Annotated in this window: 56 protein-coding genes and 2 tRNA genes (1 of these 58 only partly in view); 28 read left to right on the forward strand and 30 right to left on the reverse strand. The window is 72.2% G+C overall.

Features of this window, described 5'->3' with window-relative positions; translation table 11 throughout:
- Positions 1–436: 436 nt before the first annotated feature.
- Together ACFVHK_RS16010 and ACFVHK_RS16015 are read right to left on the reverse strand one after the other, a co-directional pair.
- Complete coding sequence (locus ACFVHK_RS16010) at positions 437–1,273, reverse strand: aldo/keto reductase (RefSeq protein WP_376929693.1); 837 nt, start codon at positions 1,271–1,273, stop codon at positions 437–439.
- 109 nt (positions 1,274–1,382) lie between these two features.
- On the reverse strand, positions 1,383–2,000 hold the full coding sequence (locus tag ACFVHK_RS16015) for a TetR/AcrR family transcriptional regulator (protein WP_376929694.1): 618 nt from the start codon (positions 1,998–2,000) through the stop codon (positions 1,383–1,385).
- A gap of 104 nt (positions 2,001–2,104) precedes the next feature.
- Here ACFVHK_RS16015 and ACFVHK_RS16020 point away from each other — a divergent pair, with 104 nt between their 5' ends.
- Positions 2,105–3,463 (forward strand): FAD-binding oxidoreductase, encoded by a 1,359-nt coding sequence (locus ACFVHK_RS16020; RefSeq protein ID WP_376929695.1) that lies wholly within the window; start codon positions 2,105–2,107, stop codon positions 3,461–3,463.
- A 95-nt stretch (positions 3,464–3,558) separates the two neighbouring features.
- Positions 3,559–7,587, forward strand: a complete 4,029-nt coding sequence (hrpA, locus tag ACFVHK_RS16025; protein WP_376929696.1) for an ATP-dependent RNA helicase HrpA — start codon at positions 3,559–3,561, stop codon at positions 7,585–7,587.
- On the opposite strand, the gene ACFVHK_RS16030 is transcribed toward hrpA, so the two are convergent.
- Positions 7,568–8,080, reverse strand: a complete 513-nt coding sequence (locus ACFVHK_RS16030; protein ID WP_129234216.1) for an SRPBCC domain-containing protein — start codon at positions 8,078–8,080, stop codon at positions 7,568–7,570. The two genes, hrpA and ACFVHK_RS16030, sit on opposite strands and share 20 nt — an antisense overlap.
- Positions 8,077–8,412: an ArsR/SmtB family transcription factor gene (locus ACFVHK_RS16035; protein ID WP_376929697.1), complete on the reverse strand. Its 336-nt coding sequence runs from the start codon at positions 8,410–8,412 to the stop codon at positions 8,077–8,079. Before ACFVHK_RS16035 ends, ACFVHK_RS16030 begins: the two co-directional genes overlap by 4 nt.
- 95 nt (positions 8,413–8,507) lie before the next feature.
- Here ACFVHK_RS16035 and ACFVHK_RS16040 point away from each other — a divergent pair, with 95 nt between their 5' ends.
- The 8 genes from ACFVHK_RS16040 to ACFVHK_RS16075 all read left to right on the forward strand — a co-directional run bounded on the left by ACFVHK_RS16040 (position 8,508) and on the right by ACFVHK_RS16075 (position 15,806).
- Positions 8,508–9,716 carry an MFS transporter gene (locus ACFVHK_RS16040; RefSeq protein WP_129234218.1) on the forward strand — a complete coding sequence of 403 codons (1,209 nt, stop codon included), beginning with the start codon at positions 8,508–8,510 and terminating at the stop codon, positions 9,714–9,716.
- A 42-nt stretch (positions 9,717–9,758) separates the two neighbouring features.
- The gene (locus ACFVHK_RS16045) at positions 9,759–10,589 is read left to right on the forward strand and encodes an aldo/keto reductase (RefSeq protein ID WP_376929698.1); all 831 of its coding nucleotides are present in this window, start codon (positions 9,759–9,761) and stop codon (positions 10,587–10,589) included.
- A gap of 135 nt (positions 10,590–10,724) precedes the next feature.
- Entirely contained in the window at positions 10,725–11,705 is a 981-nt protein-coding gene (locus ACFVHK_RS16050) for a DUF4349 domain-containing protein (RefSeq protein WP_376929699.1), read from the forward strand.
- Positions 11,706–11,714: 9 nt separating this feature from the next.
- Complete coding sequence (locus ACFVHK_RS16055; RefSeq protein ID WP_376929700.1) at positions 11,715–12,881, forward strand: acyl-CoA dehydrogenase family protein; 1,167 nt, start codon at positions 11,715–11,717, stop codon at positions 12,879–12,881.
- A gap of 75 nt (positions 12,882–12,956) precedes the next feature.
- Positions 12,957–13,136 carry a hypothetical protein gene (locus tag ACFVHK_RS16060; protein ID WP_129234222.1) on the forward strand — a complete coding sequence of 60 codons (180 nt, stop codon included), beginning with the start codon at positions 12,957–12,959 and terminating at the stop codon, positions 13,134–13,136.
- A complete protein-coding gene (locus tag ACFVHK_RS16065) occupies positions 13,136–14,008 on the forward strand; it encodes a metal-dependent hydrolase (protein WP_376929701.1) in 873 nt (290 codons plus the stop codon). The genes ACFVHK_RS16060 and ACFVHK_RS16065 overlap by 1 nt, the downstream gene beginning before the upstream one ends.
- A 99-nt stretch (positions 14,009–14,107) precedes the next feature.
- Positions 14,108–14,602 carry a cation:proton antiporter regulatory subunit gene (locus ACFVHK_RS16070; protein ID WP_376929702.1) on the forward strand — a complete coding sequence of 165 codons (495 nt, stop codon included), beginning with the start codon at positions 14,108–14,110 and terminating at the stop codon, positions 14,600–14,602.
- Positions 14,603–14,615: 13 nt separating this feature from the next.
- The gene (locus tag ACFVHK_RS16075; RefSeq protein ID WP_376929703.1) at positions 14,616–15,806 is read left to right on the forward strand and encodes a cation:proton antiporter; all 1,191 of its coding nucleotides are present in this window, start codon (positions 14,616–14,618) and stop codon (positions 15,804–15,806) included.
- An 18-nt stretch (positions 15,807–15,824) separates the two neighbouring features.
- On the opposite strand, the gene ACFVHK_RS16080 is transcribed toward ACFVHK_RS16075, so the two are convergent.
- Complete coding sequence (locus ACFVHK_RS16080; protein WP_376929704.1) at positions 15,825–16,919, reverse strand: LLM class flavin-dependent oxidoreductase; 1,095 nt, start codon at positions 16,917–16,919, stop codon at positions 15,825–15,827.
- Positions 16,920–17,107: 188 nt separating this feature from the next.
- Here ACFVHK_RS16080 and ACFVHK_RS16085 point away from each other — a divergent pair, with 188 nt between their 5' ends.
- A complete protein-coding gene (locus ACFVHK_RS16085; protein ID WP_376929705.1) occupies positions 17,108–17,761 on the forward strand; it encodes an NADPH-dependent F420 reductase in 654 nt (217 codons plus the stop codon).
- Positions 17,762–17,788: 27 nt separating this feature from the next.
- On the opposite strand, the gene ACFVHK_RS16090 is transcribed toward ACFVHK_RS16085, so the two are convergent.
- The 6 genes from ACFVHK_RS16090 to galU form a co-directional block, all read right to left on the reverse strand.
- Complete coding sequence (locus ACFVHK_RS16090; protein WP_376929706.1) at positions 17,789–19,327, reverse strand: MFS transporter; 1,539 nt, start codon at positions 19,325–19,327, stop codon at positions 17,789–17,791.
- A gap of 81 nt (positions 19,328–19,408) precedes the next feature.
- On the reverse strand, positions 19,409–20,104 hold the full coding sequence (gene pdxH, locus ACFVHK_RS16095; RefSeq protein ID WP_376929707.1) for a pyridoxamine 5'-phosphate oxidase: 696 nt from the start codon (positions 20,102–20,104) through the stop codon (positions 19,409–19,411).
- 68 nt (positions 20,105–20,172) lie between these two features.
- Positions 20,173–20,248: transfer RNA gene (locus tag ACFVHK_RS16100), tRNA-Ala, on the reverse strand.
- Between the two features lie 51 nt (positions 20,249–20,299).
- The gene (locus tag ACFVHK_RS16105; protein WP_376929708.1) at positions 20,300–21,385 is read right to left on the reverse strand and encodes a hypothetical protein; all 1,086 of its coding nucleotides are present in this window, start codon (positions 21,383–21,385) and stop codon (positions 20,300–20,302) included.
- 52 nt (positions 21,386–21,437) lie between these two features.
- Positions 21,438–22,094 (reverse strand): GNAT family N-acetyltransferase, encoded by a 657-nt coding sequence (locus tag ACFVHK_RS16110; protein WP_376929806.1) that lies wholly within the window; start codon positions 22,092–22,094, stop codon positions 21,438–21,440.
- A gap of 7 nt (positions 22,095–22,101) precedes the next feature.
- Entirely contained in the window at positions 22,102–23,001 is a 900-nt protein-coding gene (gene galU / locus ACFVHK_RS16115) for a UTP--glucose-1-phosphate uridylyltransferase GalU (protein ID WP_376929709.1), read from the reverse strand.
- 62 nt (positions 23,002–23,063) lie between these two features.
- Between galU and ACFVHK_RS16120 the strand changes: the two genes are divergently transcribed.
- Genes ACFVHK_RS16120 through mscL form a run of 3 tightly spaced genes read left to right on the forward strand, consistent with a single transcriptional unit; the run spans position 23,064 to position 24,513 of the window.
- Entirely contained in the window at positions 23,064–23,642 is a 579-nt protein-coding gene (locus tag ACFVHK_RS16120) for a 5-formyltetrahydrofolate cyclo-ligase (RefSeq protein ID WP_129235581.1), read from the forward strand.
- A gap of 51 nt (positions 23,643–23,693) precedes the next feature.
- Positions 23,694–24,020, forward strand: a complete 327-nt coding sequence (locus ACFVHK_RS16125; protein ID WP_376929710.1) for an FmdB family zinc ribbon protein — start codon at positions 23,694–23,696, stop codon at positions 24,018–24,020.
- Between the two features lie 52 nt (positions 24,021–24,072).
- Positions 24,073–24,513 (forward strand): large conductance mechanosensitive channel protein MscL, encoded by a 441-nt coding sequence (mscL, locus tag ACFVHK_RS16130; protein WP_376929711.1) that lies wholly within the window; start codon positions 24,073–24,075, stop codon positions 24,511–24,513.
- Positions 24,514–24,572: 59 nt separating this feature from the next.
- Here mscL and ACFVHK_RS16135 read toward each other — a convergent pair whose 3' ends face one another.
- A complete protein-coding gene (locus ACFVHK_RS16135; RefSeq protein ID WP_376929712.1) occupies positions 24,573–24,803 on the reverse strand; it encodes a hypothetical protein in 231 nt (76 codons plus the stop codon).
- Positions 24,800–28,555, reverse strand: a complete 3,756-nt coding sequence (locus tag ACFVHK_RS16140; RefSeq protein ID WP_376929713.1) for an AAA family ATPase — start codon at positions 28,553–28,555, stop codon at positions 24,800–24,802. The genes ACFVHK_RS16135 and ACFVHK_RS16140 overlap by 4 nt, the downstream gene beginning before the upstream one ends.
- Positions 28,556–28,687: 132 nt before the next feature.
- Between ACFVHK_RS16140 and ACFVHK_RS16145 the strand changes: the two genes are divergently transcribed.
- Together ACFVHK_RS16145 and ACFVHK_RS16150 are read left to right on the forward strand one after the other, a co-directional pair.
- The gene (locus ACFVHK_RS16145; protein WP_376929714.1) at positions 28,688–28,996 is read left to right on the forward strand and encodes a rhodanese-like domain-containing protein; all 309 of its coding nucleotides are present in this window, start codon (positions 28,688–28,690) and stop codon (positions 28,994–28,996) included.
- Entirely contained in the window at positions 28,993–29,289 is a 297-nt protein-coding gene (locus ACFVHK_RS16150; RefSeq protein ID WP_129233703.1) for a metal-sensitive transcriptional regulator, read from the forward strand. Before ACFVHK_RS16145 ends, ACFVHK_RS16150 begins: the two co-directional genes overlap by 4 nt.
- An 86-nt stretch (positions 29,290–29,375) precedes the next feature.
- Here ACFVHK_RS16150 and ald read toward each other — a convergent pair whose 3' ends face one another.
- Positions 29,376–30,476: an alanine dehydrogenase gene (gene ald, locus ACFVHK_RS16155; protein WP_129233702.1), complete on the reverse strand. Its 1,101-nt coding sequence runs from the start codon at positions 30,474–30,476 to the stop codon at positions 29,376–29,378.
- Between the two features lie 131 nt (positions 30,477–30,607).
- On the opposite strand from ald, the gene ACFVHK_RS16160 reads away from it, so the two are divergent.
- A complete protein-coding gene (locus ACFVHK_RS16160) occupies positions 30,608–31,111 on the forward strand; it encodes an Lrp/AsnC family transcriptional regulator (protein ID WP_129233701.1) in 504 nt (167 codons plus the stop codon).
- 28 nt (positions 31,112–31,139) lie between these two features.
- On the opposite strand, the gene ACFVHK_RS16165 is transcribed toward ACFVHK_RS16160, so the two are convergent.
- Positions 31,140–32,207, reverse strand: a complete 1,068-nt coding sequence (locus ACFVHK_RS16165) for an ATP-dependent DNA ligase (RefSeq protein ID WP_376929715.1) — start codon at positions 32,205–32,207, stop codon at positions 31,140–31,142.
- A gap of 190 nt (positions 32,208–32,397) precedes the next feature.
- Between ACFVHK_RS16165 and ACFVHK_RS16170 the strand changes: the two genes are divergently transcribed.
- The 3 genes from ACFVHK_RS16170 (at position 32,398) to ACFVHK_RS16180 (ending at position 33,283) form a co-directional block, all read left to right on the forward strand.
- Entirely contained in the window at positions 32,398–32,580 is a 183-nt protein-coding gene (locus ACFVHK_RS16170) for a hypothetical protein (RefSeq protein ID WP_129233699.1), read from the forward strand.
- The gene (locus tag ACFVHK_RS16175; protein ID WP_376929716.1) at positions 32,577–32,846 is read left to right on the forward strand and encodes a hypothetical protein; all 270 of its coding nucleotides are present in this window, start codon (positions 32,577–32,579) and stop codon (positions 32,844–32,846) included. The genes ACFVHK_RS16170 and ACFVHK_RS16175 overlap by 4 nt, the downstream gene beginning before the upstream one ends.
- A gap of 80 nt (positions 32,847–32,926) precedes the next feature.
- Complete coding sequence (locus ACFVHK_RS16180; protein ID WP_376929717.1) at positions 32,927–33,283, forward strand: hypothetical protein; 357 nt, start codon at positions 32,927–32,929, stop codon at positions 33,281–33,283.
- Between the two features lie 19 nt (positions 33,284–33,302).
- Here the strand turns inward: ACFVHK_RS16180 and ACFVHK_RS16185 are convergent, their stop codons facing one another.
- The 8 genes from ACFVHK_RS16185 to ACFVHK_RS16220 all read right to left on the reverse strand — a co-directional run bounded on the left by ACFVHK_RS16185 (position 33,303) and on the right by ACFVHK_RS16220 (position 40,576).
- Positions 33,303–33,611 carry a hypothetical protein gene (locus ACFVHK_RS16185; protein ID WP_376929718.1) on the reverse strand — a complete coding sequence of 103 codons (309 nt, stop codon included), beginning with the start codon at positions 33,609–33,611 and terminating at the stop codon, positions 33,303–33,305.
- Entirely contained in the window at positions 33,608–33,943 is a 336-nt protein-coding gene (locus tag ACFVHK_RS16190) for a DUF7882 family protein (RefSeq protein WP_376929719.1), read from the reverse strand. The genes ACFVHK_RS16185 and ACFVHK_RS16190 overlap by 4 nt, the downstream gene beginning before the upstream one ends.
- 102 nt (positions 33,944–34,045) lie before the next feature.
- Positions 34,046–35,728 carry a glucose-6-phosphate isomerase gene (gene pgi, locus ACFVHK_RS16195; RefSeq protein WP_376929720.1) on the reverse strand — a complete coding sequence of 561 codons (1,683 nt, stop codon included), beginning with the start codon at positions 35,726–35,728 and terminating at the stop codon, positions 34,046–34,048.
- Between the two features lie 84 nt (positions 35,729–35,812).
- Positions 35,813–35,887, reverse strand: a tRNA-Arg gene (locus ACFVHK_RS16200).
- A gap of 304 nt (positions 35,888–36,191) precedes the next feature.
- A complete protein-coding gene (locus ACFVHK_RS16205; RefSeq protein WP_376929721.1) occupies positions 36,192–36,896 on the reverse strand; it encodes a CHAP domain-containing protein in 705 nt (234 codons plus the stop codon).
- A 1,014-nt stretch (positions 36,897–37,910) separates the two neighbouring features.
- The gene (locus ACFVHK_RS16210; protein WP_129235496.1) at positions 37,911–38,408 is read right to left on the reverse strand and encodes an HNH endonuclease; all 498 of its coding nucleotides are present in this window, start codon (positions 38,406–38,408) and stop codon (positions 37,911–37,913) included.
- A 339-nt stretch (positions 38,409–38,747) separates the two neighbouring features.
- On the reverse strand, positions 38,748–39,491 hold the full coding sequence (locus ACFVHK_RS16215; protein WP_376929722.1) for a C40 family peptidase: 744 nt from the start codon (positions 39,489–39,491) through the stop codon (positions 38,748–38,750).
- Positions 39,492–39,883: 392 nt separating this feature from the next.
- Positions 39,884–40,576, reverse strand: coding sequence for a metal-dependent transcriptional regulator (locus tag ACFVHK_RS16220; RefSeq protein WP_376929723.1), 693 nt, complete (start codon positions 40,574–40,576; stop codon positions 39,884–39,886).
- A 152-nt stretch (positions 40,577–40,728) separates the two neighbouring features.
- Here ACFVHK_RS16220 and serC point away from each other — a divergent pair, with 152 nt between their 5' ends.
- Both serC and ACFVHK_RS16230 read left to right on the forward strand, forming a co-directional pair.
- Entirely contained in the window at positions 40,729–41,844 is a 1,116-nt protein-coding gene (serC, locus tag ACFVHK_RS16225; protein ID WP_376929724.1) for a phosphoserine transaminase, read from the forward strand.
- Between the two features lie 10 nt (positions 41,845–41,854).
- The gene (locus ACFVHK_RS16230) at positions 41,855–42,124 is read left to right on the forward strand and encodes an MYXO-CTERM sorting domain-containing protein (protein WP_376929725.1); all 270 of its coding nucleotides are present in this window, start codon (positions 41,855–41,857) and stop codon (positions 42,122–42,124) included.
- Positions 42,125–42,153: 29 nt separating this feature from the next.
- Here the strand turns inward: ACFVHK_RS16230 and ACFVHK_RS16235 are convergent, their stop codons facing one another.
- Both ACFVHK_RS16235 and ACFVHK_RS16240 read right to left on the reverse strand, forming a co-directional pair.
- Positions 42,154–42,810, reverse strand: coding sequence for a DUF3027 domain-containing protein (locus tag ACFVHK_RS16235; RefSeq protein WP_376929726.1), 657 nt, complete (start codon positions 42,808–42,810; stop codon positions 42,154–42,156).
- Positions 42,803–43,183: a cold-shock protein gene (locus ACFVHK_RS16240; protein ID WP_376929727.1), complete on the reverse strand. Its 381-nt coding sequence runs from the start codon at positions 43,181–43,183 to the stop codon at positions 42,803–42,805. The genes ACFVHK_RS16235 and ACFVHK_RS16240 overlap by 8 nt, the downstream gene beginning before the upstream one ends.
- 109 nt (positions 43,184–43,292) lie before the next feature.
- Here ACFVHK_RS16240 and ACFVHK_RS16245 point away from each other — a divergent pair, with 109 nt between their 5' ends.
- The 3 genes from ACFVHK_RS16245 to ACFVHK_RS16255 all read left to right on the forward strand — a co-directional run bounded on the left by ACFVHK_RS16245 (position 43,293) and on the right by ACFVHK_RS16255 (position 47,183).
- Entirely contained in the window at positions 43,293–43,568 is a 276-nt protein-coding gene (locus tag ACFVHK_RS16245) for a hypothetical protein (RefSeq protein WP_242492281.1), read from the forward strand.
- A gap of 5 nt (positions 43,569–43,573) precedes the next feature.
- Positions 43,574–45,448, forward strand: a complete 1,875-nt coding sequence (locus ACFVHK_RS16250; protein ID WP_376929728.1) for a helicase-associated domain-containing protein — start codon at positions 43,574–43,576, stop codon at positions 45,446–45,448.
- 91 nt (positions 45,449–45,539) lie between these two features.
- Positions 45,540–47,183: a DNA repair helicase XPB gene (locus tag ACFVHK_RS16255; RefSeq protein ID WP_376929729.1), complete on the forward strand. Its 1,644-nt coding sequence runs from the start codon at positions 45,540–45,542 to the stop codon at positions 47,181–47,183.
- Positions 47,184–47,190: 7 nt separating this feature from the next.
- Here ACFVHK_RS16255 and ACFVHK_RS16260 read toward each other — a convergent pair whose 3' ends face one another.
- From ACFVHK_RS16260 to ACFVHK_RS16275, 4 genes are all read right to left on the reverse strand, one after another.
- Positions 47,191–47,922, reverse strand: coding sequence for a Pr6Pr family membrane protein (locus tag ACFVHK_RS16260; protein ID WP_376929730.1), 732 nt, complete (start codon positions 47,920–47,922; stop codon positions 47,191–47,193).
- 103 nt (positions 47,923–48,025) lie between these two features.
- Positions 48,026–48,781: a pyrimidine reductase family protein gene (locus tag ACFVHK_RS16265; protein WP_376929731.1), complete on the reverse strand. Its 756-nt coding sequence runs from the start codon at positions 48,779–48,781 to the stop codon at positions 48,026–48,028.
- Positions 48,778–49,599 carry a dihydropteroate synthase gene (gene folP / locus ACFVHK_RS16270; protein WP_376929807.1) on the reverse strand — a complete coding sequence of 274 codons (822 nt, stop codon included), beginning with the start codon at positions 49,597–49,599 and terminating at the stop codon, positions 48,778–48,780. Before folP ends, ACFVHK_RS16265 begins: the two co-directional genes overlap by 4 nt.
- 59 nt (positions 49,600–49,658) lie before the next feature.
- Entirely contained in the window at positions 49,659–50,894 is a 1,236-nt protein-coding gene (locus ACFVHK_RS16275) for an NAD(P)/FAD-dependent oxidoreductase (RefSeq protein ID WP_376929732.1), read from the reverse strand.
- A gap of 112 nt (positions 50,895–51,006) precedes the next feature.
- Between ACFVHK_RS16275 and ACFVHK_RS16280 the strand changes: the two genes are divergently transcribed.
- The 3 genes from ACFVHK_RS16280 (at position 51,007) to ACFVHK_RS16290 (ending at position 54,016) form a co-directional block, all read left to right on the forward strand.
- Entirely contained in the window at positions 51,007–51,696 is a 690-nt protein-coding gene (locus ACFVHK_RS16280; RefSeq protein WP_129235187.1) for a response regulator transcription factor, read from the forward strand.
- A gap of 41 nt (positions 51,697–51,737) precedes the next feature.
- Positions 51,738–53,591 (forward strand): sensor histidine kinase, encoded by a 1,854-nt coding sequence (locus tag ACFVHK_RS16285; RefSeq protein WP_376929733.1) that lies wholly within the window; start codon positions 51,738–51,740, stop codon positions 53,589–53,591.
- Positions 53,592–53,725: 134 nt separating this feature from the next.
- Positions 53,726–54,016: a WXG100 family type VII secretion target gene (locus ACFVHK_RS16290; RefSeq protein ID WP_376929734.1), complete on the forward strand. Its 291-nt coding sequence runs from the start codon at positions 53,726–53,728 to the stop codon at positions 54,014–54,016.
- Between the two features lie 123 nt (positions 54,017–54,139).
- Here the strand turns inward: ACFVHK_RS16290 and groL are convergent, their stop codons facing one another.
- A protein-coding gene (gene groL / locus ACFVHK_RS16295) for a chaperonin GroEL (RefSeq protein WP_129234956.1) crosses the window boundary here: on the reverse strand, positions 54,140–55,128 show its 3' portion. The gene runs 631 nt beyond the window's last position; the window shows 989 of its 1,620 coding nt (coding positions 632–1,620); its start codon lies off the right edge, out of view; its stop codon occupies positions 54,140–54,142.

The raw sequence follows: 55,128 nt of genomic DNA on the forward strand, positions 1-55,128 counted from the left end.
TTGAACATAGTGCACGCTGTTGAGTTCTCAAGGAACGGACGCACCCGACCCACCAACCCGAAACCGAGCCAGCACCACCGAGGCAACTTCCCTACTATACCACGTGCTCCTGCGGATCCGACCTGCTCGGCGATGCCGAGATGGGTCGTGATCCCGGACCGTGGCCGCGAGGCCGTCGAGTCCGTGGGAGGTGTGGAATCGTCATCTTAGGCTTGAAGCAACCGAGTCGCAATGGAGCGCCTTCGAGGCTGTTTGGCTAAGACCTGACCGCTTCGCCAGGGGCTCTCGCTCCCGGCCGCCGCGGCGACGTGGACAACCATACGCAGCGCGCGCCCGCCATCACAAATCGGTCTCGGATCCCGCGCGTGTCGCGGCATCCGCCGCCCCGCCCGAGGGCCCGGCCATCGGGCCGAACCCCCGGTCAGGGGTCGGATCCTCAACCGAAGTGCTGCGGATCGGGGCCGAGGCGGCCGGCACGCTCGATCGCCGTGATGCGGTCCATCTCGCTCTCGGAGAGCGCGAAGTCGAAGACGTCGAAGTTCTCCGCCATGCGCTCGCGTCGGTTCGACTTGGGGAACACGATGAAGCCGCGCTGGAGGTGCCAGCGGATGACGACCTGCGCAGCCGACTTCCCGTGCTCCGCTGCGGCCTCGGTCACCTCGGGGAGTTCGAGGAGCGGGTACTTGCCCTGGCCGAGCGGGCCCCACGACTGGATCTCGATGCCGTGCTCGGCAGCGAACGCGGTCGTCTCCGGCTGCTGGTGCGCGGGGTGCAGTTCGATCTGGTCGACGGCGGGCACGACGTCGGTCTCGTCGAGGAGGCGCTGCAGGTGCGGAACCATGAAGTTCGACACGCCGATCGATCGGGCGCGACCCGATTCCCGGATCTGCTCGAGCGCACGCCACGACTCGACGTAGCGATCCTGCGCCGGCACCGGCCAGTGGATCAGGTAGAGGTCGACGTAGTCGAGCCCCAGCCGCTCGAGACTGCCCTCGAACGCGTCGAACGCCGACTGGGTGCCCTGGTCGTCGTTCCAGAGCTTCGTCGTCACGTAGAGCTCCTCGCGCGGGATGCCGGAGGCGGCGACGGCACGGCCGACCCCCTCCTCGTTGCCGTAGATGCGCGCGGTGTCGAGGTGGCGATAGCCGACGTCGAGCGCATCGGCGACGATCCGCTCGGTCTCTGCGGGATCGACCTTGAACACCCCGAAGCCGAGCTGGGGGATCGAATGGCCGTCGTTCAGTTGGATTCGCGGTACGAGCGTCTGGGTCATACGGCCATGCAACACGTTCCGCCTGCGAGGGCCACCCCTCGTTCGCGGGACGCGAACGCGGGATGGCCGGCGCAGGGCGCCGCGGCGGCGTTCGCCCGCAGGCTGCCGCTCAGGCCGCGGAGGCCGCCGCGGCACCGCGCTCGGCGGCGTGCGCGAGGCTCGATGCCATGAGCGCCGCCGCGGCGCCCTGCCCGAGGCCGCTGCGGCGGACGAGCGTCTGCCAGGTCCGGAAGTCCATCGCGAGCGCGGCGGCGGCGGCGAGTTCGGGACTCCGTTCACGAGCCGGCCACGCCTCGACCAGTGCGTCTCGCGCGGCCTCCATCGGCTCGCCCATCCGGAGCTCGTTCACCTCGTGCAGCACCGCGTCGCGCTCGGCATCGCGCAGCACGTTGGCGATCAGCGCCTCGTTCTGCGCCCAGTACGCGTAGACGGCGGCGATCCCGTGCTCCGCGCGCGCCACGGGTGAGGGGATGGCCCGCCACGGCGCGGCATCGGGGAACGGGTGCTGGTCGAGGTGCAGGCCGGAGCAGGCGAGGAAGAGCGCGCGGTCGTCGGGGAAGTGCCGGTAGAGGGTGCTGCGCTGCACGCCGGCCCGATCCGCCACGGCGCTGAACGAGCTCGCGGCGGGGCCCGCCGTGCGGTGCAGTTCGAGGGCGGCCTCGACGATCCGCCGACGCGTCTGCTCCTGCTGCTCCGCTCGCGCTCGCTGCTCGTATCTCCGTGCCATCCCCTAATTCTACGCACATATGTGTTCGATCAATTGACATCGCCGCCGTCCGGTCGTACGGTTCATTCATCGCACACCTCTGTTCTTCGAAAGGCAGCACCACCATGACCACGATCGACACCGCCGCCGCGGCGTGCACGGTCCTCTCACCCGGCGACGACGGCTGGGACGAGGCACGGGCGACGTTCAACCTGCTCGACGACCAGCGACCGGAGCTCATCGCCCTCCCGCGCGACGCGGGCCAGGTCGTCGAGGCCGTCGCGCTGGCCCGCCGCGCGGGCCTCCGCGTGGCAGCGCAGGGCACCGGCCACGGCGCCTCCTCGCGTGACACGCTCGCAGGCGCGATGCTCGTGAACACGTCCCGCATGACCGAGGTGGAGATCGACCACGCCGAACGCCGCGTGCGCGTCGGCGCCGCGGCCAGGTGGCAGCACGTCGCACCGATGCTGTCCGAGCTCGGACTGGCCGGACTCCACGGCTCGTCGCTCGACGTCGGCATCGCCGGCTACTCGATGGGCGGGGGGATCGGATGGCTCACCCGGCGCCACGGGCTGCAGGCCAACGCGGTCCGCGCGATCGAGCTCGTCACGGCCGAGGGCGAACCCGTCCGAGCCGACGCCGACCACCACGCCGACCTGTTCTGGGCGCTGCGCGGCGGCGGCGGCAACTTCGGCATCGTCACCGCGATCGAGTTCGAGGTCGTCGCCCTGCCCGAACTCGCCGCCGGATCCTTCTTCTTCCCGATCGAGCGCGCCTCCGAGGTGCTGCGGACGTGGACGAGGCTGCTGCCGTCCTTCCCCGAGGAGCTCACGACCTGGGTGAGCCTCATCCACTTCCCGCCGACCCCGGACGTGCCCGACGTCGTGCGCGGGCAGTCCTTCGCGATCGTCATGGCCGCCCACCTCGGTCGCGAGTCGGAGGCCCGACGCCTGCTGCACCCCCTCGAGGAGCTCGCCCCCGTGATGGACACGCTCGGCCCGCAGGAGCCCATCGCGCTCGGGACGCTCGCGATGGATCCCGAGTCCCCGCTCCCATACCGCTCGACGACCGCACTCGTCGACGAGCTGCCCGACGAGGCCGCCGATGCGATCGCCGGGCTCGGCGGTGCGGGCGGCGCCCTCGCGATGCTCCAGGTCCGCCACATCGGCGGTGCGTTCGGCCGGCGCCCCGAGGGCGCGGGCGCGCGGGCGACGCTCCCCGGCGAGATCCTCGTCTTCGCGCTGGGCGTGCCGATGGACGCCGAATCGGATGCCGCGGTCGGCCGCGGGCTCGACGGCCTCGACGCGGTGCTCGGGCCCCTCGCCGTGGGCGAGTACCCGAACCTCGTCGAGCACCCGGTCGACGCGAGCCGATTCTTCGACGAGGCGACCTGGGCCCGGCTCCGCGACGTCAAGTCCACCTGGGACCCCGCCGACCTCGTCCGCGGGAACCACCACGTGCCGGCGGCGGCGTCCGCCGGCTGAGTCCCGATGCCGATGCCCGGCGGGCGGTCCCGCGCTCCCGCGGCCCCCGACCGGGCATCCTCGGGCGGGTCGACGCGAGCGTAGGATTGAGGGCTATGCCCGCGCCCGTCCCCGCCACGATCACGTACCCGGCCGACCTGCCGGTCAGCGGTCGACGCGACGACATCGCACGCGCCATCCGGGATCACCAGGTCGTCATCGTCGCAGGCGCGACCGGGTCGGGCAAGACGACCCAGCTGCCGAAGATCTGCCTGGAGCTCGGGCGGGAGTCGATCGCGCACACCCAGCCGCGCCGGATCGCGGCGCGCACGATCGCCGAACGCGTGTCCGAGGAGCTCGGCGTCGAGCTCGGCGACCTCGTCGGCTACCAGGTCCGGTTCACCGACCGCGCGAGCGAGGCCACGCGCATCAAGGTGATGACCGACGGCATCCTGCTGAACGAGATCCACCGGGACCGCGACCTGCGCCGCTACGACACGATCATCATCGACGAGGCGCACGAGCGCAGCCTCAACATCGACTTCCTGCTCGGCTACCTCAAGCGGCTCCTCCCGCGCCGACCCGACCTGCGGGTCGTCATCACGAGCGCGACGATCGACCCCGAGAGCTTCGCAGCGCACTTCGCGGATGCCGGCGGCACGCCGGCCCCGATCATCGAGGTCTCCGGCCGCACCTACCCGGTCGAGGTCCGGTACCGGCCGCTGGTGGCGGAGTCCGCCGGGTCGGGTCCGGGCGAGGAGGCGGACGACGAGGGCGCGGCCGCCGAGGACCGCGACATCCAGCGGGGCATCCTCGACGCGCTGGACGAGCTCGGGCGCGAGGCACCGGGCGACGTGCTCGTCTTCCTCTCGGGCGAGAGCGAGATCCGCGACGCCGAGGCCGCGGTGCGGGCCCACGCGACGCGGCGCGGTGCGGCGGACGTGACCGAGGTGCTCCCGCTCTACGGGCGGCTCTCGTCGGCCGACCAGCACCGGGTGTTCGAGCGTTCGAAGGTCGCGGGGCTCCGTCGACGCGTCATCCTCGCGACCAACGTGGCCGAGACGAGCCTCACCGTGCCCGGCATCCGCTACGTCGTCGACGCCGGCACCGCGCGCATCAGCCGGTACTCGGCCCGCTCGAAGGTGCAGCGGCTCCCGATCGAGCCGATCTCGCAGGCCTCGGCGAACCAGCGCTCCGGGCGTTCGGGCCGGACGAGCGACGGCATCGCCATCCGCCTCTACTCCGAGGACGACTTCGAGAAGCGGCCCGAGTTCACCGATCCCGAGATCCTGCGCACCAACCTCGCCGCGGTCATCCTGCAGATGGCCTCGCTCGGGCTCGGGGCCGTCGAGGACTTCCCGTTCCTGACGCCGCCCGACGCCCGCGGCATCCGCGACGGCGTCGACCTGCTCCGCGAGCTCGGCGCGATCGACGAGGCGGATGCCGCGGGCGGCCCGGAGCTCACGCGCACCGGCCGGCAGCTGGCCCGCCTGCCGATCGAGCCGAGGTTCGCGCGCATGGTGCTCGAGTCGAAGGCGCAGGGGGTGAGCCGCGAGGTGCTCGCGATCGTCGCCGGGCTCACCATCCAGGACCCGCGCGAGCGGCCGCTCGAACGACGCGAGCAGGCCGACGAGATGCATCGCCGCTTCGTCGACCCGACGAGCGACTTCATCACGCTGCTGAACCTCTGGAACCACCTCGAGCAGCAGCAGCGCGAGCTCTCCGGCAGCGCGTTCCGCCGGATGTGCCGGAGCGAGTTCCTCAACTACCTGCGCGTGCGCGAGTGGCAGGACCTCTACCGCCAGCTCGTGCGCCTGGCGAAGCCGCTCGGCCTGCACGTCGCGGCGGAGGCCGGCGCACCGAACCCCGACGGCATCCATCGCTCGCTGCTGGCCGGACTGCTCTCGCAGATCGGCATCCGCGACGACAGCCGGACGTCGAGCGGACGCGGCGGCGCCGGGACCCAGCGCGACGCCGAGCGGCGCGGGCGCCGGCAGCAGGCCGAGTTCGCGGGGGCCCGCAACACGCGGTTCGTCGTGTTCCCCGGTTCGGCGCTGGCGAAGAAGCCGCCGGCCGCGATCATGGCGGCCGAGCTCGTCGAGACGAGTCGCCTGTTCGCGCGCACCGCCGCGGCGATCGATCCGGCCTGGGCTGAGCAGCTCGCCGGTCCGCTCGCGAAGCGCTCGTACTCGTCTCCGCGCTGGGAGCGGCGCCAGGGCTCGGCGGTGGCCGACGAGAAGGTGCTGCTGTTCGGCGTGCCGATCATCCCGAAGCGGCGGATCCAGCTCGCCCGGGTCGATTCCGCACTCGCGCGCGAGCTGTTCGTCCGGCACGCGCTCGTCGAGGAGGACTGGGACTGGAACCGGCTCGACAAGCGCCTCTTCGCGTTCGTCCGCCGGAACCGCGAACTGCGCCGCGAGCTCGGCGAACTCGAGGAGCGCACCCGCCGCCGCGACGTCCTCGCGGGCGACGAGGCGGTCGTCGCCTTCTACGAGCAGCGACTGCCGGCGGATGCCACGGACGCGCGCGCGTTCGAGCGCTGGTGGCGCCGCGAGCACCGCACGCACCCCGACCTGCTCACGATGACCCGGGCCGACCTGCTCGGGGAGGACGGGGTCGCGGCCGACGACGGGCTCCCCGACCGGTGGCGCCAGGGCGACCAGACGCTGACGCTCCGCTACCGGTTCGAGCCGGGCGCCGACGACGACGGCGTGATCGTGCAGGTGCCGCTCGTGCTGCTGCCCCGGCTCGAGCCGACCGGGTTCGACTGGCAGGTGCCCGGCTTCCGCGACGAGCTCATCACCGCGATGCTGCGCACGCTGCCGAAGGTGCTCCGCCGCCAGGTGGTGCCGGCCGCCGAGTGGGCGGCGAAGGTCGCCGCCGAGCTGCCGGCGGGGCCGGAGTCGGGCGAAGCGCGTGCGCCGTTCGACGAGACCGTGGCGGGGGTCGTGAAGCGGCTCACGTACGCGCCCGTGACGGCCGGGGACTTCGACATCGACCGCGTGCCGCCGCACCTGCGCGTGACGTTCCGCGCGGTCGACGAGCACGGCCGCCCCGCGGGCGACGACAAGGACCTCGTATCGCTCCAGTCCCGGCTCGCCGAGCGCGCGGGACGCGCGGTCGCGTCGACGTTCTCGGTCGGACCCGCGGCGAGGCCGGGGCGGGGCGGGGCGGATGCCTCGGCTCCGGTGCGCGGCGACGGGGCCACCGGCCGTGACGACCGGGCCCCCTCACGACGCGGCGGTCGCGGCTCCGCCGACGCATCCGGCCCGTCGTTCGCGGAACGCTCGGGGCTCACGACGTGGGACTGGGACGACCTCCCGGGCCACGTCGACACCCGGCAGGCCGGCAACGTCGTGCGCGCCTACCCGGCGCTCGTCGACGAGGGCGCGTCCGTCGCCCTGCGACTGGTCCCGACGGAGGACGAGCGCGATCGGGCGTCGCGCCGCGGCATCCGTCGACTCCTGATCCTCGCCACGCCGACGCCGGTGGCGTACGTGCAGGAGCACCTCTCGAACCAGGAGAAGCTCGCACTGGCCTCCAGCGCGTACCCCGGCCCCCGGGCGCTGCTCGACGACTGCCTCGCGGCCGTCGTCGACGCCGAGATGCGGGCGCGCCATGCGGACGGCCTGGTGCGCACGCGCGCTGAGTTCGAGGCGGTGCGCGACGCGGTCTCGGCGAGCGTGATGGACCGCATGTTCGAGGCCGTCGGGCTCGTCTCCCGGATCCTCGTCGCAGCGAGGGACGCCGACCGGGCGATCTCGAAGGCGTCGAGCCTGCAGCTCATGTCGGCGCTCGCCGATGCCCGCTCGCAGCTCGAGTCGCTCGTGCCGGCCGGCTTCGTCTCGGCCACCGGCCTCGAGCGGCTCCGCCACCTGCCCCGGTACCTCGAGGCGATCACCGTCCGCGTGCGCCGCATGCAGGAGAACCCGGGCCGCGACCGGCAGTGGCTCACGGAGTTCGACCAGGCGCGCACCGCCTACGAGAAGGCCGGCGGCACGGTGCCGATCGACGCGGAGGCCGACGCACGGCTCGTGCGCGTGCGCTGGATGCTCGAGGAGCTGCGCGTCGGGCTGTTCGCCCAGGAGCTCCGGACCGCGGAGACCGTCTCGGTCAAGCGGATCGTCAGGGCGCTCGCCGAGTGAGCGCGGCGAGCCTCGCCGCGTAGCCGGGCTCGAGCTCCTCGAAGCGCGCGTCCCATCGCGCCCGATCCTTCGGCGCCGCCGGGTCGGCGAGGTGCCAGCCGAGGCTCTCGAGGTAGGTGTGCCAGCCGGGGCCGTAGTCGGGCCGCGTGACGTGCTCGTGCAGGAGGCGCAGCCGGGTGCGGGCACCCTCGGGCTCGAGGCGCACGGTGAGGAGCGTCGGCGCCTCGCCGACCACGGTCCAGGTGGTGGCGAAGCCGTTCGGCGGCTCGCAGGAGACGACCTCGCCGTCGCAGTAGACGTCCCCGTCGCGGGTGAGGGCCTGCCAGCGCCCGCCGAGCCGGAAGTCGCCGCGGTACGCCGCCATCCATCGGGCGAGCCGCTCGGGGGTGGTGATCGCCTCCCACAGGTCGTCGGGGTCGGTGTCGTAGACGTCGTCGAACGCGAGTCGGAAGCCCGGCTCGTCGGCGTGGATCTCTCCGGTCACGGCCATCATGCGTCCCTCCGTCGGGCGCGCGCTCCGCGCGCGATCTCGGTGTGCAGTGCGTCGAGTCGCTGCGGCCAGAGCCGGCGGTACCGTTCGAGCTGCGCGTCGGCCTCGTTGAGCCCGGCGCGATCGAGCGCGTAGATGCGGCGTGCGCCGTCGGCCCGCACCGTGGCGAACCCGTGTTCGCGGAGGATGCGCAGGTGCCTCGACACGGCCGGCTGCGTGATGCCGAACTCCGCCGCGACGACGTCGACCACGGAGCCCGCCGGCCGCTCGCCGTCGGCCAGGAGGTCGAGGATGCGGCGGCGCACCGGGTCGCCCAGGACGTCGAACGCGTGCACGGCGACAGACTATCATTCTGAGGTTATATAGGGAAGAACTGATGCGATTTGGATGCGCAGGCGGGCTCCGTTCGCGTCGATAGGATCGAGCCACCGTGGCCGGCTACACAGATCTCCTCAGGACCAAGGGCGTCGCGCGCATCATCGCCGCCCAGCTGACCGCACGGTTCCCGTCCGGCATGCTCTCGCTCGCGTTCCTGCTGCACGTCGAGCAGCAGACCGGATCGTACGGCGCCGCGGGCCTCGTCCTCGCGGCGACCTCGATCGGGCAGGCGATCGCCGGCCCGATGACCAGCCGGCTGATGGGCCGATTCGGCATGCGGCCAGTGCTCGTCACGACCCTCGTCGTGTGCGTGGCCGCCGTCGTCGCGATCGGCGTGCTCCCGCTCACCGTGCCCCTCTACATGGCGATCGGGTTCGTCTGCGGCCTCGCGACGCCGCCCGTGCAGCCGGCCGTCCGCACGATCTACCCGAAGATGGTGAACTCGCGACAGCTCACCCCGCTGTTCTCCCTCGACGCGTCCGCGCAGGAGATCATCTGGGTGGTCGGACCGGTCGTGACGACGTTCGTCTCGACGCAGGTCGGCACCGTCTGGGGCATCCTGCTCGCCGCCGCGCTCATGGTGGTCGGCGGCATCTGGTTCATCTCCTCCCCCGAGCTCGGCCGCGTGCGCATCCCGCGCTCGAAGCGCGCGTTCGGCAAGGTGCTCGCCCGCCCGCCCGTCATGCTCGCGACGATCGTCGGCTTCCTCCTCATCGGCGCGTGCGCCGCGATCGAGGCAGGTGTGGTCGCCGCGTTCGGCCACGACGGGGCCGAGGCGGGAATCGTGCTCGCGATCTTCTCGATCGGCAGCCTCGCCGGGGGCCTCGGGCTCGGCCACGTGCCGATCGGCCCGTGGTCCACGGCCCGCCGCATGTTCATCGTCTTCGCCGGAACCGCGCTCGCCGCCTTCTCGATGGACTTCTGGTGGCTCTCGATCACGCTCTTCATCGCGGGAATCGGCATCGCCCCGGCCCTCGCGGTGCTGTTCGCGATCGTCTCGGCGAGCGTGAAGTTCTCCGACACGGCCGAGGCATACGGATGGGTCGGCACGGGCCAGCTCATCGGCGCCGCCCTGGGCTCCGCGCTCGCGGGCTTCCTCATCGACGGCTTCGACGCGGTCGGCGCGTTCTGGGCCGCGACCGTGCTCGCGCTCCTCGGCTTCCTCGTCCCGGCGCTCGCGCGGCGGTGGCATCCCGACCTCCGCGGCCGCGACGCCAGCCCGATCCCCGATACCGAACCGGTCACGATCACCCCGAGCTGACCGGGCTCGACGCTGACCGGACCCCGAACGAAAGGCGCACGGATGACGCATCCGCCCGTCGCACCCCACGTCCGACTCGCCGACGGTCGGGCGATCCCGCAGGTCGGCTACGGCATGTACAAGGTGCCGGCAGCGGATGCCACGCGGCTCGCGCTGACCGCGATCGAGCTCGGGTACCGCCACCTCGACACCGCCGCCCTGTACGGCAACGAGGCCGAGGCCGGCGTCGCCGTGCGCGAGTCCGGACTGCCGCGCGAGGAGCTCTTCGTCACGAGCAAGGTCTGGAACGACGACCACGGCTACGACGAGACGCTCGGCGCGTTCGATGCCGCCATGGAGCGCTTCGGGCTCGACCGCCTCGACCTCTTCCTCATCCACTGGCCGGTGCCGTCGCAGGACCGCTACGTCGACACGTGGCGCGCGCTCGTCCGACTGCGCGACGAGGGCCGGGTCACTTCGATCGGCGTCTCGAACTTCCACGCGCACCACCTCCAGCGGATCATCGACGAGACCGGCGTCGCACCGGTCGTGAACCAGGTCGAGCTGCACCCGTGGCTCCCGCAGCGCGAGCTCCGCGCGTTCCACGAGCGGATCGGCATTCGCACCGAGGCGTGGTCGCCCCTCGCGCGCGGGCGCCTGCTCGGCGATCCCGTGCTCGAGCCGATCGCGGCGAAGCACGGGCGGTCGGTCGCGCAGGTCGTGCTCGCCTGGCACGTCGCGCAGGGCACGATCGTGATCCCCAAGGCGTCGAGCCCCGAGCGCATCGCCGAGAACCTCGACGTGTTCTCGTTCCGGCTCGATGACGAGGACGTCGCGGCGATCGCGGCACTCGAGTCCGGCGCGCGCACGGGCCGCGATCCCGACGACGACTGACGGCCCGCGCCGCTCGACGCGCCATCCGACCGTGTTCCGGCGACTCGGGACTCACAGGCGGCCGCAACCCGATCGTGACCCGACTTGCAGCGGGCGTCCAGACATCGGCTCCCGCCTCGGCGCTACGGTGACCGCATGACCAGCCGAGGAATCCGATTCGCAGGGCTCGTCGCCCTCTCCGCGCTCCTCCTCACGGGCTGCAGCATGGGCTCGGGAGGATCCGACCAGACGGCGTCGGAGCCCGACGTCGGCCTCGAGGCGCCCGCCGACGGCGGCGTCGCACCGCGCGACGAGCAACCGTTCACCGAGGACGAGCAGGCGGGGACGATCGAGGAGGGCCGCAGCGTCATCACGACGGGCTGGATGGCGATCACGGTCGACGACCCCATCGACTCCGCCGCCGAGGTCGCCGCCATCGTCGGCGCCGCCGGCGGGCGCGTCGACGGCCGCAACGAGACGCCCGGAACGGAGACCCAGCAGGCGCGGGCCACCCTCGTGGTCCGGATCCCCGCCGACCGCTTCGACGCCGTGCTCGGCGACCTGCGCGAACTCGGCGAGGTCGACTCCGTGCGGCTCGACGCCTCCGACGTGACCCAGCAGAAGCGCGACCTCGATTCGCGGATCGCCTCGCTCGAGACCTCGGTCGACCGGCTCCGCGCGCTCATCGCCCAGGCGGACGACGTCGGGGACCTCATCGCGATCGAGTCCGAGCTCACCACCCGCCAGACGGAGCTCGACGCGCTGACGACGCAGCGCGACTGGCTCGCCGACCAGGTCGACTACTCGACCCTGACGGTCGAGCTGCTCTCCGAGGGGCTCGCGCCGCAGGCCGGCCCGAACGACTTCTGGAGCGGCGTCGTCGCGGGATGGAACGCGCTGACGGCGTTCGTCTCCGGCCTGCTCGTCGCGATCGGCGTCATGCTGCCCTGGCTCGCGCTGCTCGCGGTGATCGCCGCGATCGTCGTCGGGATCATCGTGCTCGCGAGCCGCGGCGGTCGTCGAGCACAGGGCACGGCGGACACGAGCGGATCGGGCGCGGAGCCGGCCGCGACCGGGCAGCCGACCTCTCCGGTCGGCCCCGGCGGGGCCGGCACCGACCGGAACGGCCCGGCGTAGGCTGGCGCCGTGACCGCCGACACGACCGTGGACTCCCTGCTCGACGACGACCTGCTCTCACGGTTCCGCGATCGGGCGGCGCGCTACGACCGTGAGAACGCGTTCTTCGCCGACGACCTCGACGAACTCGCGGAGCGCGGGTACCTCCGCGCCCTCGTGCCCGCCGAGCTCGGCGGCCTCGGCTGGAGCCTCGCAGACGTCGTCCGCGCGCAGTCGCGGCTCGCGACCGCCGCACCGGCGACCGCGCTCGGCGTGAACATGCACCTGGTCTGGACGGGCGTCGCGCGCCTCCTGCACGACCGCGGCGACGACGGCCTCGACTTCGTCCTCGAGGAGGCCGCAGCCGGCGAGGTCTTCGCCTTCGGCATCAGCGAGGCCGGCAACGACCTCATGCTCTTCGGCTCGGGCACGGTGGCCGATCCGCAGCCCGACGGCAGCGTGCGCTACACGGGCCGGAAGATCTTCACGTCGCTCTCGCCGGCGTGGACGCGGCTCGGCGTGCACGGGCTCGACACCGCCTCGGCGGACGCTCCCAAGCTCGTGTACGGGTTCATCGACCGCGAGGACCCCGACGTGCGCACGCTCGACGACTGGGACACGATCGGCATGCGCGCCACGCAGAGCCGCACGACGGTCCTCGACGGCGCCGTCGTCGCACCCGACCGGATCGTGCGCCGCCTCGACCCCGGCCCCGACCCCGACCCGTTCGTCTTCGCGATCTTCGCGTGCTTCGAGCTCTTCCTCAGCGCCGTCTACGCCGGCCTCGCCGAGCGGGCGCTCGCACTCGCCGTCGACGCCGCGCGCGCCCGGACGTCGGCGCGCACCGGACTCCCCAGCTCCGAGGACCCATCGGTGCGCCGACGCATCGCCGAGGCCGCGCTCGCACTCGACGGAGTGCCCCCGCAGCTCGTCGGGCTCGCGACCGACGTCGCCGACGGCACCGACCACGGAGCCCTCTGGTTCGCCAAGCTCTCCGGCGTGAAGGTGCGCACCGTCGAGACCGCGCGCGACGTCGTCGACGCGGCGGTCCGGGTCGCCGGCGGCGCGACGTACTTCGCGGGGAACGAGCTCGGCCGCCTGCAGCGCGACGTGCTCGCCGGCGTCTTCCACCCCTCGAGCGACGACGCCGCGCTCAACACGATCGCGAACGCGTGGCTCGGCCCCGTGCAGGACTGACCGCCCGACGGAGCACCCCTCGCGATCGCTAGACTGGCGCCGCGGCGGCCCCGCCGCGTCCGAAGGAGGTCCCTCGTGAGCGTGTTCCCGTTCCTCATCGCCATGGCGCTGTTCGTGTTCGGAATGTGGGTGTTCAGCATCGCCGATGTCGTGCCGGGCTTCGAGGCGATCGTCTTCTTCAGCGGCATCGTGTGCGTGTCGCTCTCGCTCGCCATCCCGTTCAACGTCCTCGGCCGGCGCGAGTCCGGCGTCTGATGGGGCTGCCCGACGCCGACACGATCGTCACGTATCCGGCGGGCGACCTGCGCGCCGAGGGCCGGGTGCTCGTCGCCTCGCCCCATGGCGACCACCTCGCCGTGATCGCGGACCGCACGAGCATCCACCCGGTCGATGCGGCGTGGCCCGACCAGCCCGCCGACGCGGGAGTGCTCCGCGCCGGCGCGCGCGAGTACGCGATCCGCGACGCGGTCGTCGCCGCGACCGACGGCGAGGACCTGCACATCGGCAGCGTGCCCGTGCGTCCCGGCACCGAGGGCTGGTCGTTCCTCGTCGCGCACCTCCTCGACGCCGACGCCGAGGTCGGCGAGGGCGACGAGGTCGAGCTCGAGGCGGATGCCGCGACCCGCCGGGCGCTGTCGATCGGCCACACGGCATGCCACGCGGCCTCGCTCGCCCTGAACCGCGCGCTGGCCGACCGTTGGTCGAAGGCCGCGCGCGAGGACGCGCTCGGCTCGCCCGACTTCGACGGCATCGCCATCGCCTCGTCCCGCATCGAGCCATCCGGTTCGGTCGACCGCTACCGGCTGAACAAGTCGCTGCGTCGGGCCGGGTTCGACGCGGCGGGGCTCGCCGACGGACTCGACCGGCTCGCGGCATCCGTCGACTCGACGCTCGCCGAGTGGATCGCCGACGACGCGAAGGTGCGCATCGAGCGCGTGGGCGAGGACCTCACCGACCGCCGCACCTGGGTCTGCGAACTGCCGCACGCATCCGCGCGGATCCCGTGCGGAGGGACGCACGTGGCGTCGCTCGGCGAACTCGGCACCGTGGACGTCTCGTTCGCCGTCCAGGACGACGGCGGCACGCCCGTCCTCGTGATGACCACGCGCGCCGGGGCATCCGCCTGATCGTTCTCGGGGTGCCCTCGGCCGCGGGCCGACGCGCACGTCGTGATCCCTGAGCGTTCCTCAGCCGCGAGGGCGCCTGACGGGGATACGATGTGGACCGTGGGAATTCGCATCGAGAAGGTCGACCTGCCCGGGATCGGCTTCCGCCATGACCTCGTCACCGACAGCGGTCGGCGAATCAGCGTGGTGTCGCACCGGGACGGCGAACGCGACCTCGGGGTCTTCGACGAGGACGACCCCGACGAGTGCCGCGACACCATCGCACTGAACGACGACGAGGCGGCCGCCCTGGCCGACGTCCTCGGCGCCTCCGTCATGCTCGCTCGGCTGACCAGCCTGTCCGACATGGCGACCGGGCTGTTCACCGAGCAGATCGCTCTGCCGACGGACTCGCCCTACCTGAATCACCCGCTCGGCGACACCAAGGCGCGCACGCGCACGCACTCGTCGATCGTGGCGATCATGCGCGACGGCCAGGTCATGCCGTCGCCCACCCCCGCCGACGTCCTGCGCGCCGGTGACGTGATCGTGGCCGTCGGAACACGCGGCGGACTCGACGGATTGGCCCGACTGCTCTCCAACGGCCCCGACTGACGCCGGGGGCCCGATGCACGAGACCACGCTGCTCCTGATCGAAGTCGGCGCGCTGCTCCTCGCCATGAGCCTCCTGGGGCGCCTCGCCATCCGCATCGGCCTCTCACCGATCCCCTTCTACCTGCTGCTCGGTCTCGCGTTCGGCAACGGCGGCCTTCTCCCGTTCGACGCCAGCGAGGAGTTCTTCGCCACGGGCGCCGAGATCGGCGTCATCCTGCTGCTCGCGCTCCTCGGACTCGAGTACACCGCGGAGGAGCTGGTCATCGGCCTCAAGTCGTCCAGACGAGCGGGCATCCTCGACGCGCTGATGAATGCGCTGCCCGGCGCGGCGGTCGCGCTCCTGCTCGGCTGGGGTCCCATCGCCGCCGTCGCCCTCGCGGGCGTCACCTGGGTCTCCTCGTCCGGCGTCGTCGCCAAGCTGCTGCGCGACCTCGGACGACTCTCCAACCGCGAGACGCCCTCGGTGCTGGCCGTGCTCGTCATGGAGGACCTCGCCATGGCGTTCTACCTCCCGGTGCTGTCGGCACTCGTGGTGGGGGCGAGCCTGATGCAGGGCGCGATCGGGGTCGCGATCGCCGTCACGATCGTGATCGTGATCCTCTTCCTCGCCCTCCGGCACGGCCACGTCATCTCGCGGTTCTTCCCCGCCGAGCACGCCGAGCCGCTGCTGCTCGGGGTGCTCGGTCTCGTGATGCTCGTCGCCGGACTCGCCGCGGAGGTGAGCGTCTCGGCCGCGGTCGGGGCGTTCCTCGTCGGCATCGCGCTCTCGGGGCGGGTGGCGGCGAACGCGAGTGCGGTGCTCACCCCGCTCCGCGACCTCTTCGCGGCGATCTTCTTCGTCTTCTTCGGGCTGGCCACCGACTCGTCGGAGATCCTCTCGATGCTGCTGCCCGCCGCTGGACTCGCCGCCCTGACGATCCTCACGAAGCTCGTGTCGGGTGCCTACGCCGCCCGGCGCGCCGGCGTGGGCACGCTGGGCCAGTGGCGAGCCGGCCTCGTGCTCGCCCCTCGCGGCGAGTTCTCGATCGTCATCGCCGGGCTCGCGGTCGGTTCGGGCATCGAGCCCGCACTCGCCCCGCTCGCCACCGGCTACGTGCTCATCACGATCCTGGCGGGCTCGTTCCTCGCGCGGTTGCCGGACGTCGAGTGGTTCCGCGCCGCCGTGCGCCGCCGGTCGAAGCGGCTCGCCGCGGCGAAGGCGTAGCGCGCCGCGGCGAGCCGGTCAGGCGCCGTCGTCCCCGGTTCCGTCGGCGTCCGCTGCGACGTCGCCGCCGTCCTCCTCCTCGGCCAGGAGCTCCCGCACGCGCGGCACCACCTCGGTCGCGTAGAGCTCGATCGTGCGCAGCATCGCCTCGTGCGGCAGCGTGCCGTTGGAGTACTTCAGGTCGAAGCGCTGCGCACCGAGCGAGCGAAGCGTCGCGGCGATCTTCTGCGCGACGGTCTCGGGCGAGCCCGCGTAGAGCGCGCCGTTCGGGCTCGCCTCGCCCTCGAAGTGCTCCCGGGTGACGGCGCCCCAGCCGCGCTCGCGGCCGATGCGGTTCATGATGACCTCGTAGTGCGGCCAGAGGGTCTCGAGCGCCTGCTCGTCGGTGTCGGCGACGATGCCCGGCGAGTGCACCGCGATCGGCTGCGACTCGTGCCCGAACTGCGTGAGCGCCCTGCGGTAGAGGTCGGCGAGTGGGGCGAAGCGGGCCGGGCTGCCGCCGATGATCGCGAGCACGAGCGGCAGGCCGTAGTGCGCGGCGCGCACGACGGACTCGGGGCTGCCGCCGACGCCGACCCAGGTGCGCAGTCGTCCGTGCTCGACCTTCGGGAAGACCTCCTGGTCGGTCAGCGAGGCGCGCAGCTTCCCGGTCCACGTCACCGGCTCCTGCGGGAGCAGTGCCGAGAAGAGGTTGAGCTTCTCCTCGAACAGGTCCTGGTACTGGCTCAGGTCGTAGCCGAACAGCGGGAAGGACTCGATGAACGATCCGCGTCCGAGGATGACCTCGGCACGGCCTCCGGAGACCGCGTCGAGGGTCGCGAACCGCTGGTAGACGCGCACGGGGTCGTCGGAGCTCAGGACCGTGACCGCGGATCCGAGGTGGATGCGCTCGGTGCGCCCTGCGATGGCCGCGAGCACGACCTCGGGGGCTGAGATGGCGAACTCGTGGCGGTGGTGCTCGCCGACGCCGAAGAAATCGAGGCCGAGACGGTCCGCGAGCTCGGCCTCCGCCACGACGTTGCGCAGGACCTGGGCCTGCGCAAGCGGATCGCCGTCCGGTCCGAGCGTCACGTCGCCGAAGGTGTCGAGTCCGAATTCGTGGTTGCGCGCCATCCGCTGCTCCCCTGTCGTGTGATCGATGCATCTGCATGCACCTGATCGAAACCCCGTCAGCTGAGAGACTATTCCGTACGGCTCGGGGAATGTCCGCCCCGGCGATCGCGTTCTCGATGGAGACGACGCCGATCGGCCGACGTCGCGACGACGCGCCCGCGGCAGTCGGCCCGGATGGAGGAGCGCACGTGGCGGAACGACCGACGATCGGCATCTTCGGAGCCGGCAAGGTGGGCACGGCGCTCGCGCGCCTGCTCGTCGATGCGGGCTACGAGGTGGCCCTCGCCGGCTCGCCGCGGCAGACCGCGCTCGAACTGCTCGTCTCGGTCGTCGCACCCGGAGCGCGCGTCGCCGACTCCGCGCGCCTGGCCGACGAATCCGACGTGATCGTCGTCGCCGTGCCGTTCGGCAAGGCGCCGACCGTGCCCTGGGACGCCTTCGACGGCAAGGTCGTCGTGGATGCCACCAACTACTGGCCGCCCGTCGACGGGCACATCCCCGAGGTCGACGCCGACGAGCGCACCACGAGCGAGATCCACGCGGCCCTGAACCCGGCGGCCCGCGTCGTGAAGTCCCTCAACCACCTCGGCTACCACGACATGGAGGACGACCCCATGCCGCCGGGCTCGCCGCTCCGGCGCGCGATCGCGGTCGTCGGCGACGACGCCGACGCGCGCGAGGCGGTCGCGCGCATCATCGACGACCTCGGCTTCGATCCCGTCGACGGCGGAGCGCTCGGCAACGGGCGCGCGCTCGAGCCGGGCCACCCTGCGTTCGGCCGCGAACTCTCGGCGAGGGAGCTCGCGAGCCTGCTCGAGGCCGAGCGCGCGGTGGCCGCGTGACGACCGTCGGTCCGCGGCGCTGACGGGTCAGGCCGAGACCGGCCCATCCGTCTCCGGGTCGCTCACCGGCCGAGGCGGTTCCTCGTCGGCGGAACGCTCGCGCTCGATGCGCGCCGTCCCGAGGCGCTGGCGCAGGTCGACGAGGCCGACCACCAGGGCGACGACGAGCAGCGCCCCGACCGCGGCGATGCCGACCGCGTACGCCTGGTGGAACACGTCGATCCGGGGCTCGGCGCCCTGGGTGCGGTACACCGTCGAGTAGAACAGCGAGAGCGCGACGGCCGTGCCGATCGCCGTGCCGATGCGCTGTCCGAGCTGGCCGACGGACCCCGCCAGCCCGCCCCGCCGGATCGGGATGTCGGCGAGCGCGAGCACCTGGTTCGGCGCGATCACGAACCCGCCGCCGGCGCCGCCGATCAGCATCACGGCCGCCATGAGCCAGGGCGTGAGCTCCGGCGGCGTCGACACGGCGACGAGGACGAGCAGCCCGAAGCCGATGAGGAGCATCGCGAGTCCCGCGACGACGAGGGGTCGCCCGACGCGGTTCACGAGCCGGCCCCCGAGCCACGAGGTGTAGGCGCTGGTGAGCGCGAAGCCGATCGTCACCATCCCGGCGAAGACCGGTTCGAGACCGAGCCCCTGCTGCAGGTACAGCGTCGTCAGCAGGAACGACGCCGGCATCGCCGCGAAGTACACCGTCGCGAGGAGCGTGCCGTTCCGGTACGAGCGGAGCGAGAAGAGGTCGAGGGGCACGAGCGGGGCACGGCCGGATGCCGCGTACCGACGCTCCCACCAGAGGAACGCCGCGAGCGCAACGGCGAAGACGACGAGCGTCCACCAGCGCGCCGGGTCGTCGTCGGGCGATCCCGTGGTGAGCAGGAACGGCCACATCAGCGATGCGACGACGACGCCGAAGATCGCGACCCCGACCGGGTCGAGCGAGATGCGCCGCGTGTCGCCGGGCGGCCGCCCCGGCAGCAGGCGCGCGGCGAACGCGATCGCGACGAGGGCGAGCGGCACGTTCATCCAGAAGATCCCGCGCCAACCGTCGGTGGGCCCGCCGATCGCGATCGCGAGCCCGCCGAGCGTCGGGCCGAACGCGGTCGAGATGCCGATCGTCGCGCCGAACAGGCCGAAGGCCGCCCCGCGCTCCGCGCCCTGGAAGAGCTGCTGGACCATGCCGAGGACCTGCGGCATCTGGATGCCGGCGGCCACTCCCTGCAGCAGGCGGCCGACGAGGAGCACCGGCGCGCTCGGCGCGATCGCGCAGATGAGGCTCGTGAGCGCGAACAGGCTGAGCCCCACGATGAACATCGTCTTGCGCGACCCCTGGTCGCCGAGTCGGCCCGCAGGCACCAGGGTGAGCCCGAACGCGAGCACGAAGCCGGAGACGAGGAGTCCGAGCTCGGTCGGCCCGGCGCCGAGCGCCTCCTCGATCGACGGTAGCGCGACGTTGACCTTCGTCAGGTCCATGATCGTGAGAGCGGCGACGCCGACGCAGACCCAGTAGGCGCGCCACCGGTGATCGTTCGCCTCGCGAACGGGAGGCACGGGGGGTTGCGACATCCGGTCCAGCCTACGCCCGGTCCTCGGACGCTTCCGTCGCGCGATCCGGCGTCCCCGACTCGCGCGCGAGCGCCGACCGGGCTACGGCTGCAGGCGCTCCACGCGCCAGGGCGATCCCGGCCCGGCGTCCGCGTCGCGCTCGAACACGAGGCGGTCGTGCAGCCGCGAGGTCCTCCCCTGCCAGAACTCGATCCGCCACGGATGCAGCCGGTAGCCGCCCCAGCGCTCGGGGCGGCGGATGTCGTCGACGCCCGAGTACTCCTCCTCGAGTTCGCGGACGCGCTCCTCCAGCTCGGCACGCGAACCGATCGGCCGCGACTGGCGGCTCGCGGTCGCGGCGATGCGCGAGCCGTACGGTCGGGTCGCCCAGTACGCATCCGACTCGTCGTCGTCGACCGTCGCGGCGGCGCCGGTGACGATCACCTGCCGGTGGATGAGGTACCAGGGGAACAGCAGCGTCGCGGTCGGGTTCGCCGCGAGCGCCAGTCCCTTCCGCGATGAACGGTCCGTGTAGAAGACGAACCCCCGATCGTCGACCCCGCGCAGCAGCACCGTCCGGCTGGACGGCGTGCCGTCGGCACCGATCGTGCCGAGCACCATCGCGTTGGGCTCGTACACCCCGCGGTCGTCGGCCTCGGCGAGCCAGCGGTCGAACTGCACGAACGGGTCGGGGGCGAGCTGCCCCTCGTCGAGCCGCTCCTCGCCGTAGTCCTTGCGCCGCGTCAGGGCGTGCTCGACGGCCCGGTCGATCCGGTCGGGGTCGATCGCGTCGCTCATGCCTCAAGCGTACGAGGCGACGACGAAGCCCCCGGGATCCGAGCGGATTCCGGGGGCGTTCATCAGGTTGGTGGACCCAGGGGGATTCGAACCCCCGACCTTCTCATTGCGAACGAGACGCGCTACCAACTGCGCCATGGGCCCGAGCCGACAACGACTCTACCATCCCGGGAGGGGTGGTCCGGACCACCCGGATCAGACGGCGGTGCGACGGCGGCGCAGCACCTGGTCGAGGTCTCGCATGCCCGGCTCGGCGCCCTCGACGATGCCCATGCGCGCGTAGGGATTCGCCGGCTCGGACGCGGAAGCGGCCGGGCGCCGCGTCGCCGCGTCGCCGGCCGCCTGCGTCGGTGCCTGGTCGACGGATGCCGCGGGCGGCCGGAGCACGGGGACCTGGGGTTCCATCCGCTCGGCGCGCTCGGCGAGCTCTGCGTCGGTCGCGGACCGCTTCAGCTGCTCGGCCTCGGCGATCGACGCCATGACGCTCGCGGCGATCGTGCCGCGCGAGAGGTGGAGCGGCTTCGGAAGCGGCCGTGGCGTCCACCCGGGCGCCTCGGCGGTGTCGGCGTCCTCGACGTCGATGGGCTCGAACGGCTCGGCGACGGGCATCGCGATCGGGGCAGCGGCGGCCGGGGCGGGACGGCGGCGGCCGAGCACCACGAGGCCCGCCATCGCGATGACGACTCCGGCGCCTCCGCCGAGGGCGACGAGGCCCGTGCCGCCGAGGGCGAGCATGACGAGCCCGACGACGACCGCGACGAGCGACGCGAGGAGCAGCAGCGAGCACATCGCGCGACGGCGGCGCCGTGAGCGACGGGCTGCGGCGGAGCTCGCAGAGCCGGGCGACGACGCGCTGCTCGAGGACGCGGCGTCCGCCTCGACCGCGCGCGCGGCGTTCCGCTGCGCGGCCGCCGCCCTCCCGGCGGCAGCGGTCCGTTCCGCCTGCGCGGCGAGCTCCCGCTCCGCGGCGGCGGCCGCCTCCTCGGCGGCGATGCGCTCGGCGATCGCGAGGTTCTCCGCGGCCTGGGCCTCGAGTCGGGCCGCGAGCTCGTGCTCGTGGAGGATCCGTTCCTGCGCGGCGACCTCGCGCGCCGTCACACCCGTGCGGACCTCCTCGGGCGCCTCAGCCGTCTCGGCGAGGATCCGGAGGGTCTGCTGCAGGCGCACCGCGTTGCGCTCGGTGGCGAGGTACTGGCGTCGGCGGAGCCAGCTCGGGAGCAGGTAGGCGATCCAGAGCGTCGCGGCGACCGCCACGAGTACGCCACCGCCGATCGGATCCATGGCACCACGCTAGGTCACCCGGCGCTGCCGGTCCCACTCGCCGTGGGGCGTGTCAGCGATCCCCCACCCGAAGGGGGGTGCGCGCGGCCTCGCGATCCGCCTCCGGGATCGACGCGGCGGCCGACGGCGCGCGCCCCTCGCGCCACCGCCGCAGCACCCCGCCGGGCACCTCCTCCGCGACGAGCGCGAACGCGAAGTGGTCGCGCCAGTCGCCGTCGATGTGGATGAAGCGGCGGCGGAGCCCCTCGTAGCGGAATCCCAGCTTCTCGACGACCCGGAGCGAGGGCCCGTTCTCGGGACGGATGCAGATCTCCATGCGGTGGAGCCGGAGGCTCCGGAAGCAGTGGTCGGTCGCGAGCGCGACGGCGGTGGGCGTGATGCCGCGCCCGGCGACGTCCTTGGCGACCCAGTACCCGATCGACGCCGACGCCAGCGACCCGTGCGTGATCGAGGACACGTTCAACTGGCCGACGAGCTCGCCCTCCCACTCCAGCACGAACGGCAGCGCGGTGCCGGCGCGAGCGTGCGCGTTGAGGTTGCGGATGCTCGCTCGCGCGTCGATCACGGTACCCCCTCCGGGGTACGTCGCCTCCCACCGCCGCAGCCACGCACGGTTGTCGAGCAGCACCCGTTCGAGCTGGCGCGCATCGCGCACCCTGATCGGTCGGAGCGTCAACGACCCGTCCACCAGGGTCGGAACGGATGCCACCGGCACGTCAGCCTCGTTCGAGCCCGGCGGCGAAATCGATGAGCCATGGGCGCAGGTCGGCGCCGAGGTCCTCGCGATCGGAGGCGAGCTGGATGACCGCCTTGATGTAGTCGAGCTTGTCGCCCGTGTCGTACCGCCGGCCGCGGAAGACGACCCCGTAGACGCCACCCGTACCCTCGACGTCGCCCGCCATCTCCATGAGCGCGTCGGTCAGCTGGATCTCGCCGCCCTTGCCCGGCTCGGTGCGGTGCAGCACCTCGAACACCTCGGGCTTGATGACGTAGCGGCCGATGACGGCGTAGTTGGAGGGCGCGACCTCCTTCGCGGGCTTCTCCACGAGGCCGGTGATCCGCACGACGTCGGGGTCGTCGGTCTCCTCGATCTCGGCGGCGCCGTAGAGGTGGATGCTGTCGGGGTCGACCTCGAGCAGGGCGACGATGGTGGCGTCGCGCGCGACCTGCTCGGCGAGCATGCGGGTGAGCAGCACGTCGCGCTCGTCGATGATGTCGTCGCCCAGCAGCACCGCGAACGGCTCGTCCCCGACGTGCATCTCGGCGCGGAGCACCGCGTGGCCGAGGCCCTTCGGGTCGCCTTGGCGGACGTAGTGCATCTGCGCGAGCTCGGTCGACTCGTTGACCTTCCGCAGCTTGGCCGTGTCGCCCTTCTGCTCCAGGGTGTACTCGAGCTCGGCGACGCGGTCGAAGTGGTTCTCGAGCGCGTTCTTGTTGCGGCCCGTGATCATGAGCACGTCGGTGAGTCCGGCGCCGACGGCCTCCTCGACCACGTACTGGATGGCGGGCTTGTCGACGACCGGCAGCATCTCCTTCGGCATCGCCTTGGTCGCGGGCAGGAAGCGCGTTCCCAGGCCGGCAGCAGGGATGACGGCCTTCGTGATCCGTTCAGTCATGCGCATCAGCGTAGCCGTACGGCGTGGGCGTGGGACGGATGCATCGTCCTAGGATGGCTGGCATGCCCGACGATCCGACCGTGGTCAAGCGGATCCTCCGCGCCGAGCTCCGGGAGCGCCGGCGGAACATGCCCGCGCACGAGCGCGACCAGGCCACCGAGGGATTCACGTCACGCCTGCAGGAACTCGTCGGCTCGAGCGAGGCGACCTCGATCTCGTGCTACCTCTCGATGCCCACCGAGCCCGACACCCGGCCCTTCGTGAACTGGGCGGAGGCGAACGGCATCCGCGTCCTGTTCCCGATCACGCGCGAGGACGGTCTCCTCGACTGGACGGTCGGCGAGGAGGAGGACGAGGTGACCGGGCTGCACGGCATGCCCGAGGCGGTCGGCGAGCTCCTCGGCCCGATGGCGATCAACGACGTCGACCTGATCCTCGTGCCGGCCGCCGCGGTGGATGCCACGGGCATGCGCCTCGGCTGGGGACGAGGGTATTTCGACAAGACCCTCGGTTCGATGGGAAAATGTCCCCCGGTGTACGCCATCGTCTTCGACGGCGAGTTCGTCGAGGAGGTGCCGCGAGAGGTCCACGACCAGCCGGTGAACGGCGTCGTGACCCCCACGCGGATCGTCGCGTTCTGACCCGCGAGGCGTGCACCCCCGCATTCCACCGACGGAGCCCGAGAGACCACCATGCCCACCTATTCCTACCGCTGCACCGAGTGCGGCGAGGCCTTCGACATCCAGCAGGCCTTCACCGACGACACGCTGACGGAGTGCCCGGCGTGCTCCGGCCGCCTGCGCAAGCTCTTCGGCACGGTCGGCGTGACCTTCAACGGGTCCGGGTTCTACCGGACCGACTCCCGCGCGACCGGCGGGAAGGGCGGATCCTCGTCCGGCTCGGAGTCCGGCTCGGACGGATCGTCCTCGTCCTCGTCGTCGTCCGGTTCGACGTCGCCGTCGACGTCGTCCGGGTCCTCGTCGAACTCGACGACGGGTTCGTCGTCGACCGCCGCGTAGGGTCGACGTCCTGCCCGCGCACACCGCACCGCAGATGAAGGGGGAACAGCGAGTGCTCAAGGGATTCAAGGAGTTCATCCTCAGGGGGAACGTGATCGACCTCGCGGTCGCGGTGGTCATCGGCGCCGCGTTCACGTCGGTCGTGAACTCGATCGTCGGCAACCTGTTCAATCCGCTGATCGGTGCGCTGTTCCGCGCGGACAGCCTCGACTCGGCGTTCGTCTGGGAGATCCCCACGATGGACGGCAGCGTCGCGGAGGTGAAGTTCGGCGCCGTGCTCGGCGCGATCCTCACGTTCGTCATCGTGGCCGCCGTCGTCTACTTCGTCTTCGTCCTGCCGATGAACCTGCTGAAGGAACGCGCCGAGGCGCGCCGCCAGGCCGGTGAGCAGAAGGCCGAGGACCCGGAGACCGAGCTCACGGTGCTCGCCGAGATCCGGGACCTGCTCGCCGCCGATCGCGCGCGGCAGCCGGATTCGCAGCGCACCGAGTAACGGCGCTCCGCGGTGAGCAGCGCCCGCCGAGCGAGTCGGTCGTCGGGCGCCTCGGCGTCTCACCAGTGCGGCGGGCGCTCGCGCGTGATGCGGTCGTCCTCCGGGTGCGACTCCCGCGCTTGGCCGACGTCGGATTCGTCGTGCGCCCCGGGCACCGCCGACTCGGGCTCGGGATCCGTGCCCGGCGCCGGGGTCAGGCGTGCGCGTCGCGCGTCGCGCGCGCGTTCGACTCGCTGGCGCGGGGCCGCGGCATCCGCCCCCTCGTCGTCGCGATCGGCCGGCGCCGTCACGCGGTCTCGGCCTCCTCGACCGGCGGCGCTCCCCTCCCGAGCACGGAGGCGACGCGTTCGGCGACCGACTCGGGGTCGCCGAACAGCTCGAAGCTGTGCACGCGCAGGTAGTGCCATCCGAGCCGTCGGAGCACGTCGGGGCGCAGTCGCAGCGACTCTCGCAGGCTCTGGCCGACGAGCGCCTGGTCGGTCTCCACGACGACCGCCTTGCCCGCGTACGAGGCAGCGAGGGAGAGCGTATCGCGGTGACCGACGCTCACCCGGATGCCGCGGCGCTCGAGCCGCGCTGCGAGGTCGACGAGCATCGGGTCGCCCCGCCCGCGGTCCTTGGCTGCGTCCTTCTGCTCCTCGGTCTGCGAGAGCAGGCTCGCGAGTGCGACGACGCCGTGGCGTTGGCGGTCCGCGTCGATGTCGTCGGGGCGGAAGGCCGACACGATGTCCATCGAGCGACGCGCGCGCGTCATGGCGACGGCGAGCAGCCGCTCGCCGCCAGGTTCGCCGAGCGCGCCGAAGTTCGACAGCAGGCGTCCGTGCGGCGTGCGGCCGTAGCCGATCGAGAACACGACGCGATCGCGGCTCTGCGCGACGGCCTGCTCGAGGGTGAGCACCGTGAACGGCTCGGCGCGGTCGCGCAGGATGAAGTCCGACAGGTCCGTGCGCTTCGCGAACGCGGCGAGCACGGCCTGGTGCACGCGGGCCGCGTGCCGTGCGCTCGCCGTGATGACCATGAGCGACTCGCGCGGGCGCTTGACCGCGTGCTCCATGACGAGCTCGACGACCTTCGCGACCTCGGCGTCGAGGCTCTCGACCGTGCCGGTCACGGCGTCGGGCAGCCCGTTGCCGCGGACGTAGTGCAGGCCCAGGCTGCCGTGGCCGAGGAAGCTCCCCGCCCACGGCATCGACACGATGCGCCCGCCGTAGAACCGGCGGTTCACGAGCTCGGCGAGATCCTCGCCGCCCGCCCGGTAGCTCCGGGTGAGGGTGAGGGTCGGCAGCAGGTCCGCCAGGCGTGCGAGCGCCGAGTCGGCGTGCAGCGCGTCCACGCCGTGCTCCGCCCGCGGACGATCGTCGGGATCGGCCGGGATCGCGACCTCGAACCGCGTGGGCGTCTGCGTGACCGGGTCGCCGAACGCGACGACCTGGCTCGCCCGGCGGATCGCGCCCAGGTTCTCGGCGATGGTGGTCGCCCCGGCGTCGACGAGGACCACCGTGTCGAACCGGATGGCGTCGTCGACGTCGGGCACCTCGTACGGCGAGGCGAGCCAGACGGGAGCGAGCAGCCGGAACAGGTGGGGCGCCTCGCGATGCAGTCGGTCCGGACGCACCCGGTCGCCGCGCAGCATCCGCCGCAGTCGCTCGGCCTCGTCCGGATGGTCGACGAGCGCGACGCGCCAGGCCTCGGCGAGGCGCCACGCGAGCAACGGTCCCGCCGCCGACGCGTGCGCGTCGTCGACGAGGCGGAAGTCGGATTCGAGGCGGTCGAGCACGCTCGTGTTCGCACCCAGCAGTGCGGGATCGCCCGCGAGCATCGTCTCGAAGACCGACTGCCACCAGGCGAGCTCGAGCTCGGAGGCGACCTGCTGCTCGGGGACGTGCCGCTTGGCGAGGTCGACGAGCAGCGGGTCGAGTCCGAGGCCGCGGAGCTTCTGCAGCAGCGCCGTCCGCTCCTGCAGGTTGAGGAGCACCTCGGACTCCGCGGCGAGCCCGAGGAGCGTCGCCTCGAGGTCGCGCAGCGGTCGGGCGGCCAGTCGCTTGGGGGTCCCCGCGAGTCCGAGCGGGGCGTCGAGTTCCTGCAGGTCGGCCGCGACCGTGTGGTACGCCACGTGCACGTCGTCGAGCCCGACGGGCACGGTGGGCACGGCGCCCGCCTCCGAGTACCGGTGCCACAGCGTGCGCTGCTGCTGGATGCCCCGGAGCGAGCCGTTCAGGTCGCCGACGTGCACCCCGGGGCGCACGTACTCGAGCGCGAGGCGCTTCAGGCGGCGGCGGTTCGCGCCGGACATGCCGGTCTCGCGGCGCGGCGCGGTGGCGGCGATGAGCTCGCCGAGCGGGCGGTCGTACACCGACGGCAGGAACTTGTCGAGCGTGTCGCGCACGTCGTGGAGCAGTCGGAGGAAGACGCCGAGCTCGGCGACGGACTCGAACTGACGCAGGCGCGTCTGCGCGATGAGCGCCCGGCCGCGTTCGAGCAGCCGGGGCACGTCCGTCGTGCTCAGTCGCTTGGCGAGTTCGTGGGCGGCCGTCGCCTCCTCCGAGGTGGCGAAGTCCGCGCCGTACCAGGGCGAGTCGCCCGGGCCGTACCGGAACTCGCCCAGGGTCGCCGCACGGACGAGGTCGGCCGCGACCGGGTCGCGCTCCTCGGCGAGCGCGACGAGCGAATCGCGGTCCAGCCGCGCCGTGGTGTCGGGCGGCACGGGCATCGACGCGAGGCCGGCGAGTGCGGTGAGCGCGTCGAGCACCGAGACGCCGAGCTCGCCGTCGTTCCGGGTGAGCGCGTTCCGGTAGTCGAGCAGCACGCGGCGGAGGCGCACCAGCGCGTCGTCGATGTCGGCGATGCGCGGCTGCTCGGCCTTCTCGTTGCGCGTGATCGACTGGATGAGGTCCCGCCGCAGGCGATCCGTGCTCACGGCGAGCCCGCCGAGCCCGACCTGCCCGAGTCGGTGCGCGATGCCGTCGAGGCTGGCACGCCGAGCGCCGACGACCAGCACTCGACGCTCGTTCGCGAGCAGCGCGCCGATCGCGTTCACGATGGTCTGCGTGCCGCCCGTGCCGGGAAGGGTCTTCACGACGATCGAGTCGCCCTGCTCGATGCGGGCGATCACCTGTTCCTGCTCGGCGTCGGCGTCGAGCAGGAGACGGTCGGTCGAGGGCGGCCGCTCGTCCTGGGGGACGATGCGGGGAGGCTCCGCCTGCCGGGACACCGCGGCACGGGCGTTCGGGTTGCCGGCGATCGCGTCGATGACGGGGTGTTCGAGCCGCGCGGCGTCCGCCCCCATCGACGGACCGACCTCGGCGAACGACGAGACCACGAGGCGCGGCGCGACATGGAAGTACGGCAGGTGCGAGGTGAGCCCTCGAAGCCGGTCGATCACGGGCTGCGGCTTGAACATGCCGTTCGTGATCGCGAGCGCCACGAAGGCGTCGGCATCGAGCGTGATCTGGAAGCGCTCGTGCAGCTCGCGGGCGAGGGCCGGGTTGAGGAAGGGCTGTCCCTTCAACTTCAGCTCGAAGTCGCGCCCGTACCGGCGGATCGCGAGCGGACGCAGCAGGACCGGGGCGAGGAAGTCCTCACCCGCAGACTGCCAGGACGCCAGGCCGATCGCGAGGTGGACGGATTCGATGCCGCGGACGGATCGGAGCTCGACGCCCTTCTGCGTGATCTCGGCCGCCGCGAGCCGCGCGTTGCGGAGTGCGAGCTCGTCGCGGATCAGGCTCGACAGGAGCGTGGACTTGCCGGTGATGAACTGCGGCAGGCCGCCCGGGTGGGTCGTGGAGAGCTCGATGCGCGTCCGCGGCGCGTCGTCGAAGTGGATGAGGGGCGATCGGCCGCCGAGGTCGCGGAGCTCGGCGTGCCAGCGACGCCAGCTCGGCTCGGCGATGTTGCCCGCGACGACCGAGGGGTCGCCGATCGTCACCGCGTGCGGTGTCGCGGGGTCGCGTCTGGGATCCCTCGACCCGGCACGCTCGGCGGCAGGGGTCTCGGTCCCGTCGTCGGGGAACTCGTCCCCGTCGTTCCGATCGAGCCGTTGCACATCGACACCATACGGCGGCACGGGCGGATCCCCCGGAGCATCGCCGCACTCCGCGGGATTTCGATACCCGCCGGGTATTGATACCATGGGGGTATGCTTTCCCCTGGCACCCGATCGCACGAGGAGCAGCACATGAAGTCGATCTCCCCCGCCGACGTCCACGCCGCGGCCGACGCGTGGATCCTCGACGTCCGCGAGGACCACGAACTCGAGCAGGCCCGCGTCGACGACGCCCACCACATCCCCCTCGGCACGCTCGTCGAACGACTCGACGAGGTGCCCCGCGACCGGACCGTCTACGTGATGTGCCACGGCGGCGGCCGCAGCGCGCAGGCGACCGAGTACCTCTCGGCACGGGGCGTCGACGCCGTGAACATCTCGGGCGGCATCATGGAGTGGCACCGCGCCGGTCTCCCCCTCACCATCGGAGGTACCGCATGACCATCAACATCGCCACGGAGTCGACATCCGACGCCCAGCGTCGCATCGCGAACCGCCTGAAGCGCGCCCGCGGGCAGCTCAACGCCGTGATCGAGGCCGTCGAGTCGGGCGCCGACTGCCGAACGGTCGTCAACCAGCTCGCCGCCGTGTCGAGCGCGCTCGACCGTGCGGGCTTCGCCGTGATCTCGACCGCGATGCGCGACTGCGCTGCGGACCCCGACGGCAAGGTCGACGGCTCGGGCGAGCGCCTCGACTTCGACGAGCTCGAGAAGCTGTTCCTGTCGTTGTCCTGAGTGGATGCCACGACGGCCGCCGCCCGATTCGGATCGGGTCGGCGGCCGTCGTGTGCTCACGGAGCGCCTGGTCGGGCACCCCGGCGTCAGACGAGGGAGGACAGCTCCAGGCCGTGGGCCTTCGCGACCCCCTCGTTGGTCAGCTTGCCGGCCGTGGCGTTCAGGCCCTTGGCCAGGGCGGGGTCGGCCGCGAGGGCCGCTTCCCAGCCGAGGTCCGCGATCTTCAGGGCGTACGGCAGCGTGGCATTCGTGAGTGCCGGCGTCGAGGTCGCGGGCACCGCACCGGGCATGTTCGCGACGCAGTAGTAGATCGCGTCGTGCACCCGGTACGTCGGGTCGGCGTGGGTGGTCGCGCGCGACCCCTCGAAGCATCCGCCCTGGTCGATCGCGATGTCGACGAGCACCGCGCCGCGCTTCATGGTGGCGACCATCTCGTCGGTGACGACCTTCGGCGCCGCCGCGCCGGGAACGAGCACCGCGCCGATCACGAGGTCCGCGTCGCGCACCTGGCGGGCGGTCTCGTAGGGCGAGGACGCGAGCGTCTTGATCCGGTGCTCGTAGCGCGCGTCGAGCTCGCGCAGCTTCGGCAGCGAGATGTCCATCACGGTCACGTCGGCGCCCATGCCCATCGCGGTCGCCGCCGCCTGCTCGCCGGCGACGCCGCCGCCGATCACGACCACCTTCGCGGGAGCGGTGCCGGGGACGCCTCCGAGCAGCACGCCGCGGCCGCCCTTCGACGCGTGCAGCGAGGCCGCGCCGACCTGCGGGGCGAGCCGGCCGGCGACCTCGCTCATCGGGGTGAGCAGCGGAAGCGAACGGTCCGCGAGCTGGACGGTCTCGTAGGCGATCGCGGTGACGCCCGAATCGAGGATGGCCCGGGTGAGGGGGAGGTCTGCCGCGAGGTGCAGGTAGGTGAACAGCGTGAGGTCCTCGCGCAGGAACCCGTACTCCTGCTCGATGGGCTCCTTGACCTTCAGCACGAGCTCCGCGGCCCATGCCTCCTCGGCGGTCGCGACGATGTTCGCGCCGGCGGCGCGGTACTCGTCGTCGTGGTAGCCCGCGCCCTCGCCGGCACCGGCCTCGATGTCGACCCGGTGCCCGCGCAGGGCGAGGGCGTTCACTCCCGCGGGCGTCATCGCGACGCGGAATTCGTTGTTCTTGATCTCTGCAGGCACGCCGACGTGCATGGGTACGCTCCGAATGCTGTGTGGATGTGTGCTTCCATGGTCGCCTCATATTCGTTGTTTGTGAAGTGCTTCCGCATGATGTTCGGTAGACTCGCGGCATCCGTCTCGAATGTTCGTCGAGGAGTGCTGCCATGTCCGATCTGCCGAAGTTCAGCGAACCCGCTCGGGTCGTGCTCGACGACATCGATCGGCAGATCATCGCGCTGCTGCACGAGAACGCCCGCATCCCGAACGTCGACCTCGCCCGCGAGGTCGGCGTCTCCCCGTCGACGTGCCTCGCGCGCGTGCGCTCGCTGCGCGAGCGCGGCGTCATCACGCGCTACACGGCGGAGATCAACCCGACCGCGCTCGGCTTCACGCTCCAGGCGCTCGTCTCGGTCCGCATCCGGCCCGGCGCTCGTCACCTCATGGAGCAGATCTCCGACGACCTCCGGCGCGAGCCCGAGGTGGCGCAGCTCTTCTTCCTCGGCGGCAGCGAGGACTTCCTCATCCACGTCCGCGTGCGCGACAGCGAGCACGTCCGCCAGTTCGTCCTGAAGAACCTCTCGGCGAACCCCGCCGTCGCCCTCACCGAGACCAACCTCGTCTTCGAGCACCACACCGCCGAATCGGCCGGGCTGCGCGCCGTGCTGTGATGCGGGTCGCGGGTGCCGACGCCGCGCCTCAGTGCGACATCGGCAGGATCTCGCCCAGGTCGAGCCCGGTCGGCGCCTCGAGCTGCTCGTACGTGCAGCTCTCAGGAGTGCGATCGGGGCGCCAGCGCCGGAACTGCGCCGTATGCCGGAACCGATCGCCCTCCATGTGGTCGTAGGCGACCTCGACGACGAGTTCGGGGCGCAGCGGGACGAACGAGAGGTCCTTGCCCGCGCTCCAGCGGCTGACCGCGCCGGGCATGCGGCCGGTGCGATGGGCCTCCTGATCGGCCCACTCCCCCCACGGGTGCCGCGACAGGTCGCCCTCGACGTAGGGCGCGAACGTCTCCACGAGCTCGCGACGCTTCGCCATCGGGAAGGACGCGGCGACGCCCACGTGGTGCAGGCGCCCGTCGTCGCCGTGGAGCCCGAGCAGCAGTGACCCGACGATCCCACCGGTCTTGTGCCAGCGGTAGCCGGCGACCACGCAGTCGGCCGTCCGCTCGTGCTTGACCTTGAACATCACCCGCTTGTCGGGTTGGTAGGTGCCGTCGAGCGGCTTCGCCACGACGCCGTCGAGCCCGGCTCCCTCGAAGCGCGCGAACCAGTCGTCGGCCTCGGCGGGATCGGCCGTCGCCGGCGTGACGAAGACCGGGTCGGATGCCGCGGCGAGCGCCTCGACGAGCAGCGCGCGCCGTTCGGCGAACGGCCGGCTCGTCAGGTCGTCGTCGCCGAGCGCCAACAGGTCGAATGCGACGAACGAGACGGGGGTCTGCTCGGCGAGGAGCTTCACCCGACTCGCGGCGGGGTGGATCCGCTGCTGCAGTGCATCGAAGTCGAGTCGGCCGTCGCGGACGAGCACGATCTCGCCGTCGACGACGCATCGTCCGGGGAGATGCCGCCTCAACGCCTCGACGAGCTCGGGGAAGTACCTCGTCATCGGTCGCTCGTTGCGGCTGCCGAGCTCGACCTCGTCGCCGTCGCGGAACACGATCGTCCGGAAGCCGTCCCACTTGGGCTCGACGTGACCGACGTCGGGGATGCCCTTCACCGATCTCGCGAGCATCGGCTTGACGGGCGGCATCACCGGCAGGTCCATCCGCCCATCATGCTCCCCTCCTCCGACACGCGCACCCGGCATCCCTTCGCGCGGAGCACGGGAGCCCGGGGCGCCGCGCGGGTAGCACCACCTCCACGAGCGATCAAGGGTCTGCCATCGCGCGGGCCCGCGGCGTACCCTCCACGACGGGGAACGCGTTCGGGGCGCAACCGACCCCGGAGGGGTGAGGGTGACCATGTCCGAAACGGATGGACACGGACCGAGGAGCGCACGCTCGGAGGAGGACCGCGTCCTGGATGCCGCGGTCGACGAGGTCGAGCGACGCGCACGCGCACAGGAGGACGCCGACGCAGAGGAGCGCGTCGCCGTGCGGGACGACGAGGGGCGGATCACCGAGGAGCGCGCGCAATGAGCTCCGTGATCGACCGACCCGACCACGGCACCGGCCGTGAGACCGACCTGCTTCCGTCGATCGGGGTCTGGTGGCCGATGCTGGAGGCGCCGCTGCAACGCGAGATCCTCGAGCACCCCACCGCACCGCTTCGTACGGCGATCGTGCGGCGGATCCTCGATCTCTGCGAGCTCGATGATCGGCCCGTCCCGCGATCCGGGATCCGGCTCGGCGCGAACGAGCGCGCGTACCTCGCCGGATGGACGCACGCCGCCGACTGGACCTGATCGCGCACGGGATGAGACCACGTTCGGCGCGAGAGCGCAAGCGGTTGAGTCGACCCCGACGGACCGGTAGACCTGAGGGCATGGACCGGATCCACTACGCGGGCGGCGAGCTGCTCACCGGAAGCGCGATCGCCGATGCGATCGTCGACTACGCGGCCGCGCTCGCGTCGCGTCGGTCCGCGGCCTCCATCGACATCCCGATCCGTGGCGAGGACGGCTCCACCGCACGCGCGCACCTGCTGGTCGGACCCGCGAGCCAGCTCCTCACCGAACCGGTCGAGACCGACCAGGAGGAACTCGTCGACGAGGAGCTGGTCTCACGGCTCAGGGCCGCGACGACGGCGCTCTCCGCCATCCGTCCCATGGTCGAGGCACCGGAACCCGGGTACGGCGCCGGCGGCGACACCGATGAACTGGAGTGGCCGCCGATCCGCTGAGGTCGCACGCGACCGACGTTCAGTCGCCGAGGTCGACCTTGTCGATGCCGCCCGCTCCCGGCTCCGCGGCAGCCGGCTCGGCCGGTTCCTCATGAGCCTCGACCTCGCCGGGGATCGGGTCGTCCGAGGGGATCGGCACGATGCTGACGGGAATTCCGGGTCCGACGAGCAGCTCGGCGGGCTGCGGGCGGCCCTCGCCGAAGTTCACGGTGATCCAGTCGGCGAGCCCACGCTCGTGCGCTCGCTCGATCGCCGACTTGATCGCCTCCACGTCGGCTTCGCCGACCGAGTACTGGGCGCCGCCGTACATGATGTTCACGCGCTTCACGACTCGTTCCCCCCGTTCGCGTCGACTCCGTTCCTCGTCTCCGGTTCGGGGACGAGGACGAGCCCGCCGGGCGAGTTCGCCGTCGACATGAGCGCGTCGACCCATGCGCGGTTGATCGACGGCTGACGCCCGCCCGCGTACTTGAAGACGAGCGGGATCCTCGGGTGCATCCAGAGCGTGCTGCGACCGTCGCCGATCGCGGGGTCGTCGCGCCAGCTGAAGTAGAACGATTCGCCTCGGCGGAGCTTCGCGCCGATCACGAGCTGCAGGTGCGCGAGTACGCGATCGTCGAAGTCCACGCCGAGCGTCGAATCGTACGTCAACTTCCCCACGTCCACCTCCGGCGCTGCACAGCCTGACGCACAGCGTAGCCCGCGGACGGGCCGGGGAACAGGGGTTGCCAGGAGCGATCCCGGCACCCGCTGACCTGCGCCTCAGCTGCGGCGGTGCGACCGGTAGTACTCGAGCAGCGCACGCGTCGAGGCGTCCTGCCCCGCCAGGGCCGACTCATCGCCCTCGATCGCCGGGGCGATCTGCAGGGCGAGCTGCTTGCCGAGCTCGACGCCCCACTGGTCGAACGAGTTGATGCCCCACACGACGCCCTGCGTGAACGTGATGTGCTCGTAGAGCGCGATCAGCTGGCCGAGCACCGACGGCGTGAGCGCCGGCGCGAAGATCGACGTCGTCGGGCGGTTGCCCTCGAACGTGCGCGCCGCGACGAGCGGTCCCGTGGTGCCCTCCGCCTCGACCTCCTCGGCGGTCTTGCCGAAGGCGAGCGCCTTCGTCTGCGCGAGGAAGTTGGCGAGGAACAACCCGTGCACGTCGCGGCCGTCGTCGGTCGACGGGTACGCGGGGTTCGCGAAGGCGATGAAGTCCGCGGGGATGAGCCGCGTGCCCTGGTGGATCAGCTGGTAGAACGCGTGCTGGCCGTTCGTCCCGGGCTCGCCCCAGAACACCTCGCCCGTCGTGGTCGTGACCGGCGAGCCGTCCCAGCGGACGGACTTGCCGTTGGACTCCATCGTGAGCTGCTGCAGGTACGCGGGGAACCGGTGCAGCTGCTGCGCGTACGGCAGGACGGCGTGCGACTGCGAACCGAGGAAGTTCGTGTACCAGACGTTGAGGAGCCCCATGAGGACCGGCACGTTGCGCTCGAGCGGAGTCGTGCGCACGTGCTCGTCGACGGCGTGGAAGCCGGCGAGCAGCTCGCGGAAGACCTCGGGCCCGAGCTCGATCGCGAGCGACAGGCCGATCGCCGAGTCCACAGAGTAGCGGCCGCCGACCCAGTCCCAGAAGCCGAACGCGTTCTGCGGGTCGATGCCGAAGGCCGCGACCCTGTCGAGCGCGGTCGAGACCGCGACGAAGTGGTGCGCGACCGCGTCGGTGCGGGATGCCTCGTCGCCGTCGATCGCGCCGGCCGACTCGAGCCCGGCCCACAGCCAGTCGCGCGCGAGCCGCGCGTTGGTGAGCGTCTCGAGCGTGGTGAAGGTCTTCGACGCGACGATCACGAGCGTGGTCTCCGGGTCGAGCCCGGCCGTCTTCTGCGCCACGTCGGTCGGGTCGATGTTGGAGACGAAGTGCGCTCGGATGCCGGCATCCGCGTAGGGCTTCAGCGCCTCGGAGACCATCACCGGGCCGAGGTCGGAGCCGCCGATGCCGATGTTCACGACATCCGTGACGCGCTTGCCGCTCACGCCGCGCCACTCGCCCGAGCGGACCCGCTCGGCGAAGGCGCCCAGCCGATCGAGCACCTCGTGGACGTCGTGGTCGACGTCCTGTCCGTCGACGACGAGCGCCGGCGCGGCGCCCTTCGGGCGCCGGAGCGCCGTGTGCAGCACCGCGCGGTCCTCGGTCGTGTTGATGTGCTCGCCGGCCAGCATCGCGGCGTACCGCTCGGCGACGTGCGTCTGCTCAGCGAGCCGGACCAGGGCGGCGAGGATCTCGTCGGTGACGAGGTTCTTCGACAGGTCGACGTGCAGGTCTGCGAGCGGCAGGCTCAGTCGCTCGACGCGGCCCGCATCGGCGGCGAACCAGTCGCGGAGGTCGGGTTCGAACGGGGCACGGTGGGCCTCGAGTTCGGACCAGGCGGAGGTTGCGGTGGGATCGATCGGCGTGCTCACCCGCCTCACGCTACCCGCACCGATCGGGCGCGTGAACCCGTGCGACGTCGGGCTACGGGATCGGGACGGGCGCGGCACGCGCGCTGGTGCCCCTGGAGGGACTCGAACCCCCAACCCTCTCCTTAGGACGGAGCTGCTCTTCCATTGAGCTACAGAGGCTGACCGGAAGAGTCTAGCGGGCGCGCGAGACCGGCTCGGCCCGAAGGGCGCAGCGGACCGGGCGTCAGTTGTAGCCGAGCACCACGATCGCGGACGTCGACGGGGCGAGCTCGTCGACGAACCCGTTCTCGTCGAACCGGTTGTCGTCTGAGGGCTGCGTCATCGCGGTCACCATGCTTCGCTTCTCTGGGGAGGGAAGCCTCAGGCTACCGGCGGGACGACACCGCGGTCATTGTCCGGAACGTCCAAGATCTCGCGGCCGTTTCGCCATGGTGTCACCCAACGCGAAGCGGCCGTCGCTCGCTCAGGCGGGCGGGTAGAGGTAGAGCGCCTCGCCGACCGGGATCGTGCGCACGTGGTACGAGTGGTCGGAGTTCCAGTTGTACTCCTCGATCGTGACCGTGCCGTCGCCGTTGACCGCCTGCACGTACGCCACGTGGTTGTACGGGAACCATGCGACCGCGCCGACGACGGGTTCGCTGCTCGACGGCCAGCCCTTCGCGGCCCAGGCGTCCGCCCACATCCACGCACTGCCCGAGGCGAGGTTGCCCCAGTCCCACTTCCACGGCGCGCCCGTCACGCCCGCGTCCCGGTTCAGGCGCCAGGCCACGAAGTCGACGCACTCGCGGTAGTAGTAGCGCAGGGGCGACAGCCCGCCGCCGTAGTCGTCGGGCGTCTGGTTCCACCACGGGTAGTCGTCGCCCTCGGCTCGCTGCGCCACGATCGCGTACTCGCCGGTGCCACGCGAGGCGAGCTCGGCCTCCCAGGCCGCACGCTCGGCCTCGGCCGCCGCGGCGTCGATCTCCTCGCGGGTCGTCACCGCGAAGGTGTCGCTGGACACCGGCGCCCCGGTGGCGAGGTCTGAGACCTCGAGGGCCTGCGCCTCGGCGACCGAGAGGCTGAACTTGGTCGGCGCCCCTCCAGGCAGGTGTCCACCGGGCAGGAACGCATATGCGGGAAGTGCCACGGTGCCGACGAGGGCCGGCACGAGGAGCACGGTGGCCGCCACGCGCAACGGACCGTTCCGCCGCGACACCGGCCCGGAGGCGCGTGCGCCGGGAGGCGGAGACGGGGTCGCGGCACGCCGGGCGGGGGCACGTGAGGCGCCGCGACGCCGGCCGCCGGGTCGTGCGTCGACCGACGGGGACGCGGTGCCGCCCGCGGCGGCCACCGCGATGGCCAGGGACGGCGAGCCCGCAGCGGGAGCGTCGGCCGCCGTCGTCGGGATGCCGGCGGGATCGGCCTGCGTCGCGACCGGGACGGCGACCGACGCGGGCGGCGGCGTGCGACGGGCGACGGGCGGCGGAGCGGGTCGCTCGGCGGGACGGGCGGACCCGGAGGCGGGAACGGCCCCGCGGCCATCCCGCGTCGCCTCGAGTCCTGCGGGACGGGTCGGACGCGCGGGTGCCGCCGGCCGCTCGGGCATCGGCGAGTACCCGGAGGCGGGCCTGCGGCCCGGAGGGACGGCGCCACCCGGCATGGCGCGGCGGTCCGGCGCCGCATCGAGCCGTGGCGCGGGCGAGGGGAGGTCGGGTCGACCGGAGTGCGGCGCCCCTGCTGCGGGCCGAGCTCGCTCACGGCGCCACTCGTCGACGTCGGGAGGAGCCGACGGCAGTCCCGTGGCCGTTCCGGCATCGCGGAGCGCCGATCGGTCGCGCAGCGCCGACGCGTCTCGTGCGACCGCGCCGTCGGCCGGACGCTCGCGGTCGGCCCGGCGGCCCGTCACGGGCGGGCCGGACGCGGCATCCGGGCGCGGGGCGGCATCGCGGTACTCGGGCGACCAGCTCGCGGACCCGTCTGCGGGCAGCGCTGAGTGGCGTCGGGGCCGCAGGCCCGGGGGCTGGCCGTGCGCGTCGTCACCGTACAAGGATCGTGTACCTCCGGTCCCGCGCCGGCTCGGGGGGAGGCGGAAGCGGGGGCGTTGCGGGTTCTCCGGAGCCGGGGGTGCTCCGGACTCGTACCACCCTAGGGCACGGCCGGAGCGCTTGTCACCGCGCGGCGACTCGGCGCGCCGAGGCGCGGGTCAGGCGGCGCGCTCGAGGTAGTCGCTCCACTGCGGGAGCGGCCGCTCGAACCCGCGCACCACCCACCCGCGCCCGTGCGGCATGCGGGGAGTGATCCGGAGCGTCCAGCCCATCTCGGCCGGGGTGTGGTCGCCCTTGGAGTTGTTGCATCGCAGGCAGCACGCGACGAGGTTCTCCCACGTGTCGCGCCCGCCGCGCGATCGCGGCAGCACGTGGTCGATGGTCCCCGCCGACTTGCCGCAGTAGGCGCAACGGTGCTCGTCGCGCCTGAGCACCCCCCGTCGGCTGACCGGCACCTGGTGCACGCGCGGCGTCCGCACGTAGCGGGTGAGCAGGATGACGCTGGGGCGGACCCATTCGCCGTTCGCCCCGTGCACCGGATTGCCCTCGTCGTGCAGGATCACGGTGGCCTTCTCGTTCATCACGAGCAGGAGGGCGCGCTTGAACGACACGACCGCGAGGGGCTCATATCCGGCGTTGAGCACGAGCGTGCGCATGAGGTGCCTTTCGATCGGTGCTGGATGGCTTCCAGCAGCGTGAAGGGAAGGACGATCCGGATGCCGCGGGGGGCGCGGAACCGTCCCGGAGACGCGAAACGGGCACCGTCATGAAGACAGTGCCCGTCGGCATCCCGGCGCGGTCGCGACTCGGCTGACTACTGCGCCGCTGGTCGTAGAGCACGCGCGCACCCGCGGAATGGGTGCTGCTGCGTGGACCGACCATCGGACTTCCCCTACCCGGTATTCGGAATCGTCAGGTTCAAGGCTACGACACGAATGGCGTGCCGGGTCCTCCCGGCACGCCATTCGTGTCGCGCTTCATGCGCTGTTCACACGTCAGATCCGCACGATCCAGTAGTTGCTCGTCCAGATCGGCTGCACTCGGACGACCGTGCCCTCGTAGGGCGCATGGAGGATCATGCCGTTGCCGGCGTAGAAGCCGATGTGGCCGCTCATGACGACGAGGTCGCCGGGCACCGCCTGGGAGACGGGGATCTGCGTGCCGGCGGCACCCTGCGCGGCGGACGAGTGCGGCAGGTTGATGCCGAACTGCGCGTAGACGTACTGGACGAGGCCGGAGCAGTCGAAGCCGGCCGGCGTCGCACCGCCGTAGACGTACGGGACGCCGAGGTACTGCTGGGCGACCGAGTACACGCTGGCGGGGTCCGCCGAGCCGTAGACGGCGGCGGGGGTGTACTCGCTCGCGGCCGCGGCGTAGGAGGTCATCTCCTGGGCGGCGGCCTGGCGGGCGGCCTCGGCGGCGGCCTCGGCCTCTTCGGCGGCGCGCTGGGCCTCCTCGGCGGCGCGGATCTCCTCACCGGAGACCGCGTCGTAGCCGTCCTCCGAGATCGGTGCGGCGATCACGTCCTCCGCCACCTCGACGTCCTGCGGGGCCGCCTTGGTCAGCTGCGTCTGCGCGGTGGCACCGAACTGGATGCCGTCGCTCCCGGGAGCGAACGCGTACGCGGGGATGGCGAGCGTGCCGACGAGGCCGGCAGCGACGGACATGACCATCACGTTCTTCGCGCTGCCGCGGCGGAGACGACGACCGAGCGAGTCCTTCCGGATCGGCGCCTCCACTGCGACATCCGTCGCGGCCTCCGATGCGGACGGGGTCGCGCGACGCACGAGTGCGGTGCCGGTCCTGGGCTTGGGGGCGGTGATCGCGCCTGAACGGCGCCGGGGGAATCGAGCCAAAACGTGTCCTCCGCCCCACGATGCCGAAGCTCCGTCTCACCTGTGCGCTTGGGGGCGCGTCACGGGTATCGGGGCCGAGCGGTGAGCGCGGGAGGCGTCTCGACCCTGTTCCTCCGACGGGCTTGTCGCCGGCGGACTCGATCGACAATACGCGAGAGCTCGTCGATTGTCACATTTCGGTCACGGTGCGCCGGAATCCGCGTTCCGCACCGGGGGCGACTGCCGGATTCGGAACCCCCGGACCACGGACGCTCCGGTCGCGGACCGCAGCCGGATCAGTCCCCGATGAAGAGGTGGCCCGCGAGCTCCGACGGCAGCGCCAGCGCGTCGTCGCGACCCTCCACGGAGACCACCACGGTGGAGCCCTCGCGGCGGAGCGAGACCCTCGTGCCCGGCAGCACGCCGGCCGCCTTCAGCCGACCGAGCAGTTCCGGCTCGAACTGCGCGGGCTCGGCGAGCCTGCGGATCACGCCGTCGGCGGAGCCGTCGCCCTCGTCGAGGGCGGTGAGCACGTTCCGCACGCCCTGCATGAACGGCGCCGCGGGCTCGACCCCGAGCTCCTCGAGCCCCGGGATCGGGTTGCCGTAGGGCGAGTGGGTCGGCTGGCCGAGGATCTCGACGAGGCGACGCTCGACGTGCTCGCTCATCACGTGCTCCCAGCGGCACGCCTCCTCGTGGACGTACTCCCAGTCGAGGCCGATCACGTCGGCGAGCAGGCGCTCGGCGAGCCGGTGCTTGCGCATCACGTGCACCGCCTTCTGGCGCCCGTCGGTCGTGAGCTCGAGGTGGCGGTCGCCCGAGACGACGACGAGCCCGTCCCGCTCCATCCGCGCGACCGTCTGCGACACGGTGGGACCGGAGTGCCCGAGTCGCTCGGAGATGCGGGCGCGGAGCGGCACGATGCCCTCCTCCTCGAGGTCGAGGATGGTGCGCAGGTACATCTCGGTCGTGTCGATGAGGTCGGTCAATTCGCTCCCCTTCGGCCCGCGGGCGCCTCGTGCATCAGAACAGACTACTGGCCGCAGCCGACATGCCGTCGGGCCCCGAGGGTGGACGCGGCGAACGTCGGACCCCGCGTCATCCGCCGCCATGGCGAACGCGCCGCGCCTAAGATCGGACCATGCCTGAGCTCGTGATCCCCTCGTCGCTCCTGCCCGCCGACGGCCGTTTCGGCTGCGGCCCGTCGAAGGTGCGGCCCGCGCAGCTCGCGCACCTCGCCGAGGTCGGCCCGAGCCTGCTGGGCACCTCGCACCGGCAGCCGCCCGTCAAGCAGCTCGTCGGCCGGGTGCGGCAGGGCATCGCCGACCTCTACTCCCTCCCGGACGGCTACGAGGTCGTGCTCGGCAACGGCGGCTCGACCGCGTTCTGGGACGCCGCGGCGTTCGGCCTCGTCGAGCGTCGCGCGCAGCTCTGCTCGTTCGGCGAGTTCGGCGCGAAGTTCGCCAAGGCCGCTGCCGCGCCGTGGCTCGACGCGCCCGACGTCCGGAGGGCCGAGCCCGGCTCCCGCGTCGACGCCGTGCCGCTCGAGGGCGTCGACGTCTACGGCTGGCCGCAGAACGAGACGTCGACCGGCGTCCAGGCGCCCGTCCGTCGGGTCGCCGGCGACGAGGGCGCGCTCACGGTCGTCGACGCCACGAGCGCCGCAGGCGGCGCCGCCGCCGACCCGGCGGAGTTCGACGTGCTCTACTTCGCCCCGCAGAAGAACTTCGCCTCCGACGGCGGGCTGTGGTTCGCGATCATGTCGCCGGCCGCGATCGAGCGCATCGAGCGCATCGCGGCATCCGACCGCTACATCCCCGACTTCCTGTCGCTGAAGAACGCGGTCGACAACTCGCGCCTCGACCAGACGCTCAACACGCCCGCACTCGCCACGCTGCTGCTGCTCGAGAGCCAGCTCGACTGGATGAACGCCTCGGGCGGACTCGCGTGGGCCGACGCGCGCACGCGCGAGTCCTCCGGGATCCTCTACGACTGGGCGGCGCGGACCCCGGCGGCGGCGCCGTTCGTCGCCGACCCGGAGCACCGTTCGCAGGTCGTCGTGACGATCGACTTCGACGAGTCGACGGATGCCGCGGCACTCGCGAAGACGCTTCGCGCCAACGGCATCGTCGACACGGAGCCCTATCGCAAGCTCGGCCGGAACCAGCTGCGCGTCGCCACCTTCACCGCGATCGAGCCGGACGACGTGCGCGCGCTCACCGCGTCGCTGGACTGGGTGCTCGCGCAGAACGGATAGGGTGACCGCCATGCGGCTGTGGCTCTCGGAGACCGAACGGCATCCCGATCCGGAGCCGGTCCGGGCGGACGCACGCAAGGCGCTGCTCGCCGGAACCGTCGCGTGGGTCGTCGCCCTGGGCCTCGCCCTGGGGTTCGCAGGCGCACTGGCGGATGCCGGGTTCGGCTGGTTCATCGCCGCCGCCGGGACCGGCGTGGTGCTCGGGGTCGTCGGACTCGTCGTGGTGCAGCTTCGCCGTCGGCGGCACCGGCCCGACTCCGACGACACTCGCTCGCACTGAGCGACGCCCGGACGCGTCAGCCCGACACGTCAGTCCGACTCGTCGGCACCCTCGTCGTCGTCAGCGCCCTCGTCGTCAGCGCCCTCGTCGTCGTCGCCCTCGTCGTCGTCGGTGTCGTCGTCGTCGGCGTCGAGCGCGTCGATGTCGATGCCGTCGAACACGTCGTCTCCGGCGTCCTCGTCGCCGAACTCGTCGGCATCGCCGTCGTCGACGCGCTCATCGCCGTCGAGCACGTCGTCGCCGTCCGACTCCTCGTCGGCGTCGGTGTCGCCCTCGGAGGTCTCGGCCTCCGCGGCGGCCGCAGCCTGGGCGGCGCGGTACTCCGCGAGCCGCTCCGACCACGGCACCCACTCGGGAGCGAGGAGCGACTGCTCGCCGGGGAGCAGCTCGGTCTCGAGCACGGTCGGGTCGCCGCCCTCGACGCGCGCGAGCGTGACCGACCAGTGCCAGCCGGGGTAGCCGGGCAGGTCGGCGGCGAAGTGCAGCGAGAGCACGTGCTCGTCCTCGGCGACGTGGCCCACGACGGAGCCCACCGTCTGCGCCGCGGTGACCTCGAGCAGCGCGCCGCGCGCGAGGTCGACCGCGGCGAGCAGCACGTCGTCGGCGACGATCGGCGCGCGGTCGTCGGCGGCCGTACCGCCGTCGGATGCGTCGGTCGCGTCGTCGGGGAACTCGGCGTCAGGCATCCAGCTCGTCCGCAACCTTGCGCAGCAGGGCCGCGATCTTCCGGCTGTGCGCGTTGTCGGGGTACCGGCCGCGCTTCAGGTTCGCACCGATGCCGTCGAGGACCTTCACGAGGTCCTCGACGATGACCGCCATGTCGTCCGCCGGCTTGCGGTGCATCCGCGCGAGGCTCGGCGGCGCGTCGAGCACGTGCACCGAGAGCGCCTGCGCGCCGCGCTTGCCCTGGGCGATCCCGAACTCCAGGCGGGTGCCCGACCGCACGGTCGCGCCGGCGGGAAGTGCCGAGGCGTGGAGGAAGACCTCCTGGCCGTCATCGCCGCTGATGAAGCCGAACCCCTTCTCCTCGTCGTAGAACTTGACCTTGCCGGTGGGCATCGATGGATCTCCCGCTGTCTCGGTGGGCGCGCCGGAAACCGCGGCGACCTCAGCGCCCAGTCTACGGTCCGGCACCCCCCGGGACGGTCGTGGGGCCTATTCTGGGACGGTGAGCAATCAGGGCCCGATCACCGACCATCGTCTCGAGCGCATCCTCGCCTACATGGTCGCCGCGACCGTCGGGCTCTCGATCATCGCCTTCTTCGCGGTCATGATCGGCACCCTCTCGGGAGTCGGCGCCGACGACGGCTTCAGCGAGGGGATCTGGCCGTTCGTGCTCGTACTGCCGCTCATCGGATTGCCCATCGGCTTCGTCCTCCTGATCGCGCTGCTCATCGTCAACGGCGTGCGTCGCTCACGGGAGTCACGACAGGGCACGGACTGACCGCCATGCTGGTGCTCGCCGCGAGCCTCCGCGCGATCCCGCGCGAGCGGCTCGCGGCTGCGCTGGCCGCGCGCGAGCTCGATCACTCGAGCGTCCGGGATCTCTTCGACCTGGCCGAGGCCCTGACCGCGACCGACTCGATCGACCACGCCGTCGACCGTCTCGAGCGCCCGTCGCTCGCCGTGCTCGCCGCCGCGGCGGCGACCTCCGACGACGCGGGCTGGACCGACCTCGGCCGCCTGGGCGACGAACTGCGCGGGCTCGGGGCCGACGACCTCGCCGAGGCACTGGCCGCCGATCCCGCCTCGGTGCTCGAGCGCCTCGAGGCGAGGCTGCTGCTGCTGCGCGACGGGGAGCGCATCCACGTGCCGACCGAGATCGCCGCTCGGCTGGATTCGCGCCTCGACGACGACCTGCCGAGCCTCGAATCCCTCGCGGGTCACGCGCCGCCGGTCGCCGTGCCCGGCGATCGCCCCGACACGGGCCTGCTGGACCGACGCGCCGCCGAGACCGCGCACAGCACCGTCGCCGCGACCGCCGAGCTGCTCTCCGGACTCGCCGTCCAGCCTGCCCGCGAGCTCGCCAAGGGCGGCTTCGCGCTCCCGGACGCGAAGCGCCTCGCCGAGGCGGCGGGGGTCGAACTCGACGAGTTCCCGCGACTCGTGCGCCGCGCGATCGAGGCCGGGCTCATCGTCCGCGACGGTCCGGTCTGGCTCGAGTCCGACGCGGGCGCCGAATGGATCATGCTCGGCACCGGGTCCCGCTGGACCCGGCTCGCCGAGGCGTGGCGCGCCCGCATCCCCGCGCCGCTTCGCGAACTGGTCGTCCGCCGGAGCGAGGCCCTGAGCTCCTCGTCCATCAGGGACGACGTCGCCTGGTACTACCCCGGCGGCGGCGCGTGGCTCCGCGACGGCATGGACCGCCTCCTCGAGGATGCCGAGGCACTCGGCCTCGCGGTCGCCGGCGAACCGCTCGAGACCGCGTCACTCGTGCTCTCCGGCGACCTGGCCGGCGCCGCCGATCGCCTCTCCCGCCACTTCCCGAAGCAGGTCGACAAGGTCTACGTCCAGCACGACCTCACGATCGTCTCCCCCGGCCCGCTCGAGCCGTCCCTCGACGCCCGGCTCCGGGCGTTCGCGGAGGTCGAGGGCCGCGACCTCGCCTCGAGCTACCGCGTGACCGCGGCATCCGTCAACCGCGCCCTCGCGGCCGGCGACAGCGAGGAGGGCATCCGCGCCTTCCTCGAGGAGATCTCCCTGACCGGCATCCCGCAGCCGCTCGCCTACCTCCTGAGCGAGTCGGCGGCGCGGTTCGGGGCCGTCCGGGTCGGCGCGGCCGACGTGTCCGAGGCCCCCGCGCGCGCGTCCGTGCGGTCGGACGACCCGCAGCTGATCGGCACCCTCCTCGTCGACCAGTCCCTCTCGTCGCTCGGGCTCCGACAGGACGGTGCGCACCGCCTGCTGTCGCGGTTCCCGCCCGACGTGGTCTTCTGGGGGCTGAGCGACGCGCGCTATCCGGTCGCCGCGGAGGACGCGGAGGGACGGATCGTCCGCCTCCGACGCCATCATGTCGGGCACGCGCCGACGCCGGCTCCGCGCACCGACCCGCTCGAGGCGCTGCTCGACCGACTCGCCGAGGCCGACGCCGAGGGCGGCACCGAGCAGGCCTGGCTCGCGAGGCAGCTCGAGGCGGCGGCGCGCGCCAAGGAGACGCTGACGGTCACCGTGCGCATGCCCGGCGGCGACACGGCCGACTACCTCCTCGCCCCGGCGAGCGTCGCGAACGGCCGCCTCCGGGCTCGGGACCGCAAGTCCGACATCGAGCGGACGCTGCCGATCTCAGCGATCGCCGCGGTCGCACCGGCACCCGCCGGCAGCTGACCGCTGCACCAGCGCGGTCCGGATCGGCGCGGCCGGGTCATCCGTCGCCCTCGGCGCCGACCCCCGGGAACCCGGGATAGACTGGTCCGCTATGTCAGACGGCCCCCTGATCATCCAGAGCGATCGCACCGTGCTCCTCGAGGTCGCGAACCCCCTCGCAGAGGACGCCCGGCACGACCTCGCCATCTTCGCCGAGCTCGAGCGCGCACCTGAGCACATCCACACCTACCGAATCACGAGGCTCGGCCTCTGGAACGCGCGGGCTGCGGGGCACACGGCCGACGACATGCTGGGCACCCTCGAGCGCTACGCGAAGTTCCCGGTGCCCCAGACGGTCGCGGTCGACATGCGCGAGACCGTCGACCGGTACGGCCGCCTGATCGTCGACCGCACCGACGACGGCGCGCTGCGGCTCCGCAGCGACGACCTGGCGGTGCTCACCGAGGTCGCGGGCGCGAGGCGGATCGCTCCGCTGCTCACCGAGCGGATCGACGACACGAGCTTCCTCGTCGAGGCGTGGGCGCGCGGAGCACTGAAGCAGGAGCTCGTGAAGCTCGGCTGGCCGGCCGAGGACCTCGCGGGGTACACGCCCGGCACGCCGCACGAGATCGACCTCGAGCAGGACGACTGGCACCTGCGCGACTACCAGCAGAAGGCCGTGGACAACTTCTTCGAGGGCGGCTCCGGCGTCGTCGTGCTCCCGTGCGGCGCGGGCAAGACCCTCGTCGGCGCGGGCGCGATGGCGACCGCGAAGACGACGACGCTCATCCTCGTCACGAACACCGTCTCGGCACGCCAGTGGCGCGACGAGCTGCTACGCCGCACGAGCCTGACCGCCGAGGAGATCGGCGAGTACTCCGGCCAGACCAAGGAGGTCAAGCCGGTCACGATCGCGACGTACCAGATCCTCACCGCGAAGCGGAAGGGCGAGTACGCGCACCTGGCACTCCTCGACGCGCTCGACTGGGGGCTCGTGGTCTACGACGAGGTGCACCTGCTTCCCGCGCCCGTCTTCAAGCTCACCGCCGAGCTGCAGGCGCGCCGCCGGCTCGGACTCACCGCGACGCTCGTCCGCGAGGACGGTCGCGAGGGCGACGTGTTCTCACTGATCGGCCCCAAGCGATTCGACGCGCCGTGGAAGGAGATCGAGGCACAGGGCTTCATCTCCCCCGCCGCCTGCTACGAGGTGCGGATCGACCTGCCGCAGTCCGAGCGGCTGGCGTACGCGGCATCCGCCGACGACGAGCGCTACCGCCTCGCCGCGACCGCCCCCGCGAAGCTCGGCGTCGTCAAGGAGCTCGTCGCCAAGCACGCCGGTGAGCGCATCCTCGTGATCGGCCAGTACCTCGACCAGATCGACGAGCTCGCCGAGACGCTCGGGGCGCCCCAGCTGACGGGTGCGACGCCGGTCGACGAACGCGAGCGGCTCTTCCAAGAGTTCCGCGACGGCAGGACGCCGGTGCTGGTGGTGTCGAAGGTCGCGAACTTCTCGGTCGACCTCCCCGAGGCCACGGTCGCGATCCAGGTCTCGGGCTCGTTCGGCTCCCGCCAGGAGGAGGCCCAGCGCCTCGGCCGCCTGCTCCGCCCCAAGGAGTCGGGTCTGTCGGCGAACTTCTACACGCTCGTCGCGCGCGACACGGTCGACCAGGACTTCGCCCTCAACCGCCAGCGCTTCCTCGCCGAGCAGGGCTACAGCTACACGATCCTCGACGCGCACGCCCTCGCGGCCGCCTGAGTCGCGGTCAGGCGGATGCCTCCGCCCCCCGCCGCACGCGGCGCAGCCGTTCCGCGACCCACCAGGCGAGCCGGTCGAGGGCCATCACGACGACCCCGAGCACCGCGATGTAGGCGACGACGCGGAGCATCTCGAGCAGTGATCCGAAGGCCCCGAGGGCGTCGGTGTCGAGGAACGGGTACGGGAACCGGTCGGGCACCTCGGGGAGGGCGAGCGCGCGCCACAGGAAGATGAGCCCGTAGGCGGCGGGGTACGCCAGCCACCACGCGGCATCCCGCCATCGCACGACGCGGTGCGGGCCGAACGCGACCCAGTCCACGAGGACCATGAGCGGCACGACGTAGTGCATCGCGAAGATCGCGCGATTCGCGAGCTCGTCCGTCGGGTCGGCGACGAACAGGCCGGGGATCGGGTTCTCGAAGTGATTGAGCAGGACGTGCGAGACGACCATGGTCGTGAGGATCCAGGTGGTCACGCCGCCCCGCAGGACGGGTGCCGGCGCCGCTGCGGTTCCGCGACGGGCCATCCAGTACAGCGCGCCGGCGAAGTAGGCGAAGACGATCACGTTGCTCTGCGTGGTGAAGTACGCCAGCCGCCGCTCGCCGGCCACGAGGCCCCAGAGCACGACGAGCACGATCGCGACGCGCCACCAGAACGCCGGGCTCGCCCACGCGTTCACGCGCCGCGCCTCGTCGGGGAACTGCTGCTGCCGGGTCAGATCGGCGGCGTCGACGCTCACTCCATCACCTCTCCTCGTCGAACGAGCGGGCGGATCGCGCGCCGCACGCAGAGGCTAGGCGGCGCCCTCCGATCGTGTCAATCCGTTCCGCGGCCCGAGCCGGTCAGCCTCGTGCGTATCGCAGGAAGAGCATGCGCTCGCCCGGGATCGCGTGCACCAGTCGCATGGCTCGCGGGCGCTCCTCGGCCGAGCCCGAGATCCGCGGAGCCGAGCCGCCGACGAGCACCGGGCTGAGCGTCACGCACAGCTCGTCCACCAGGTCGGACTCGGCGAGGGCGCCGAGCAGGCCGGGCCCGCCCTCCGAGAGGATCGAGCGCATGCCCCGCTCCCCGAGTTCGGCCACGGCGCCGGCGAGGTCGACGCGGCGATCGCCTGCGACGATCACGTCGGCGACCCGGGCGAGCGCGTCGCGCCGGTCGCGCGGTGCCGCGTCGCTCGTGACGACGATCGGCCGCGCGACCGCGTCGGCGAAGAACGGATGCCCCGGCTCGAGCTCGAGCCGTGACGACACGACCGCGAACCGAGGCTGCGGTTCGCGGCCGCGCGCGGCACGCCACGCGGCATCCGACTCGACGACCGCTGCGCCGCCGTAGCCCTCGGCGCGGACCGTGCCCGACCCGACGAGCACCACGTCGGCGTGCGAGCGCAGCACCGACATCAGCCTCTGGTCCTCCGGGTCGCCGAGCCCGCCGCTGCGACCGCCGAGGCTCGCCGCGCCGTCGAGGCTCTCGACCATGTTGGCCCGGCAGAACACCGCGTCCGGGCCACCGCCCGAGTCGACGACGTCGACCGCGTATGCGGCGTGCATCCGATCCGCGTCGAACGGCGCGCGGTCGGCCGCCGTGATCCCGGCGCTCACGCCGAACCGTCCGGCTGCAGGTTGTGCTCGAGGAAGGCCGGCTCGCGCCATCCCTCGATCGCCTCGACCATCCGGACCGCGTCGACGGTCTCGCGCACGTTGTGCACCCGGACGATGCGGGCGCCCCGCCCGATGCAGTAGACCGCTGCGGCGAGGGAGCCGGCGAGTCGGTCGCGACGGTCCCGGCGCCCGAGGCTCTCGCCCACGAAGTCCTTGTTGGAGAGCGCGACGAGCAACGGGGGCCCCACCGCCGAGATCTCGTCGAGGCGCCTGGTGAGCTCGAGCGAGTGCAGGGTGTTCTTGTTCAGGTCGTGGCCCGGATCGATCACGATGCGCTCCTCGGGCACGCCGCGGGAGCGGGCGAGGTCGATCCGATCGCGGAGGAACGCGGCGACCTCCGCGACGACGTCCCCGTACCGGGGCATGGGGTGCGGTGTCCGCGGCGCGGCGAGGCTGTGCGTGATCACGATCGTCGCGTCGCTGTCGGCGACGACCTCGGCCATGGCGGGGTCGTGGATCCCGGTCGTGTCGTTGATCACGTGCGCACCGGCCGCGATCGCCCGCCGGGCGACCTCGGGGTGGAAGGTGTCGACGGAGACGACGGCACCCGATCCGGCGAGCGCCGCGACCACGGGAACGACGCGTTCCGCCTCCTCGTCGACCGGGATCGGAGGTCCGGGCGCGAACTTCGCACCGCCGACGTCGATCCAGTCGGCGCCGTCGGCCAGCGCCGCGTGCGCGGCCTCGAGGGCGCGGTCGAGGGCGAAGGTCGCCCCCCGGTCGTAGAACGAGTCGGGCGTGCGGTTCACGATCGCCATCACCGCGACCTGCCTCGCGAAGTCGAATTCGCGCGGGCCGATGCGCCTGACCGTGCCGCTCACGCGGCGGCGCCGATCTCGGCCAAGGGCGTTCCGGTGTCGGCGAGCACGGCCGGATCGATCGCGACGCGCGTGCGGATCAGCCGTTGCACGTCGTGGTTGACGTCCCACACGTTCACGTTCATCCCGGCGACGACCCGCCCGTCGAGGACCCAGAAGGCGATGCACTCGCGTGCGGCGAGGTCACCGCGCACGACGAGGTCCGCGCGGTCGGCGAGCTCGCCGTAGCCCGAGTACTCCATGCCGAGGTCGTACTGGTCGGTGTAGAAGTAGGGGATCTCGTCGTACTCGAGCTGTTCCCCCGCGAGCACGCGCCCGACGGCGCGCCCGCTCGCGTCGGCGTTCGCCCAGTGCTCGACGCGCAGCCGGTGCCCGAGCGTCGGGTTGAACACGTTCGCGACGTCGCCGGCGGCGTAGACCCCGTCCGCGCTCGTGCGGAACGCGGCATCCGTCACGATGCCGTCGTCGACGGTCAGGCCGGCGGATGTCGCGAGCCCGACGTTCGGCGTCGCCCCGATGCCGACGACGACGAGGTCGGCCGCGAGCTCCTCGCCCGTCGAGAGCACGACGCCGCGCACGCGGCCTCGCTCGCCGCGGATGGCCGACACCGCGACCTCGGTGCGCACGTCGACGCCGTGCTCGCGGTGCAGCCCGGCGAACATCCCCCCGAGCTCACGCCCGACCGCACCGACGAGCGGTGCCTCGCTGCGTCCGAGCACGGTGACGGCGTTCCCGTACCCGCGGGCGGCCGCGGCGACCTCGAGCCCGATCCAGCTGGAGCCGACGACGAGCACGCGCCGGTCGCCCGCGCGGAGCGCGGTGCGAAGGCGCGTGGCATCCGGCAGCGAGCGCAGCAGGTGGACGCCTCGCAGCCCGGCACCGGGACCGTCGAAGCGTCGGGGCGAGGCGCCCGTCGCGATCAGCAGCCGGTCCCAGGCGAGCTCGCCCGCATCGGTCGCGAGTGTGCGCCCACCGGGGTCGAGCGCGGTCGCACGCACGCCGATGCGGAGCTCGACGTCGTGGTCGCGGTACCAGGCGGCATCCAGCGGGTAGATCGCGCCGGACGGTTCGTCGCCCGCGAGGTATCCCTTCGAGAGGGGCGGCCGTTCGTACGGCCGGCGCCGTTCCTCGGTCACCACCACGATCTCGTCGTCGACCCCGTGCTCGCGCATCGATTCGACCGCCCGCGCCGCCGTGAGGCCTCCGCCGACGACCACCACTCGTTCGCGTGCCATGTCGCGAGTCTTGCACGGCCGCCCGCGGGCGTCGAAGGCTCAGGGCATCCGCTCGAATCCCATTCGAGCAATTCCCAGCCAAGTTCCAGCCCACGCGCAGCAGAATCGTTGCATGAGCGACGGACCTCGCATCCTCATCGTCGACGACGAGCCCAACATCCGCGACCTGCTGACGACGAGCCTCAGGTTCGCCGGCTTCGCGGTGCGCGCGGTGGCCAATGGCGCGCAGACCATCTCGGCCGTCCTCGAGGAGGAGCCCGACCTGATCATCCTCGACGTCATGCTGCCCGACATGAACGGCTTCGGCGTGACCAAGCGACTGCGGTCGGCCGGGTACACTGCGCCGATCCTCTTCCTCACCGCGAAGGACGACACGGAGGACAAGATCACGGGCCTCACGGTCGGCGGCGACGACTACGTCACGAAGCCGTTCAGCCTCGACGAGATCGTCGCGCGCATCCGCGCCATCCTGCGCCGCACGATGCACGCCGAGGAGGATGCGGTGATCCGCACCGGCGAGCTCACGATGGACCAGGACACGCACGAGGTGCTCGTCGGCGACACGCCGGTCGAACTCTCCCCCACCGAGTTCAAGCTGCTGCGCTACCTCATGCTGAACCCGAATCGCGTGCTGTCGAAGGCCCAGATCCTCGACCACGTGTGGGAGTACGACTTCAACGGCGACGCCGGCATCGTGGAGAGCTACATCTCGTACCTGCGACGCAAGCTCGACCAGCACTCCTCCGAGCCGCTCATCCAGACCAAGCGCGGCTTCGGGTACATGCTGAAGTCGAAGTCCTAGTACAGGCCCGGTACAGGGAGGATCCGTAGACTCGGCCCGCCATGCACCAGACCCTCGCCGACCGTTGGAGCCGGATCTCGCTCCGGACCAAGATCACGGGCGTCACCGTGCTCATGCTGACGCTCGGCCTCCTGGTCTCGGGCATCGGCACGGCGGCGATGCTGCGGTCGTACGTCGAGTCCCAGCTCGAGACCAAGCTCGAGTCGATCGCGTCGAGCAAGATCTCCGAGTACCTCACGCGCGGCGACGGCGGGTCGTCCGGGTCGGAGGGCGGAGCGTTCGACTTCAACGCCTCGGATGACGTCTTCGTCGCGATCTACGATGCGAACTCGGGCACGTTCCTCGCGCACAACTGGGGCACGCGCGACCCGGGCGTGTTCCCGCTCATCCCCAAGCAGCTGACGCAGGCCGATGTCTACTCGCAGAACGCCGGCGGCGGCTACCGCGTCTTCTCGCTCCCGGACGCCAACGGCGACCTCACGTTCCGCGGCGTGTACGCGGTCATGTACGCGGACGACCAGGGCAACCTCGCGCCGATCCTCATCGCGATCTCGTCGCAGGACACCGAGCGGCTGCTCGCCGCGTACCTCACGATCTTCCTCGGCTTCGGCATCGGCGTCGTGCTCGTCGGCGCGCTCCTGACGCGGATGCTCGTCACGACGACGTTCACGCCGCTGCGCGAGGTGGAGGCGACGGCGGCCGCCATCGCCGACGGCGACTTCGGCCAGCGTCTCGGAGGGGCGACGCCGAACACCGAGGTCGGGCGACTCAACCGCTCGCTCAACACGATGCTGAACCGCATCGACCGGGCGTTCCGGGATCGAGCGCGGACGATCGACCAGATGCGGCGCTTCGTTGGGGATGCCTCGCACGAGCTCCGCACGCCGCTGGTCTCCGTGCGCGGCTACGCCGAGCTGTACCGCATGGGCGCGTTGCAGAACCCGGAGGACGTGGCCCAGGCGATGGATCGCATCGAGAAGGAGGCCGTCAGGATGGGTGGCCTCGTCGAGGACCTCCTCGCGCTCGCGCGGCTGGACGAGGCGAAGCCGCTCGACCTGGCCGAGGTCGATCTCGTGCCGCTCGCGCGCGACGCCGCGCTCGACACCATGGCCGCGAATCCCGGACGCACCGTGACCGTGATCGCGCCCGAGGCGATCGAGACCGGTTCGACCGAGGTCGTGTCGGCCGATGTCGAGGTCGACCTCGACTCCGCGTCGACGCGATCGTCCGGTCCCATGGCGTTCGCCGGAGCCACGCTCGCCCGGCTGCGCGGCCGGAGGGCGAACGAGCAGGGCGACGAGGACGGCGCCTCGGCCCGCCCGGGTCGTCGTGGCGGTCGTGCCGCGACGACGGCGCGATCGGGCCGCGGCGGATCGGCGCGCGTCGCGGCGACGGCGGACCCCGCCCTGGCGACGGCGACGACCTCCGACGCAGCGGGCGGGGACCGCGACGTGGACTCGGGCTCTGCGGCCGCACCCACGGTGGTCGTGCCGGTGCGCCGGGCGATCGTGCTCGCCGAGGAGAACAAGATCCGCCAGGTGATCACGAACCTGATGGGCAACGCGATCCGCTTCACGCCCGTCGAGAGCCCCATCGAGATCCGCGTCTCGGTGGACGACGACGCCGAGCGGGCGCTCCTCGAGATCATCGACCACGGTGAGGGGATCCCGCCCCAGATCCGCGAGAAGATCTTCCAGCGCTTCTGGCGCGCCGACACCTCGCGCACGCGCGAGACCGGCGGATCGGGCCTCGGTCTCGCGATCGTGTCCTCCATCGTCTCGGCGCACAACGGTCACGTCGACGTCGTCGAGACGCCCGGCGGCGGCGCGACCTTCCGCGTGTCGCTCCCCCTCGCCGGCTCGAACGCGGCCCCTCAGCGAGTCGCGCACGCCTGAGCCGCACCGCATTCGCGGGCCCGTCCTCCACACGGCCACCCACGTGGCGGCGTCCCTCGGCTTCGGGTTCGCAGCCCGTCCGGTGGAGCGGCGCCGGCGTACGGTCGGCTGCATCACGAACCGGAGGGATGACCATGACGAGGTACCAGGTCGACAGCGAGCAGGTGCACGCGGCGACGCAGAGCATGCAGGGCACGATCGGTCGGATCCAGTCCGAGGTGGCCGCTCTCCTGGCACAGCTCACGGGGCTGCAGGCCTCGTGGTCGGGCCAGGCGTCGGTCGCGTTCCAGGCCGCCGTCGCCGACTGGCGGTCGACGCAGCAGCACGTCGAGCACAGCCTCGCCGGACTGAACCAGGCGCTCGGCGCGGCCGCGATGCACTACGCCGATGCCGAACAGGCGAACGCTCGACTCTTCGTGCGCTGAAGACGCGGCGGCCGGACGCGCCCGCTCCGCGCCACCGCACGACGAAGGGCGCCTCCCTGGGGAGGCGCCCTTCGCGCGTTGGTGCGGCTGCCGCCGCGGTGCGGACCGAGGGTCCGCGGCGGACTAGAAGTCCATGCCGCCCGTCGGGTCGGCGGGAACCGGCGCAGACTTCTCCGGCTTGTCGGCGACGACGGCCTCGGTGGTGAGGAAGAGGCCGGCGATCGACGCGGCGTTCTGCAGCGCCGAGCGGGTCACCTTGGCGGGGTCGATGATGCCCTGCGCGAGGAGGTCGCCGTACTCGCCGGTCGCGGCGTTCAGGCCGTGGCCCGCGGGGAGCTCCGAGACCTTGTTCGCGACGACGCCCGGCTCGAGGCCCGCGTTGAGGGCGATCTGCTTGAGCGGAGCCTCGATCGCGACCTTGACGATGTTCGCGCCGGTCGCCTCGTCGCCCGAGAGCTCGAGCTTGGCGAAGGCGACCTTGCCGGCCTGGATGAGCGCGACGCCGCCACCCGCGACGATGCCCTCCTCGACGGCGGCCTTCGCGTTGCGGACGGCGTCCTCGATGCGGTGCTTGCGCTCCTTGAGCTCGACCTCGGTGGCCGCGCCCGCCTTGATGACGGCGACGCCGCCGGCGAGCTTGGCGAGGCGCTCCTGGAGCTTCTCGCGGTCGTAGTCCGAGTCGGTGTTCTCGATCTCCGAGCGGATCTGGGCGACGCGGCCCGCGATCTGGTCGGGGTCGCCCGCGCCCTCGACGATGGTGGTCTCGTCCTTGGTGATGACGACCTTGCGCGCCTGGCCGAGCAGGTCGAGGGTGGCGTTCTCGAGCTTGAGACCGACCTCCTCGGAGATGACCTGGCCGCCGGTGAGGATCGCGATGTCCTGGAGCTGGGCCTTGCGGCGGTCGCCGAAGCCCGGCGCCTTGACGGCGACCGACTTGAAGATGCCGCGGATCTTGTTCACGACGAGCGTGGCCAGGGCCTCGCCGTCGACGTCCTCGGCGATGATCAGGAGCTGCTTGCCCGACTGGATGACCTTGTCGACGATCGGGAGCAGGTCCTTGATGTTCGAGATCTTCTGGTTGGCGATGAGGATGTACGGGTCCTCGAAGACCG

Origin of the sequence: Agromyces binzhouensis (assembly GCF_042672355.1) — a bacterium.
Taxonomy (GTDB): Bacteria; Actinomycetota; Actinomycetes; order Actinomycetales; family Microbacteriaceae; genus Agromyces; species Agromyces binzhouensis.

Coding starts and splice junctions, on each gene's coding strand:
- ACFVHK_RS16285 (WP_376929733.1), top strand. CDS start 51,738: ATGCACCAGACCCTCGCCGACCGTTGGAGCCGGATCTCGCTCCGGACC.
- ACFVHK_RS16280 (WP_129235187.1), top strand. CDS start 51,007: ATGAGCGACGGACCTCGCATCCTCATCGTCGACGACGAGCCCAACATC.
- ACFVHK_RS16145 (WP_376929714.1), top strand. CDS start 28,688: ATGAAGTCGATCTCCCCCGCCGACGTCCACGCCGCGGCCGACGCGTGG.
- ACFVHK_RS16045 (WP_376929698.1), top strand. CDS start 9,759: ATGACGCATCCGCCCGTCGCACCCCACGTCCGACTCGCCGACGGTCGG.
- ACFVHK_RS16175 (WP_376929716.1), top strand. CDS start 32,577: ATGAGCTCCGTGATCGACCGACCCGACCACGGCACCGGCCGTGAGACC.
- ACFVHK_RS16230 (WP_376929725.1), top strand. CDS start 41,855: ATGCGGCTGTGGCTCTCGGAGACCGAACGGCATCCCGATCCGGAGCCG.
- ACFVHK_RS16075 (WP_376929703.1), top strand. CDS start 14,616: ATGCACGAGACCACGCTGCTCCTGATCGAAGTCGGCGCGCTGCTCCTC.
- ACFVHK_RS16125 (WP_376929710.1), top strand. CDS start 23,694: ATGCCCACCTATTCCTACCGCTGCACCGAGTGCGGCGAGGCCTTCGAC.
- serC (WP_376929724.1), top strand. CDS start 40,729: ATGCCTGAGCTCGTGATCCCCTCGTCGCTCCTGCCCGCCGACGGCCGT.
- ACFVHK_RS16020 (WP_376929695.1), top strand. CDS start 2,105: ATGACCACGATCGACACCGCCGCCGCGGCGTGCACGGTCCTCTCACCC.
- ACFVHK_RS16105 (WP_376929708.1), bottom strand. CDS start 21,385: ATGGATCCGATCGGCGGTGGCGTACTCGTGGCGGTCGCCGCGACGCTC.
- folP (WP_376929807.1), bottom strand. CDS start 49,599: ATGGCGATCGTGAACCGCACGCCCGACTCGTTCTACGACCGGGGGGCG.
- ACFVHK_RS16165 (WP_376929715.1), bottom strand. CDS start 32,207: ATGGACCTGCCGGTGATGCCGCCCGTCAAGCCGATGCTCGCGAGATCG.
- ACFVHK_RS16290 (WP_376929734.1), top strand. CDS start 53,726: ATGACGAGGTACCAGGTCGACAGCGAGCAGGTGCACGCGGCGACGCAG.
- ACFVHK_RS16160 (WP_129233701.1), top strand. CDS start 30,608: ATGTCCGATCTGCCGAAGTTCAGCGAACCCGCTCGGGTCGTGCTCGAC.
- ACFVHK_RS16250 (WP_376929728.1), top strand. CDS start 43,574: ATGCTGGTGCTCGCCGCGAGCCTCCGCGCGATCCCGCGCGAGCGGCTC.
- ACFVHK_RS16210 (WP_129235496.1), bottom strand. CDS start 38,408: ATGCGCACGCTCGTGCTCAACGCCGGATATGAGCCCCTCGCGGTCGTG.
- ACFVHK_RS16180 (WP_376929717.1), top strand. CDS start 32,927: ATGGACCGGATCCACTACGCGGGCGGCGAGCTGCTCACCGGAAGCGCG.
- ACFVHK_RS16120 (WP_129235581.1), top strand. CDS start 23,064: ATGCCCGACGATCCGACCGTGGTCAAGCGGATCCTCCGCGCCGAGCTC.
- ACFVHK_RS16065 (WP_376929701.1), top strand. CDS start 13,136: ATGGGGCTGCCCGACGCCGACACGATCGTCACGTATCCGGCGGGCGAC.
- ACFVHK_RS16015 (WP_376929694.1), bottom strand. CDS start 2,000: ATGGCACGGAGATACGAGCAGCGAGCGCGAGCGGAGCAGCAGGAGCAG.
- ACFVHK_RS16240 (WP_376929727.1), bottom strand. CDS start 43,183: ATGCCCACCGGCAAGGTCAAGTTCTACGACGAGGAGAAGGGGTTCGGC.
- ACFVHK_RS16050 (WP_376929699.1), top strand. CDS start 10,725: ATGACCAGCCGAGGAATCCGATTCGCAGGGCTCGTCGCCCTCTCCGCG.
- ACFVHK_RS16275 (WP_376929732.1), bottom strand. CDS start 50,894: ATGGCACGCGAACGAGTGGTGGTCGTCGGCGGAGGCCTCACGGCGGCG.
- galU (WP_376929709.1), bottom strand. CDS start 23,001: ATGACTGAACGGATCACGAAGGCCGTCATCCCTGCTGCCGGCCTGGGA.
- ACFVHK_RS16090 (WP_376929706.1), bottom strand. CDS start 19,327: ATGTCGCAACCCCCCGTGCCTCCCGTTCGCGAGGCGAACGATCACCGG.
- ald (WP_129233702.1), bottom strand. CDS start 30,476: ATGCACGTCGGCGTGCCTGCAGAGATCAAGAACAACGAATTCCGCGTC.
- ACFVHK_RS16150 (WP_129233703.1), top strand. CDS start 28,993: ATGACCATCAACATCGCCACGGAGTCGACATCCGACGCCCAGCGTCGC.
- hrpA (WP_376929696.1), top strand. CDS start 3,559: ATGCCCGCGCCCGTCCCCGCCACGATCACGTACCCGGCCGACCTGCCG.
- ACFVHK_RS16030 (WP_129234216.1), bottom strand. CDS start 8,080: ATGATGGCCGTGACCGGAGAGATCCACGCCGACGAGCCGGGCTTCCGA.
- ACFVHK_RS16080 (WP_376929704.1), bottom strand. CDS start 16,919: ATGGCGCGCAACCACGAATTCGGACTCGACACCTTCGGCGACGTGACG.
- ACFVHK_RS16255 (WP_376929729.1), top strand. CDS start 45,540: ATGTCAGACGGCCCCCTGATCATCCAGAGCGATCGCACCGTGCTCCTC.
- pdxH (WP_376929707.1), bottom strand. CDS start 20,104: ATGAGCGACGCGATCGACCCCGACCGGATCGACCGGGCCGTCGAGCAC.
- ACFVHK_RS16235 (WP_376929726.1), bottom strand. CDS start 42,810: ATGCCTGACGCCGAGTTCCCCGACGACGCGACCGACGCATCCGACGGC.
- ACFVHK_RS16010 (WP_376929693.1), bottom strand. CDS start 1,273: ATGACCCAGACGCTCGTACCGCGAATCCAACTGAACGACGGCCATTCG.